General features: G+C 70.0%; 33 protein-coding genes (1 of these 33 running past the window's edge). 17 read left to right on the forward strand and 16 right to left on the reverse strand.

Annotated features, from left to right (window positions below; all coding sequences use genetic code 11):
• On the forward strand, positions 1–194 hold a 194-nt coding region (locus tag HQ306_RS18125), incomplete at its 5' end, for an integrase core domain-containing protein (protein ID WP_222633006.1).
• Here HQ306_RS18125 and HQ306_RS18130 read toward each other — a convergent pair.
• Positions 191–16,402 (reverse strand): non-ribosomal peptide synthetase, encoded by a 16,212-nt coding sequence (locus tag HQ306_RS18130; RefSeq protein ID WP_222633007.1) that lies wholly within the window; start codon positions 16,400–16,402, stop codon positions 191–193. The genes HQ306_RS18125 and HQ306_RS18130 overlap by 4 nt on opposite strands.
• Positions 16,403–16,433: 31 nt before the next feature.
• Positions 16,434–17,246, reverse strand: coding sequence for an alpha/beta fold hydrolase (locus HQ306_RS18135; RefSeq protein ID WP_027506922.1), 813 nt, complete (start codon positions 17,244–17,246; stop codon positions 16,434–16,436).
• Between the two features lie 163 nt (positions 17,247–17,409).
• Here HQ306_RS18135 and HQ306_RS18140 point away from each other — a divergent pair, with 163 nt between their 5' ends.
• The 3 genes from HQ306_RS18140 to HQ306_RS18150 all read left to right on the forward strand — a co-directional run bounded on the left by HQ306_RS18140 (position 17,410) and on the right by HQ306_RS18150 (position 19,941).
• Entirely contained in the window at positions 17,410–17,577 is a 168-nt protein-coding gene (locus HQ306_RS18140; protein WP_200933864.1) for a hypothetical protein, read from the forward strand.
• Positions 17,578–17,696: 119 nt separating this feature from the next.
• A complete protein-coding gene (locus tag HQ306_RS18145) occupies positions 17,697–19,172 on the forward strand; it encodes a trehalose-6-phosphate synthase (protein WP_027506923.1) in 1,476 nt (491 codons plus the stop codon).
• 13 nt (positions 19,173–19,185) lie between these two features.
• Positions 19,186–19,941, forward strand: a complete 756-nt coding sequence (locus HQ306_RS18150) for an FAD-binding oxidoreductase (RefSeq protein ID WP_222633008.1) — start codon at positions 19,186–19,188, stop codon at positions 19,939–19,941.
• A 3-nt stretch (positions 19,942–19,944) separates the two neighbouring features.
• Here HQ306_RS18150 and HQ306_RS18155 read toward each other — a convergent pair whose 3' ends face one another.
• Genes HQ306_RS18155 through dnaK form a run of 4 tightly spaced genes read right to left on the reverse strand, consistent with a single transcriptional unit; the run spans position 19,945 to position 24,069 of the window.
• Positions 19,945–20,367 carry a heat shock protein transcriptional repressor HspR gene (locus HQ306_RS18155; protein WP_027506925.1) on the reverse strand — a complete coding sequence of 141 codons (423 nt, stop codon included), beginning with the start codon at positions 20,365–20,367 and terminating at the stop codon, positions 19,945–19,947.
• A gap of 27 nt (positions 20,368–20,394) precedes the next feature.
• Positions 20,395–21,576, reverse strand: coding sequence for a molecular chaperone DnaJ (dnaJ, locus tag HQ306_RS18160; RefSeq protein WP_027506926.1), 1,182 nt, complete (start codon positions 21,574–21,576; stop codon positions 20,395–20,397).
• Between the two features lie 43 nt (positions 21,577–21,619).
• Complete coding sequence (gene grpE, locus HQ306_RS18165) at positions 21,620–22,228, reverse strand: nucleotide exchange factor GrpE (RefSeq protein ID WP_222633009.1); 609 nt, start codon at positions 22,226–22,228, stop codon at positions 21,620–21,622.
• On the reverse strand, positions 22,225–24,069 hold the full coding sequence (gene dnaK, locus HQ306_RS18170) for a molecular chaperone DnaK (protein WP_222633010.1): 1,845 nt from the start codon (positions 24,067–24,069) through the stop codon (positions 22,225–22,227). The genes grpE and dnaK overlap by 4 nt, the downstream gene beginning before the upstream one ends.
• A 468-nt stretch (positions 24,070–24,537) precedes the next feature.
• Between dnaK and HQ306_RS18175 the strand changes: the two genes are divergently transcribed.
• Together HQ306_RS18175 and HQ306_RS18180 are read left to right on the forward strand one after the other, a co-directional pair.
• Positions 24,538–25,377, forward strand: a complete 840-nt coding sequence (locus HQ306_RS18175; RefSeq protein WP_222633011.1) for an ABC transporter ATP-binding protein — start codon at positions 24,538–24,540, stop codon at positions 25,375–25,377.
• Position 25,378: 1 nt separating this feature from the next.
• Positions 25,379–26,506 (forward strand): ABC transporter permease, encoded by a 1,128-nt coding sequence (locus tag HQ306_RS18180; protein WP_261770062.1) that lies wholly within the window; start codon positions 25,379–25,381, stop codon positions 26,504–26,506.
• Between the two features lie 5 nt (positions 26,507–26,511).
• Here the strand turns inward: HQ306_RS18180 and HQ306_RS18185 are convergent, their stop codons facing one another.
• Positions 26,512–27,228, reverse strand: coding sequence for an SDR family oxidoreductase (locus HQ306_RS18185; protein ID WP_222633012.1), 717 nt, complete (start codon positions 27,226–27,228; stop codon positions 26,512–26,514).
• Between the two features lie 150 nt (positions 27,229–27,378).
• Here HQ306_RS18185 and HQ306_RS18190 point away from each other — a divergent pair, with 150 nt between their 5' ends.
• On the forward strand, positions 27,379–28,212 hold the full coding sequence (locus tag HQ306_RS18190; RefSeq protein ID WP_222633013.1) for a hypothetical protein: 834 nt from the start codon (positions 27,379–27,381) through the stop codon (positions 28,210–28,212).
• Positions 28,213–28,236: 24 nt separating this feature from the next.
• Here HQ306_RS18190 and HQ306_RS18195 read toward each other — a convergent pair whose 3' ends face one another.
• Complete coding sequence (locus HQ306_RS18195; protein WP_261770063.1) at positions 28,237–29,532, reverse strand: lipase family protein; 1,296 nt, start codon at positions 29,530–29,532, stop codon at positions 28,237–28,239.
• A gap of 181 nt (positions 29,533–29,713) precedes the next feature.
• Between HQ306_RS18195 and HQ306_RS18200 the strand changes: the two genes are divergently transcribed.
• A complete protein-coding gene (locus tag HQ306_RS18200) occupies positions 29,714–30,271 on the forward strand; it encodes a hypothetical protein (RefSeq protein ID WP_222633014.1) in 558 nt (185 codons plus the stop codon).
• A gap of 2 nt (positions 30,272–30,273) precedes the next feature.
• Here HQ306_RS18200 and HQ306_RS18205 read toward each other — a convergent pair whose 3' ends face one another.
• The 3 genes from HQ306_RS18205 to HQ306_RS18215 all read right to left on the reverse strand — a co-directional run bounded on the left by HQ306_RS18205 (position 30,274) and on the right by HQ306_RS18215 (position 39,454).
• Positions 30,274–31,743 (reverse strand): dynamin family protein, encoded by a 1,470-nt coding sequence (locus tag HQ306_RS18205; RefSeq protein ID WP_027506933.1) that lies wholly within the window; start codon positions 31,741–31,743, stop codon positions 30,274–30,276.
• A complete protein-coding gene (locus tag HQ306_RS18210; RefSeq protein ID WP_261770091.1) occupies positions 31,740–33,569 on the reverse strand; it encodes a dynamin family protein in 1,830 nt (609 codons plus the stop codon). The genes HQ306_RS18205 and HQ306_RS18210 overlap by 4 nt, the downstream gene beginning before the upstream one ends.
• A 239-nt stretch (positions 33,570–33,808) precedes the next feature.
• Positions 33,809–39,454, reverse strand: coding sequence for an IniB N-terminal domain-containing protein (locus tag HQ306_RS18215; protein ID WP_222633015.1), 5,646 nt, complete (start codon positions 39,452–39,454; stop codon positions 33,809–33,811).
• Positions 39,455–39,807: 353 nt separating this feature from the next.
• Between HQ306_RS18215 and HQ306_RS18220 the strand changes: the two genes are divergently transcribed.
• The 6 genes from HQ306_RS18220 (at position 39,808) to HQ306_RS18245 (ending at position 48,182) form a co-directional block, all read left to right on the forward strand.
• The gene (locus HQ306_RS18220) at positions 39,808–41,628 is read left to right on the forward strand and encodes an Hsp70 family protein (RefSeq protein ID WP_222633016.1); all 1,821 of its coding nucleotides are present in this window, start codon (positions 39,808–39,810) and stop codon (positions 41,626–41,628) included.
• Positions 41,625–43,568, forward strand: coding sequence for a LuxR C-terminal-related transcriptional regulator (locus HQ306_RS22670; protein ID WP_222633017.1), 1,944 nt, complete (start codon positions 41,625–41,627; stop codon positions 43,566–43,568). The genes HQ306_RS18220 and HQ306_RS22670 overlap by 4 nt, the downstream gene beginning before the upstream one ends.
• A complete protein-coding gene (locus tag HQ306_RS18230; RefSeq protein ID WP_222633018.1) occupies positions 43,565–44,689 on the forward strand; it encodes a hypothetical protein in 1,125 nt (374 codons plus the stop codon). The genes HQ306_RS22670 and HQ306_RS18230 overlap by 4 nt, the downstream gene beginning before the upstream one ends.
• Positions 44,690–44,802: 113 nt before the next feature.
• Positions 44,803–45,912, forward strand: coding sequence for a hypothetical protein (locus HQ306_RS18235; protein WP_222633019.1), 1,110 nt, complete (start codon positions 44,803–44,805; stop codon positions 45,910–45,912).
• A gap of 228 nt (positions 45,913–46,140) precedes the next feature.
• Positions 46,141–47,385, forward strand: a complete 1,245-nt coding sequence (locus HQ306_RS18240) for a S1 family peptidase (protein ID WP_222633226.1) — start codon at positions 46,141–46,143, stop codon at positions 47,383–47,385.
• A 458-nt stretch (positions 47,386–47,843) separates the two neighbouring features.
• A complete protein-coding gene (locus tag HQ306_RS18245; protein WP_308115504.1) occupies positions 47,844–48,182 on the forward strand; it encodes a hypothetical protein in 339 nt (112 codons plus the stop codon).
• 70 nt (positions 48,183–48,252) lie between these two features.
• Here HQ306_RS18245 and HQ306_RS18250 read toward each other — a convergent pair whose 3' ends face one another.
• Complete coding sequence (locus HQ306_RS18250; RefSeq protein WP_222633020.1) at positions 48,253–48,936, reverse strand: ammonium transporter; 684 nt, start codon at positions 48,934–48,936, stop codon at positions 48,253–48,255.
• A 493-nt stretch (positions 48,937–49,429) separates the two neighbouring features.
• Between HQ306_RS18250 and HQ306_RS18255 the strand changes: the two genes are divergently transcribed.
• Both HQ306_RS18255 and HQ306_RS18260 read left to right on the forward strand, forming a co-directional pair.
• Entirely contained in the window at positions 49,430–52,828 is a 3,399-nt protein-coding gene (locus tag HQ306_RS18255; protein WP_222633021.1) for a (Fe-S)-binding protein, read from the forward strand.
• A gap of 289 nt (positions 52,829–53,117) precedes the next feature.
• Positions 53,118–54,038 carry a type IV toxin-antitoxin system AbiEi family antitoxin domain-containing protein gene (locus HQ306_RS18260; protein ID WP_222633022.1) on the forward strand — a complete coding sequence of 307 codons (921 nt, stop codon included), beginning with the start codon at positions 53,118–53,120 and terminating at the stop codon, positions 54,036–54,038.
• Between the two features lie 283 nt (positions 54,039–54,321).
• On the opposite strand, the gene HQ306_RS18265 is transcribed toward HQ306_RS18260, so the two are convergent.
• The 4 genes from HQ306_RS18265 to HQ306_RS18280 all read right to left on the reverse strand — a co-directional run bounded on the left by HQ306_RS18265 (position 54,322) and on the right by HQ306_RS18280 (position 57,220).
• On the reverse strand, positions 54,322–54,789 hold the full coding sequence (locus HQ306_RS18265) for an SRPBCC family protein (protein WP_222633023.1): 468 nt from the start codon (positions 54,787–54,789) through the stop codon (positions 54,322–54,324).
• Positions 54,786–55,838, reverse strand: a complete 1,053-nt coding sequence (locus tag HQ306_RS18270; protein ID WP_222633024.1) for an AAA family ATPase — start codon at positions 55,836–55,838, stop codon at positions 54,786–54,788. The genes HQ306_RS18265 and HQ306_RS18270 overlap by 4 nt, the downstream gene beginning before the upstream one ends.
• Complete coding sequence (pnuC, locus tag HQ306_RS18275; RefSeq protein ID WP_222633025.1) at positions 55,835–56,464, reverse strand: nicotinamide riboside transporter PnuC; 630 nt, start codon at positions 56,462–56,464, stop codon at positions 55,835–55,837. The genes HQ306_RS18270 and pnuC overlap by 4 nt, the downstream gene beginning before the upstream one ends.
• 69 nt (positions 56,465–56,533) lie before the next feature.
• Positions 56,534–57,220, reverse strand: a complete 687-nt coding sequence (locus HQ306_RS18280) for an SOS response-associated peptidase (RefSeq protein ID WP_222633026.1) — start codon at positions 57,218–57,220, stop codon at positions 56,534–56,536.
• Between the two features lie 85 nt (positions 57,221–57,305).
• On the opposite strand from HQ306_RS18280, the gene HQ306_RS18285 reads away from it, so the two are divergent.
• On the forward strand, positions 57,306–57,671 hold the beginning of the coding sequence (locus tag HQ306_RS18285) for an ABC transporter ATP-binding protein (RefSeq protein ID WP_222633027.1). 408 nt of this gene lie beyond the right edge of the window; the window shows 366 of its 774 coding nt (coding positions 1–366); its start codon is at positions 57,306–57,308; the stop codon falls past the right edge of the window.

Raw genomic sequence — 57,671 nt, forward strand, 5'->3', positions numbered from 1 at the left:
AAGTCGAACGGTTCAACCGCACCCTGAACCAGGAATGGGCCTACGCCCACACCTACCTCTCCGACGAAGCCCGCGCAGCGACCTACCAGGACTGGGTCCATCACTACAATCACCACCGACCCCACACCGGCATCGACGGCAAGTCACCCATCGAGCGACTCACCGTCCACAACCTCCCCGCGAAGAACAACTAGCCCTCGACGACCGATCGCAGGTGCAGAGTGAGCCGTTCCACGAACCGACCGATCGCCCCGCGATCGGCACCCGCAGCGAACTGCAGCTGCGCGAAAAGTGCAGCGTCGTGGTCCGATTCGCTCTCGTGAACACTCAGCGTCAGGTCGGCCCACGGTCGACCGACGGGTACCGGCAGGAGTGCCGCGCCGACGTCGCCGAGATCTGCGACGTGGTGGTGCACGACCAGGAACTGCGGACGATGCATCTCGGGCACGCCGGCGCCCTCGACGACGTCGACATAGGAAGGACCGGAACGGCTCAGCGCCGCGACGGTCTCCGCCTGCACCCGACGAGCCACCGTCGCCAGATCGGATCCTGTTCGCGTGCGGATCGGCACGACGTCGGCGAACGCACCCACCATGGCGTGCGTGCTCTCGTCGTCGCGGCCGGCGACCATCGCGGCGATCGCCAGGTCCTCACCCGCACCGAGGTCGGTGAGAGCGAGCGCGAAGGCAGCGTGCAGAACCGACACGAGACCCGCACCCTCGATGCTGCGCAGTGCTCGCACCACGTCGACATCGATGTCGATCGCGACGGCGTCGGACCCCGACTCCCCCAGCGCGATCGGAAGACTCACCCGACTCGGCACACCGTCCAGGGTCTCGCGCCATGACGCGATCGCCGAGTCGTCGGCGTCCCGTCGGGCGACGGCCCAGCGCGCGACGTCGCCGTACCGCAGCGGTAGCGGCGTGAACTCCGGCGCCTCGGCACCGGAGCGCGCCTGCGCAGCGTGCATCAGATCGGTGAGCAACGGGACGACCGACCACTCGTCGACGGCCCAGTAGTGCATGACCAGGAGAACTATTCTTTCCCTGGAATCGTTCTGTAAGAGCATGATTCGCAGACCCGGTCGCTGCGTGAGATCCAGGGGTTCCTGTGCGATCTCGTAGGCGCGGCGGCGAATGTCGTCTGCCCCGACGTCGACGGTCTCGAGCGCCACCGGGTCGCCGAGGGCGGACCCCTCGCCCGGCACCAGAACCGAGTGCAGCGGTTCGTGCCGCTCTGCGACATCGCGGACCGCGGCGGCGAGCACCGCCGCGTCCACGTCGGGCAGCTCGAGAACCAGTGCGTGGTCGGCCTGCACCACGTGCCCGTTCTGCAGCCTGGTCTCCTGCATCGGACTCAGCGGCACGACATCCGGCCTGTCCGCGTGCGCGGTCAGGTGCGGTCCCTCGTGTCCACCGCGATCGGCGAGTCGCTCCGCCAAGGCGCGGACGGTCGACGCCTCGAACACGTCGCGCACCGAGATGTCGACGTCGAGTTCGGCGCGGACGGCCGACACCCACTGCATCGCGGCCATCGAATGACCGCCGAGAGCGAAGAAGTCGTCGTCCGTCCCCAGCTCGTCCAGGCCCAGAACTGCTGCGGCACTACGCACCAGCGCACGCTCGACGTCCGTGGTGGGAGCACGACCGCCGACCACCGACGACCACTCCGGCTGCGGCAACGCCGCTCGGTCCAACTTGCCGTTGGGTGTCAACGGCAACGTCCCGTCGACCACCACGACGAGAGTGGGCACCATGTAGTCCGGCAGCACCGTCGCCGCGTGCGTCCGCACCGCGTCGCCCATGAGATCGTCACGCCCGGTGACGTATCCGACGAGGCGACTCACCCCGGACGACTCGTGCACGACGACGGCGGTCTGATCGACACCGTCGAACGACGCCATCGCGGCCATGATCTCGCCCGGCTCGATCCGGAACCCCCGCACCTTGATCTGATCGTCGACGCGGCCGAGAAAGTCGAGATTGCCGTCGGCACGCCAGCGTGCCCGGTCGCCGGTGCGGTACATCCTGCCGCCGGGAGCGGCGACATCGGGCACGAAGCGGTGGGCACTGAGCCCAGGCTGCCCGAGGTACCCGCGCGCCAGCCCGCGGCCGGCGATGTACAGCTCCCCCGACACCCCGACCGGGACGGGCCGCAGCCGATCGTCGAGCACGTACGCGCGCTCGTTGGGATCGGGTACGCCGATGGGCACGGAGGACGTCCAGCCCGGACGGGCCTGCCACAGAGTGTTGTTGACCGTCGCCTCGGTCAGTCCGTACGCCGCGAGCAAGTTCAGATGCTCGGACCAGGCGGAGATCACCGCGGGCGGCACCGTCTCGGTACCGACGAGCACGGTGCACCCCTCGGGCAGTGCGCATCCCGGCGGGAGCGCCGCCATGAGCGACGGCGGGATGATCGCGTGGGTCACCCCGTGCTCGGCGCAGAAGTCGGTGAGCTCGGGACCCGCCACACGCGCATCGTCGGGCACGATCACCAGTCGCGATCCCGTGCACAGGGCCATGGCGAGTTCGAAGACCGCGACGTCGAAGCCGACCGACGCGAACTGCAGGACCACCGATCCGGTGGTGAGTCGCATGCGGTCCTCCGCCGTGGCCACGAGTGACGAGATGCCCTCGTGCGGCACCACGACACCCTTGGGGCGGCCGGTCGAACCGGACGTGTAGATGACGTACGCCGCGAGTTCGAGCGAAGCCGGTCGCGCGAGCTCGGCACCGGTCGACGGCGGGATGTCCTCCACGAGGACGTGTTCGGCCGCGGACGGCACCTGCGCGGTGGCCGCGGCCGACGTCAGGGCGAGGGTCGCACCCGCATCGGTGACCATGTACTCGAGCCGGTCCGCAGGATGCTTCAGGTCGAGCGGGAGATACGCCGCGCCCACCGCGAGGACCCCCATGGTCGCCGCGATGGTCCACACCGACCGCGGCACCGCGACCGCGACCACGGCCTCGGGGCCGACACCGCGCCGCTGCAACTCCGCGGCGATGTCGAGGACGTGCTCGTGCAGATCCGCGTACGTCCACGTCGTGGTCTCGTCGACCACAGCGATCGCGTCCGGAGTGGTCTCGACCCACCGCAGGTACGACTCGAACAGCGACTCGTCGGGCACCGCACGGGCGGTGTCGTTGAAGCGCCGGAGGACGTCGTCGCGCTCGTAGGGCAGGAAGATGTCGACGTCGTCGACCACCGCCGTGGCGTCGGTCGCCAGTGCGTCGAGCACCGCGAGCTGACGTGCTGTGACGGCCTCGGCGGTCGACGCGTCGAACAGATCCTCGGCGTACTCGAGCTCGAGCACCAGGCGGTCGGAGGTGAGATCCTCGGTGTAGTTGAACACCAGGTCGAACTTCGCCGGCGTCATCAGCGCCGCGTCACCGTCGCCGAGCGGACCGGTGTGATGGCTGATCATGACCTGGAACAGCGGGTTCCGCGACATGCTGCGCTCGGGAGCGACCCGCGCCACCACTGCGTCGAACGGCACATCCGCGTGCGCGAAGGCCTCGAGGTCGACGCTGCGCGCCTCCTCCACCGCCCGCTGCAGCGTGGAGCGGCCGTCGACCGCGGTGCGCAGAACCAGCGTGTTGACGAAGAACCCGACGAGCTGGTCGAGCCCCTCCTCACCGCGCCCGGCCACCGGGGCGCCGAGCACGATGTCGTCGGACCCGGTGATCCGGTGCAGCAGCACCGCAGACGCCGCGTGCAGGGTCATGAAGACACTCGCGTCGAGACTCCGCGCGAGTGTCCGCAGGGCGCGCACGGTCTCGGGATCGACGGTGCGACGCACCACCGATCCGCGATGACTCGGCCGCGGCGGACGCGGTCGGTCGGTCGCGAGTTCGATCTCGTCGGGAGCGCCGGCCAGGGCGGACTGCCAGTAGGCGAGCTGACGCCCCGCGAGCGACTCCGGATCTGCGGCGTCGCCGAGCAGGTCGGCCTGCCACAGCGTGTAGTCCGCGTACTGCACGGGCAGCGGAGGACGGGCATCCGTGTCACCGGACAGTCGCGCGGCGTAGGCCGCCATCAGGTCGGCCAGCAGTGGCCGGTCCGACCACTCGTCGGTCGTGATGTGGTGCAGGACGAGCACGACGACGCACGAGGTGTCCTCGTTCCGGATCAGCGCCGCACGGATCGGGATCCCCCGGCGCAGATCGAACGGCCGCGCCGTCATCTCGGCGACCACGGCGGCGGCATCGCCTTCGTGAACCGAGTACTCCGGTGACGCGTCCGTCAGAACGTGCTGCGCCAGAACGCCGTCCGCATCGCCGAAGACGGTGCGGAGCGACTCGTGCCGTTCGACGACGTCGGCGAGGGCGAGCCGGAACGCATCCTCGTCCAGCTGCTCGGGGAGCGGCAGCACGATCGGGAAGTTGTAGGCGGCCGAGTCCGGATCCAGCTGATGCAGAAGCCAGAGCCGTTGCTGCGCAGCCGACATGGGCACGACATCCGGCCGGTCGTACCGACGCAGAGCCGGCCGAGCGTCGTCGCCTCGCGATCCGACGAGTGCGGCGAGACCCGCCACGGTCGGCGCGGCGAACAGATCGCGCACACTCAGCTCGGTGCCGAGCGCGGTCCGTGCACGGCCGATGACGCGAGTGGCCAGCAGTGAATGCCCACCGAGATCGAAGAAGTCGTCGTGAATCCCGGTGCCGCGGCGGTCGAGCACGTCGTCGAACACGCTGCACAGCAGCCGTTCGACCTCGGTGCGCGGCGGCACCGCGTCGACGGCGCTCTCGTCCGGCGCCGGCAGTGCGGCGACGTCGAGCTTGCCGTTGACGGTCATCGGGAAGGACGAGACGAGCACGACGGTGGGCACCATGTAGTCCGGCAGGACCACGGCGCAGGCCGCCCGCACCGATTCGGCATCCGCGTCGGTGTCGACGTAGGCGATCAACCGAGCCAGCCCGCCCGGCCCCGTCGAGGTGACGACCGCGGCGCGGCGGACGCCGGCCACCGACGACACGACCGAGGCGACCTCACCGAGTTCCACCCGGTGACCGCGGATCTTGACCTGATCGTCGGTGCGGCCGAGGTAGTCGATCAGTCCCGTTCCGACGCGGCGACGCACGAGGTCACCCGTGCGGTACATGCGCTCCCCCGTCCCGAAGGGGTCGGCGACGAAGCGGTCCGCCGTGAGGCCGAACCGTCCCGCGTAGCCACGGGCGAGTCCGGCTCCGGCGATGTACAACTCGCCGGCCACGCCGTCCGGTACGGGCCGCAGCCAGCCGTCCAGCACGTGCGCCTCGGTGGCGCGGATCGGCAACCCGACCGTCGGCGTCTCGCTCTCGTCGGTACCCGCGCCGAGGGTGTTGATCGTGTACTCGGTGGGGCCGTACAGGTTGTAGCCGAGCACGCCGTCGGTGGATCGCAGCGCGGACCACACGTCGTCGCCGACGGCTTCACCGCCCAGCAGGACGAGCGCCGGCCGATGCCCGTCGAGCAGACCTGTCTCGAGGAGGAGAGATGCGTACGTGGGGGTCACATTGATGACGTCGATGCGCTCCTCGCCGATGTAGCGGACCAGGGCATCGGCGTCACGGCGCAGCACCTCGTCGGCGACGTGCACCTCGTGACCCTCGACGAGCCACAGGAGTTCTTCCCACGACATGTCGAACGCGAACGACACCGTGTGCGCGATCCGCAGTGCCCGACCGTGTGCCGCATCCACCACAGGGTCGAAGATGGCGGACCGGTGGTTCAGCTGCATGTTGGTCAGTCCGCGGTACGGCGTGACGACGCCCTTGGGCGTCCCGGTCGACCCGGACGTGTAGATGACGTAGGCCGGGTGATCGAGCCGGTGCGGCGTTCCGGGCGCGAACGCCCCCAGTTCGGCTGCGGTGACCGGTGACTCGTCGTCGAGCGGCTCGAGCACGACGATGCCGTCGCGTCCGCTCAGTCGGCGACCGACCGCCTCAGTGGTCACGGTGCACAGCGGACGAGCGTCGTCGAGCAGAGCACGGATGCGGGCATCGGGGTGATCGAGTTCGAGGGGCAGATAGGCCGCGCCGGTGCGCAACACGGCGAACAGCGCGACCACCATGTCGAGACCGCGAGGCAACGCGAGAGCCACCACGGTCTCCGGTCCCGCACCGCGGCCCAGCAGGACGCGCGCCAGACCTTCCACCCGGCCGGCCAACCCGGCGTAGGTGAGGTGCTCGGACCCGGCGACGAGTGCGATCGCGTCGGGATCCTTCTGCGCTGTGCGGAGCAGCATCTCGGTCACGGTGAGATCGGGAACCTCGTCGACCTGTCGGTCGAGGCGTGGCAGCGCCGGCAGAACCGAACGCGACCCCTCGGTCGCGAATCCGGCCACCAGGCGGGTGAACTCGTCCGCGATCAGGTCGACGCGCTCGACGTCGATCGCCTCCGGCCGGTACTCGACCGTCACGGCGATCCGAGCGCCCGGCGTGACGACGACGGTGAGCGGATAGTTCGTGTGGTCGATGCTGTCGGTGCCCGCGACACCGTGCGCCGAGTTCAGGGACGCCGCCGAGTCCTCGGAGACGAAGTTCTGCACCACGCAGAGCGTGTCGAACAGAGTGCGGTGCGGCGACACCTCGATGATCTCGGCGAGACCGAGGTGATCGAACTCCATCGCCTCCACGCGGTCGCCCTGGACACGGCGGACCAGGGCGTCGACGTTCTCGCGGGGATCGAGCACGGTACGGACGGGCACCGTCGACAGGAACATCCCTGGTGCGGTGTCGAGTCCCTCGACCTCGGGCGGTCGGCCCGCGACCGTGATGCCGAAGACCACGTCGGTGCGGCCGGTGGCCGACGAGATCGCCAGTGCCAGAGCGGCGGTGACCACGGCGTTGAGCGTGACACCGCGCTGACGGGTGGCGGCGACGAGCGCGGCCGTCGTCGACGCATCGAGCTCGTCGCGTCGGCGCAACGGGATACCGACCGGCGGCGCGGCGCGGTGCGCCACCAGCGTCGGCTCGTCGAGACCGGCCATCGCCGTCGCCCACGCGGTGCGGGCCGCGACGCGGTCGCGTTCCGCGAGCCACGTCAGGTACCGCTCGAACGCGGTGTCCGCCGGCGCGGGCAGCCCCGGATTCTCGTAGCGGGCGAGCAACTCTCCCACCACCACACCGTTGGACCAGCCGTCCCAGACGAGGAACTGCCGGTTGATCACCAGGCGATCGCGCCCACCGTCGAGATGCAGCACGAGCACCCGCCACAGCGGTGGTGTCGACAGGTCGAACGGGGTGTCGCGGTCCTCCTGCATCCACCGCTCGGCCTCGTCGTCGTCTCCGGCGTGTGCCTCGCGGACGGGCACCTCGCACGACGACGACACGACCTGCACCGGCACACCGGCGGCCGTCTGCGTGAACCCTGCGCGCAGCTGTGGGTGGCGGCGCTGCAGCCCGGCGAGGGCACTACGCAGCCGATCGAGATCGAGGCGGTGATCGAAGTTCAGCGCGAACTGCGCCGTGTAGATGTCGCGCTCGCCCGCGGACAGGCTCTCGAATACCAGTCCCTCCTGCAGAGGAGTCAACGGCCACACGGTCTCGACGGATCCCTGTGCGGTCAGCGCCGTCAGCTCGTCGGGAGTGAGGTCGACGAGAGGGACGTCCGACGGCGTGAGGATCGGCGGCCCGTCGTGTGTGCGGGCGGCCTCCGCGAGATCTCCGAGCGCCGTGCGGAACTCGTCGGTGAGCGAGGTGACCGCCTCGGACGACAGGTGCGCGGACGACCAGGCGAACTGGGCCGAGAGAGTCGGCTGTGCACCGTCCGTCACGTGCGCGTTGATCACCAGACGGTAGGGACCGCCCATGTCGGCATCGGGATCGGTACGCACGGTCTCCGGAGCCCTGTCGAACGGGGCCGACCCGGCGGCCGGCACCCGGCCCAGGTAGTTCAGCAGGATCTGCGACTGCTCACCGCGCGCGAGAAGGGCTGCGGTGCGGGCATTCCCGTAGCGCAGGAGCCCGTATCCGAGGCCACCGTCGGGCGCCGCACGCAGGGCCTCCTTCGTCTCCGCGAGCACCGTGACGGGATCGGTTCCCGGCCGCAGCCGGACCGGAGCGATGGACGTGAACCACCCCGTGGTGCGCGAGAGATCCGCCGCGTCCGACCGACCGTGGCGCTCGAGGTCGACCAGTACGTCGCGGTCGACAGACCACCGGGTGAGGGCGAGCCGGAGCGCTGCGGCGACGACGTCGGTCACGTCGCCGCGCACGAGAGAGGGCACACTGCCGAGCACCTCGGCGGTGACCTCGGACGACACGTCGACGGTGCGGACGTCGCCCTGACCGACCACGGCGTGGTCGGTGTCTCTCGGTGTGAGCGGGAAGACCGAAGGTCGGCCGGTGACAAGCGGGGAGACCGGAGGTCGGCCGGTGACAAGCGGGGAGACCGGAGGTCGGCCGGTGATGAGCGCGCCGCCCGGCGCGGTGACGGCGATCCAGTGGTCCAGTTCCGCGAGACGAGCGGGGCTGTGGGCACTCTCGTCGAGCAGGCGCCCGTACTCCCGCAGTGAGGTCCGCACGCGGTCCAACGTCGGGGTCTGGCCGCTGTCGTGCGCGATCCACGCCAGTGCGAGGTCCTCGACGAGGATGCCCCACGAGACCCCGTCGACGACGAGGTGATGCGCGACGAGCAGCAGCCGGCCGGGCTCGGAGCCACGGTCGAACCACACGACCTCGAGCACGGCGCCGGCCTCGGGAGCCAGACGGTCGGTGGCGGCATCGGATTCGCGCGCGACGAGGTCGGCGAACGCAGACTCGTCGAGATCGACCGCGTGGACGCGGTGCACGGTGACCGAGGCGTCGGGGCGCACCGCGGTGCTCCAGACACCGCGGAGGTGACGGGTCAGGACGAGGCGCAGGCTGTCGTGATGCTGCACCAGCGCATCGACGGTGCGCTGCGGCGTGGTCTCCTCGACCGGAGCCGGAACCACCAGCAGCAGTGACTGGTTGAACCGATCGGTGCTACCGGACCACTCGGACAGCCGGTGCACCACGGGGAGCGGGCGCACCTCCCCGACACCGGACTCCGCAACCGTGGCGGCCTGCGGAGACTCGACCCGTGCGACCTCCGCGAGCGCACGCGGAGTGCGCTTCTCGAAGACGTCGCGGGCGCTGATCTCGAGACCGCTGCCCCGCGCCAGGTTCACGAGCCGGATTGCCAGGATGCTGTCGCCGCCGCGGGCGAAGAAGTCGTCGTCCTCACCGACCGCCGCTCCACCGAGAACGGTGTGGAAGTGGGTGCACAGCAGCGCGACCGGACCCGACCCCGTCTCCGTGGTGGTGGGAGTGTCCGCGCGAACGGCGGCCAGCAGCGCTGCCCGGTCGAGCTTGCCGCTGGGGCCGGTCGGCAGATCAGCCACCACAGACAGCGTCGTCGGCACCATGTGCTCGGGCAGACGGTCGGCCAGGTACGACCGCAGTGCGGCCTCGTCCACCGACCCCACCGCGAAGGCGGCGATCTGCGCGGTCCCGCGGTCGGTGCGCACCACCGTGGCGGCCCGGTCGACGGACGGATGCGAGCGCAGCGCCGCGTCGATCTCACCGAGCTCGATACGGAAGCCCCGCACTTTGACCTGGGTGTCGGCGCGACCGAGGTAGTCCAGCGCCCCGTCGCGCCACCGCACGATGTCGCCGGTGCGGTAGAGCCTCTCCCCGTCCGGCCCGGCGACGAACCTGGTGGAGGTGAGACCGGGGCGGCGAAGATACCCGCGCGCCAGCTGCGGACCCGCCAGGTACAGCTCGCCCGGCACGTCCGGTCCCACCGGCGACAGCCACCCGTCGAGTACGCGGAACCCGACGGCGGGCAGCGCAGATCCGATGGGCACCGCGTCGCCGGGGTGGTTCTGCACGCCCTGCGCGGCGGTGACGTCGACGGCCGCCTCGGTCGGGCCGTAGAGGTTGTCCAGGCGCACGTGTGGAAGCAGCTCGCCGACGCGGCGCGCGGACTCTGCGGACAGTGCCTCACCGCTGCAGACGATCACGCGCAGCGACGTGCACGTCGCGACGTCCGGATCGGTGAGGAACGCGTCGAGCATCGAGGGGACGAAGTGCACCCAGGTGATCTGCTGCGCGCGGATCACCTCGACGAGACGGGCGGTGTCGCGGTGCGCATCCGGGTCCGCGAGCACGAGCGTCGCTCCGGACACCAGCGGTCCGAAGAACTCGCTGACCGAGACGTCGAAACTGGAGGGCGTCTTCTGCAGCAGTCGGGTGCCCACGGCGAGCGGAGTGTGATCGCGCATCCACTCGAGGCGGGGCACGATGGCGCTGTGCGGCACCACCACTCCCTTGGGACGGCCGGTCGATCCCGAGGTGTAGATGACGTACGCGGCGTCGGCTGGGGCGGGCCCGGGTGCTGCCGTCGGCTCGGCCTCGAACGGTGCGAGATCGCCGTCGATCACCGCGGCGGGATGCGCGTCCTCGATCATGAAGGCCAGACGCTCGGCCGGGTACCCCGGATCGAGCGGCAGGTACGCCGCGCCCGACCGGACGACCGCGAGCAGTGCGACCACCAGATCGATCGAGCGCGGAAGTGCCACCGCCACCACCGATCCCGGACCGGCGCCACGCTCGCGAAGACCGGCGGCGACCCGCTCGGCGCGCAAGTGCAGCTCGGCGTAGGTGAGGGACTCCTCGCCGTGGACGAGGGCGACGCCGTTCGGGGTGGTCCGGCGCTGCACCTCGAGAAGATCCACCAGGGTGGTCGAACTGTCGGACGAGGGCGCGTCGACGACCGCCGGACGGTCCGTCGGCATCACGGCGGACACCAGGGTGTCGGCCGGTGCGGTCGCAACGGCGACGACGGTGTCCAGCATCGACTGCGCCGTCGCTGCCGAGACCAGCGCCGCGTCGTACTTCAGCTCCAGCGTCAACCGATCACCCGGAATCACCATGAGCGTCAACGGGTACGGCGAGTTCTCCTCGACCCGAATATCCTTCAACGCGATGGTGCCGGACGGATCGGCGATGGCGGTGTCGCCCAACGGGTAGTTCTCCACCACGACCAGCGAGTCGAACAACGAGTCCACGCCCGCGACACGACGCAGCGTCGGCACGCCGACATGGTGGTGATCGAGCAGATCGGCCTGCTCCTGCTGCCAGCGCTGTACCGCGGAGGCGACGGTGTCGTCCGCTCGCAGTCTCCATCGTGCCGGGATGGTGTCGATGAAGAGCCCCACCATGGACTCGATACCGGCGACCGGTGCCGACCGTCCGGACACCGTCGACCCGAACACGACGTCGCGTCGACCGGTGGCGCGTGCGAGCGCGAGACCCCAGGCTCCGTGCAGCAGGGAACCCTGCGTCACCGCGGCATCGCGCGCACGTCCCGACACCACGGCGGTGACGTCGGAGGAGAGGTCGACCCGCACGGATGCGGTACCGCTGCCGGCGGCGCCGAACGCCGGGACGGGTACCGACTCGCGGACACCCTCGAGTGCGGCGCGCCAGACCCGCGCCGACGCGTCGATGTCGCGCTCGGCGAGGTGGCGGACCCACGCCGCGGGTGCCGTGACCGCCGGAAGAACCGGAGTGTCCCCGTAGTGAGCGAGCATCTCGCGCAGCATGATCGGGATCGACCACCCGTCCGCGACGATGTGGTGGATCGACTGCACGAGAGACGAGCGGGTCTCGTCGTGGCGGACGAGGGTGTAGCGCACCAGCGGCGCGGAGCCCAGATCCATGCCGGCGCCGGCGTGATCGGCCAGCACCACGTCGACGATGCCGTCGGACACGGTGAACGGGACATCGACGGTGCGGTGCACCACCTGGACCACGCGCCCGTCGGCGAGGGGCCGGAAACTGGTGCGCAGCGATGCGTGTCGAGCCACCACGTGCTCGAGCGCGGTGCGGAGCACGGCACTGTCGACCGGGCCACTGATCTCGACCACCTGCCCCACGACGTACGGGTCCACACGACGACCGGCCTCCGGCCTACCCGCGTCCCCGAAGGTGCTGTGGAAGTAGATGCCGTCCTGCACCGCGGTGAGGGGCAGGACGTCCTCGACGTCGTCCGGGAGCGCCGCGACGTCGTCCGCGCCGAGAGCGGCGAGCGGGAAGTCGGCGGGGGTTCGGCGAGCGCTCGACGCAGATCCGGCGACGCGGTCGAGTGCGGCGGTCCACGCATCCACGATGCTGTCGTCCACCACACCGGGCACCCAGCGCAGGGTCGAGACGAGCTGTCCCCCGGTCTCGATCACGTCGATCGTCAGCGCGTGCGCCGCAGGCTGATCGGGGTCGGAGCCGCCGGTGACGGACACCCCCACGTCGGTACTGCGGCCGAGGTAGTTGAACAGGACGCTCGGCGCCGCGGCCTCCGCCAGGGCGGGCTCGCGGCGCAGGTACCGCAACGCGCCGTACCCGACGCCCGACGCGGGTGCCGAGCGCAGCGAGTCCCGGATCTCCAGCTGGACATCGGCATCCGGGTCCGGACCGGTCGGCAGTGCAACGGGACGGACGGTCGTGAACCACCCGACGGTGCGCGTCAGATCGACCCCAGCAGCCTCGACCCCCGCGGCCTCGACGACCTCGACGTCCCGGCCGTGTCCCTCCACGTCCACGACGACCGACGGCGCCGAGTACCCGTCCCACGACGCGAGGGTGCGGGCGAGCGCCGCGAGGAGCACCTCGGTGGGCCCGGTGCGGTAGGCGGTGGCGACGTCGATCAGCAGAGCCGCCGTGACGTCGGCGGGGGTGGTGACCGTGTGCGTCGCCGACAGTCGATCGGCCGCGGTGAGTGTGCGAGCACCGACGGAGTCGCTCGAGGTCGTCAGAACCTCACGCCACCAGGGTAGTTCGTGATCGAAGTGGCCGGCGTCCGCAGCATCGGCGACCAGGCTCGCCCAGCGGCGGATCGACGTGGTGACCGGTGGCAGCGTGGGCGTGCGGCCCTCGCTCAGTGCGCCCAGTGCCGTCAGTAGATCCCCGAGCAGGATGCGCCACGACACCCCGTCGACGACGAGATGGTGCACCGACAGAATCAGCGTGTCGGCCTCGAGAGACACGGCCACCATGCCGCCCGGCCGCGTCGGATCGAGGCGGGCCACGGTGTCCGCGACGGAGCCCGTGCCGAACTCGGGGGACACGGTGTCGACCGGCACGGTCAGACCCTCGCTCCACACAGCACGCAGCGCCGGGTGATGGGCGACGACGAGCTCGACGGCCGCACGCACGAGTACAGGGTCGATGCCCGGAGGCAGTTCCACGGAGGCGGTCTGGTGGAACGCGGTGCCGACGCCGCCGTGCTCGAGTGTCCGCGCGACGATGGGCGTGGCCACCACCTCGCCGACGGGATCGTCGTCGACGGTCACCAGCTCCGCCGGAGCCGCGCCGGCGATCGCCTCGGCGGTACGCAGGGTGAAGACGTCGCGCGGGCCGATCGCCAGGCCTCGTTCGCGGGCCTGCGCGACCACCGTGATCGCCACGATGCTGTCGCCGCCCAGGGCGAAGAAGTCGTCCGTGACGCCCACACTCTCCACACCGAGCGCCGACGCCATCACCTCGCACAGCACGCGCTCCCGCTCGGTCCGCGGGGCCACGGCGTCGCCGCGCACCTGCTCCGGATCGGGCAGAGCCCGCCGATCGACCTTGCCGTTCGCGGTGGTGGGGAAGGCATCGAGCACCACGTAGGTGGACGGCACCATGTACTCGGGGAGGACGCGTGCACAGTGCGAGCGCAGCACCTCGGGTGTCAGCGCGGCGCCGTCCGGCACGACCCAGGCGGCGAGAAACGCCGCGCCCGCACCGGTTCGGCGCACGTCGACGGCGGCGCGTCGCACACCGGGGCACGAGCCGAGCGCAGCCTCCACCTCCTCGAGCTCGAGGCGCATGCCGCGGATCTTGACCTGGTTGTCCACCCGGCCGAGGAAGTCGAGGGTGCCGTCCTCCGCCCAGCGGGCGCGGTCGCCGGTGCGGTACAGCCGGGCGCCGGCGGGGCCGAACGGATCGGCCACGAAACGCGACGCGGTCATGTCCGGTGCGCCCACGTAGCCACGACCGAGGAGGAACCCGCCCGCGTAGAGCTCTCCCCCGACGCCGACCGGCACCGGGCGCAGCAACGAATCGAGCACGTAGAGGCGCGTGTTCGGGTTGGGGCGGCCGATCGACGTGGCGATGCGAGGAGCGTCGCCCGTGTAGATCACATGGGACACACCGATGGTGGCCTCCGCGGGCCCGTACCCGTGATACAGCGTGGTGCCGAGTCGAGAGCGGAAGCGCGCGAACAGCTCCGGAGTGAGCACCTCACCGCCGCACCACACGTGCCGCAGGCCGGACAACGATCCGTCCGTGTCGAGGGCCAGCAGCGCGTCGAGCATGGAGGACACCAGGTAGACGAAGGTGACGTGGCGACGCGAGATGACATCCAGGAGGTACAGACCGTCCCGCTCGCCCCCCGGTTCGGCGATCACGAGGGTGCCACCCGACAGCAACGGGAGCAGAATCTCGTTCACCGAGATGTCGAAGGACAACGGCGCCTTGAACAACGACGCGTCGCCCGGTCCGAAACCGAGCACCCGATCGCGTTGCCACACCATGCGGGCACAGATGGCCTCGTGGCGGATCATGGCGCCCTTGGGCGTCCCGGTACTGCCGGAGGTGAAGATGACGTAGGCGAGCTGCGAGCCGTGCACCACGACGTCCGGTGCGGACGCCGGCCCGTCGCCGAACTGCCAGTCGTCGAGATCGACCGTCCACCGGCCCTTCTCGTGGCCCGCACCCGTGAGAACGACGCGGGTGTCCGCATCCTGCTGCACCCGCTCGCGGCGATCCGCCGGCCAGTCCGGATCGAGCGGGACGAACGCGCCGCCCGCCACCATCGCGGCCAGCACTCCCACGACCATCTCGATCGAGCGCGGCATCGACACGGCCACGACACCCTCGCGGGGCAGGCCCGCGTCGAGAAGTGCATGAGCGAGCTGGTGCACCCGCTGCGAGAGCTCGGTGAACGTGAGCGTCCGCTCGCCCAGTACCACGGCCACCGCATCGGGGGTGGCGGCGACCTGCGCCGCGAACAGAGCGGGCACCGACGTCGACACGGACGGTTCCGCGGTGTCGTTGAAGGTGTGCAGTAGGCGATCGAGATCGGGCTCCGACATCGTCGACAGGGAGGACAACGTCCGATCCGGCTGCGCGAGAACCTGATCGAGCACCCACTCGAAGCGGTCCCGGTGGCCGATCAGCGCGTCGTGCGCACCGGGGCGCGAGCGCAGGTCGAAGACCAGCGGCTCGTCGTCCCGGCCGCCGGTGACGGTGACGTCGAGATCGCGCACCGGTCCGGTCTCGAGGCTGTGCATGTGCGCCGGCGAACCGCCGATGTCGATGCCGTGCTCCACCATGAGGACGTTGATGCCCGGCCCGTGCACCATGCGGTCGCCGGAGTCCCGCAGCTCCCGAGCGATGTCCTCCCCGCGGAAGCGCCCGTGCCGGACCGCACCGATCGATGCCCGCTGCAGTTCCCGCGCGACGTCGGCCACCGTCATCGACGGCGAGAGTCGCAGTCGCACGGGAAGGATGGTCGACGCCATGAACGGTGTCGTCCGCGCACGACGGCCCACGCGGGCGGTCGACGGTAAAGAGACGACGAGATCGTGACGGCCGGTGACCGCGGACAGGTACGCGATCCACACCGCCGGCGCGAGGCGGGTGCGTCGGACGTCCTCCGTCTCGGCGACGTCGTACAGCGAGGCGAGGCGGTCGATCGGCACCGAGACCCGCTCGGTGACCGCAGCCCCCGTGTCGGGCACGTCGGGCAGCAGCACCGGCGGCTCGGGGGCGTCGGCCATCTGGTCGAGCCAGTAGTCGCGGTCGCGACGGAAACCCTCGGACGCGCGGTACTCCGCATCGGCCACCACCAGCGGCTCGAGAGCCCACGCACCTCCGTTCGAACGACCGGCCTCCGGCCCTCCCGCGGGTGCGATTCCCCGCTCGGGATCCGCATAGCGCGCGCGGACCTCGTTGAAGATGATCGACATGCCGAAGCCGTCGACGATGCCGTGGTGATAGCGCTGGTGCCAGAGCACGTGCTCGTCCCCCAGGCGGAGGAGCGCCGTCGCGAACAGATCGCGAGCGCCGCTGGTGTCCGCCGACGCGATGTCGGCCGCGATCCAGGCCTTCGCCTCCGCCATCGGGTCGGCAGCCGTGCGTAGGTCGACGACCCCGACCGACCACTCGTCGTCACTGCGGTACTGCACGGGCTCGGGACCGGAGAAGTCGAATCGCACGTGCAGCGCGTCCGCGTCGGCGATGACCGACCGGATGACGTCACACGCGCGGTCGAGGTCGAGCGGGCCGGTGATCTCGACGAGCAGCGAGATGACGAAGTCGGTGCGGTCACCCAGCAGGTGCTGCGCGGTCCAGACCTCTGTCTGGGCAGCGGTCAACGGCAGCACAGCGGTGGTGACGACAGATCCCCGAGACATGAACGTAGGCTAACCTAACGCTCGACCGGCGTTACTCGCGGAGGAACGTGAGAATCGCCTGATTGACCTCGTCGGGCTTCTCCAGGTATCCGTAGTGCCCCGCGTCGGCGATCTCGACGTAGCGGCCGCCCGGAACCAGGTCGGCCACCTCGCGCGAGAGGTAGGCGGGAATCATCCGGTCGTCGGCGAAGCCCATCGCCAGGCACGGCACCGTGATGTCGCGGTAGGCGGACCGGCGGTCGAACGACTCGTCCAGAGAGAGCTGGGCACGCTGGCCCGGGGTCAGCGGCTGCACGGAGAACTCGAACAGGTCGAGCCAGTCCCGTGCCTTCGCGGGGTCGGCGAGCGACGCGGGAGAGAGGTTCAGGGCCGCCGTCACTGCGGCCGCGTACTTCGGCGGCAGCGTCGCCGAGCTGTCAGCCAGCTCGCGCTCGCCGGCGCCGAGCACCTTCTGGAACTCGTCGAGCCGGGCGTGACCGGCCGCGAAGATCGCTCGCGACACCAGGTCGGGCCTGGTCAAGGCCAGTTCCTGCGCCACGCGCGCACCCATCGACGTGCCCACGACGGCTGCCTTCTCGTCGGGGCCGGACCGCAGGTACTCGATGAGCGCCGCGGTGTCCGCGACCAGATCGTCCATCGTCATGCCGCCCGCGCACTCGTCGGTCGGGGCGATGCCGCGGTTGTCGAAGGTGCACACCCGGAATCCCGCGGCCGTGAGCGCCGGCACCTGATGCAGCTGCCACACCCGGCCGGGGCTGCCCGTCCCCATGACCATCACGACGAGCGGACCCTTGCCCGTCACGGTGTAGTTGAGGCGGATGCCGTTGATGGTGCCGATGGGCATGGCGGATGTCCTTCTTCCGATACGACAGCTGTTCGGGGCAGACGCTACCGGTCACGGTGCGCGTCCGGTTTTGCCGGGAACGAGCGCGAACTCGTAGAGTTCAGGTACGCGAGTGCGCCCCACCGGGCTGCACCACCACATCGTTCGACCCCAGGAGACCCGCATGGCCACCGAGCCCGCCGAGACCGACATCGCCGACGAAGAGATCGAGACCCTGTCCGACGAGACCGCCCGCATGGCACGTCGCGTCGTCGCCGCCTACGCAACAGACGCCGACGAGTGCCGCATGCTGCTGTCCATGCTGGGGATCAACCCGCCCGTCCGCGCCTGAGCGCCGCTCGCTCCCGCACTCCGATTGGCGTTCGGCGAGTGGGGTAAGCACGTGCTGACACCGTCGCGGCAGGCTGCCGGCCTCACCGCGCGCCCCGACGTCGAGACAGAGGATCAGCAGTGACCGCATCAGGTTCGGACTTCGTCGTCGTCGCCAACAGGTTGCCGGTCGACCTCGACACGGCGCCCGACGGTTCCCGAGTCTGGAAGCGCAGCCCCGGTGGTCTCGTCACCGCGCTCGAGCCGATCCTGCGGAGCAACAACGGCGCCTGGGTCGGATGGGCCGGTGTCCCCGACGTCGACGTCGACCCGTTCGAGGACGACGGCCTCGAGCTGGTCCCGGTCCCGCTCTCGCAGCAGGAGGTAGCCGACTACTACGAGGGCTTCTCCAATGCCACCCTGTGGCCGCTCTACCACGACGTCATCGTCCGGCCCGTCTACGACCGGAGCTGGTGGGACGCCTACGTCGAGGTGAACCGACGCTTCGCCGAGGCCACGTCCAAGGCGGCCGCCGAGAACGCCACCGTGTGGATCCAGGACTACCAACTCCAGCTGGTTCCGAAGATGCTGCGCATGCTGCGCCCCGATCTGACGATCGGCTTCTTCCTGCACATCCCGTTCCCGCCCGTCGAGCTGTTCATGCAGATGCCGTGGCGCACCGAGATCGTCGAGGGCCTGCTGGGCGCCGATCTCATCGGCTTCCATCTGCCCGGTGGCGCGCAGAACTTCCTCTACCTCGCACGGCGTCTCGCCGGCCAGCCGACCTCGCGCGGCAACATCGGAGTCCGCTCCAAACTCGGTGTGGTGCAGGTGGGTTTCCGGTCCGTGCGCGTGGGCGCCTTCCCCATCTCCATCGACTCGGGCGATCTCGACGAGAAGTCGCGGCGCAAGCCGGTGCGCGATCGTGCACGAGAGATGCGCGAAGAGCTGGGCAATCCGAAGACGATCATGCTGGGCGTCGACCGCCTCGACTACACCAAGGGCATCGACGTCCGTCTCGAGGCGTTCCTGGAACTGCTGACCGAGGGCCGGGTGGATCCCGAGGACGTCGTGATGATCCAGCTGGCCACACCGAGCCGCGAACGCGTCGAGAGCTACAAGCAGATGCGCGGCGAGATCGAGGGCATGGTCGGGCGCATCAACGGCGAGTTCAGCCGCGTCGGGCATCCGGTGGTGCACTACCTGCACCGCCCCATTCCGCGCGAGGAGCTCATCGCCTACTACGTGGCCGCCGACGTCATGCTGGTGACGCCCATTCGCGACGGCATGAACCTCGTCGCCAAGGAGTACGTGGCGTGCCGCAGCGACCTGGGTGGTTCCCTCGTGCTCAGCGAGTTCACCGGCGCCGCAGCCGAACTACGCCAGGCGTACCAGTGCAACCCACACGACCTGAACAGCGTCAAGGACGCGATGATGGCCGCGATAGAGCAGACGCCGGAATCGGGCCGACGCCACATCCGGGCGATGCGGCGGCAGGTGCTCGCGCACGACGTCGATCGCTGGGCGCGGTCGTTCCTCGCCGCGCTGGGACGCACCGGCGACGAAGAGCCCAACCAGATGATCTCCAACCGGGACATCGGTCAGGCGACGATGTGATGCGCGAAGACCGGTGACCGTGGTCGAAGCGCAAGTGGTGCAGTGCCATCGGCTGCGCCGTGATCTCCTGATCGTCCGCCTCGTCGGCGAGCTGGTTCCGTTCGCCGCGGGGCAGTCCGTCGCCGTGACGGTGCCCACCTCGCCGCACCTGCCTCGTCGGTACTCCCCCGCCCTACCCCCGTCGCGAGACGGCAAGTACGAGTTCCACATTCGCGAGGTACCGGCAGGCTGGGTCAGTCGCAGCATCGTCCGCGAGACCCGGGAGGGCGACGTCTGGACTCTCGACGACCCGGCGGGCGACCTGCGTGTCGACGACACCGACGACGACGTCGTGATGGTCGCGGGCGGAACAGGTCTCGCACCGATGCGCGCACTGCTGCTGGGCCTGGCACGTCGGCCACGACCTCCGCGGGTGCGGCTCTACGTGGGAGGCAGGCACCCCCGCGATCTCTATGCCGCCGACATGCTGTCCCTGATGGCGCGATCAGCGCCATGGCTCACGGTGATCCCGGTGGTGGACGAGCCCGTGGACCCGCCGTACCGCGACGAGTTCTTCGATGCCGCCGAGGCCGTGCGGCTGCAGACGGCACCCGACTCCGGCTTCGCACCTCACGAGTACCTCGTCGGCCGCGTCGGCGAGGTGGTGGCGCGGCGCGGGCCGTACCTGTCGCAGCGCGTGCTGGTGTGCGGATCACCGGCGATGTCGAGCTTCACGACGCGTGCCCTGGTGACGACGGGAACCCCGGCGGAGAACATCCGCACGGGGTGAGGGTCAGGTCTGCTTCGGGTTGCGCGGCGTCCACACGACGAGCGCGTTACTGCGTTGCACCGGAACGAGATCGCGTCGGTACCCGGCGTGAACCTTGGCCAGCTCGGTCGCCATCTCGGTGACGCGGGCCTGCAGCGCCTCCACCTGATTGGTGAGTTCGATGATGCGCTTGATACCCGCCAGATTGACGCCCTCGTCCTGCGAGAGACGCTGCACCTCGCGGAGCAGCGCGACGTCGCGCGGAGAGTACCGTCGCCCACCGCCGGTGGTGCGGAACGGTGTCACCAGTCCGAGACGGTCGTAGGTGCGCAGTGTCTGGGCGTGCATGCCGGCGAGCTCGGCGGCGACGGAGATGACGAAGATCCGGGCATCCGGGTCCGCGCCTGCGTCGCGCGCATCCTGCGGATCGCTGGGCGTCCGAGTCATCTCATCTCTCCTCTCGCATCAGAACCGTCAGGCTCCGGGCCACCCGGAGCGGGGATCGAAACCACTCGCCTTCTCCGCCGCAGCGTAGGCCTCGAGGGCATCGCGTGCCGCGTCGTCCAATTCGGACGGCACGGCCACCTTCACCGTGACCAACAGGTCACCGATCTTCGACTTCTTGGGAATGCCGCGACCCTTCACCCGGAAGGTGCGGCCGTCGACCGTTCCCGCCGGAACCTTCAGACCGACTCGGCCGTCGAGCGTCGGCACCGACAGCGTCGTGCCGAGCACCAGTTCGCTGTACGCGACGGGAACCGTGAGGGTGAGATCGTCACCCGTGCGGCCGAACACGGCGTCGCTCTTCACGTGCACCGTCACCAGCAGATCGCCGGCGGCAGCGCCGCGCAGACCGGCCTCGCCTCGGCCGGCCACTCGGACACGTTGCCCGTCACTGACACCGGCCGGAACCCGCACCGTCACCGACCGGGTGCGGTTCTGCACGCCGGTGCCGCGGCAGTCGGTGCACGGATCGTCGATGATCGACCCGGTGCCCCGGCAGTCGTCGCACGGCTCGCTGAAACCGAACGCGCCCTGGTTGCGGCTGACCACACCGGCACCGTTGCACCGCGGGCAGACCCGCGGGCTCGTGCCGGGCTTCGCGCCGCTCCCGTGGCAGGTGGTGCAGGACGACGGGCTCGTGATGGACAGCGGGACAGACGTTCCCACCGCCGCGTCACGGAAGTCGAGTGTCACCTCGGCAGCGAGATCACTCCCACGCCGGGGACGTGACGACGCGGCCTGGGTACGACCACCGGCCGCGCCACGGTTGAACAACCCGCCGAACAGATCACCGAGATCGGCTCCGCCACCGGCACCTCCGAAGAGGTCACCGACGTCGAACCCGCCGGCCGTACCCCCGCCGCCGAAGTTGGTTCCGCCGCCCGGCGAGAATCCGCCACGTCCGAAACCACCACTGGCGAAGAGTGATCGGGCCTCGTCGTACTCCTTGCGCTTCGCGGGGTCGGAGAGCACCGCATTGGCCTCGCTGACCGCCTTGAAGCGCTCCTCCGCCTTCGCGTCCCCCGGATTGGAGTCCGGATGGTTGTCGCGCGCGAGCTTGCGGTACGCCTTCTTGATCTCGTCCTGCGACGCGGAGGAGGAGACGCCCAGCTCCTTGTAGAAGTCCTTCTCTATCCACTCCCGTTGGCTCACCGGTCGCCTCCTCCTCTCACATCACATCTTCGTTGTGGTCGAACTATGCCTGGTCGGATGCCGCGTCGGCGCCCGAACCGTCGACGACGGCGACCATGGCGGTGCGCAGAACTCGATCACGCACCTTGTACCCCTTGCGGAACACGCTGCCGACGACAGGATCGTTGCCGTCGCCCTCGTGCTGCACGGCCTCGTGCAGCGCAGGGTCGAACGCGTCGCCCTCGTCACCGAAGGCGACGAGACCCTGTGCGGTGATGACGGATTCGAGCTTGTCCGCCACCGACTTCAGCGGCCCCGTCTCGAGGTCACCGTGCTTGCGCGCCCGATCGAGATCGTCGAGCACACCCAGCAACTCGGCCAACACCGACGCCTTGGCGTTGTCGATGTCCACCTGCTTGTCCCGAGCGACGCGTCGCCGGTAGTTGGCGAACTCGGCGCTGAGGCGCTGCAGGTCGGCCGTCCGCTCGGACAGCTCGTCCCTCTCGGGTGCAGTCTCGGAATCCACGGAACCCTCGGACATCTCTGCCTCGAGAACCTCTGCTTCGTCCTCCACGTCACCGGGCTGGGGCGCCGTGGCGGAGCCCGCGAGGGACTCCTCCACGGCGGGGTCGACGTCGGGTGCGTCTACCTTCCCGGTGTCCTCAGCACTCACTTCTTGTCCGTGTCGACCGGCTCGTCCACGACCTCGGCGTCGACGACATCGTCGCTACCGTCGGTCGGGGCTGCGCCGTCGGCACCTGCTCCGTCGGCTGCTGCCGACTCGTACAGTGCCTGACCCAGAGCCTGCGACTCCGTGCTCAGCTTCTCCACCGCTGCCTTGATGGCGGCGATGTCGGTGCCGTTCAAGGCAGTGCGAGCCTCCGCGATGGCCGACTCGACCTTTTCCTTGGTCTCCGCAGGAACCTTGTCCTCGTTGTCCTTGACGAACTTCTCCGTCTGGTAGACGAGCGACTCGGCCTGGTTGCGGGTCTCGGCCTCCTCGCGACGGGTCTTGTCCTCCTCGGCGTGAGCCTCGGCGTCCTTGACCATGCGCTCGATCTCCTCCTTGGAGAGGCCGGAGCCCTCCTGGATCTTGATCGTGTTCTCCTTGCCTGTGCCTTTGTCCTTCGCCGTCACGTGCACGATGCCGTTGGCGTCGATGTCGAACGTGACCTCGATCTGGGGCACACCGCGCGGTGCGGGCGGCAGCTCCGTCAGCTCGAACGAGCCGAGAAGCTTGTTGTGCGATGCGATCTCGCGCTCACCCTGGAAGACCTGGATCTGCACCGACGGCTGATTGTCGTCCGCCGTGGTGAAGGTCTCGGACCGCTTGGTGGGGATGGTGGTGTTGCGCTCGATGAGCTTGGTCATCACGCCACCCTTGGTCTCGATGCCGAGGGACAGCGGCGTGACGTCGAGGAGCAGAACGTCCTTGACCTCACCCTTGAGCACACCGGCCTGCAGTGCGGCGCCGACGGCCACGACCTCGTCCGGGTTGACGCCCTTGTTGGGCTCGCGTCCACCGGAGAGCTCCTTGACCAGCTCGGACACGGCCGGCATACGGGTGGAGCCACCGACGAGCACGACGTGGTCGATGTCCTTGACCGCGATGCCCGAGTCCTTGACCACGGCCTGGAACGGCGCGCGGGTGCGGTCGAGCAGGTCGGCGGTGATCTTCTGGAACTCGGAGCGGCTGAGCTGCTCGTCGAGGAAGAGCGGGTTCTTGTCCGAGTCCACCGTGATGTACGGCAGGTTGATGGACGTGCTCTGGCTCGAGGACAGCTCGATCTTCGCCTTCTCCGCAGCCTCACGCAGGCGCTGGAGAGCCATCTTGTCCTTGGTCAGATCGATGCCGTTCTGAGCCTTGAACTTGTCGACGAGCCAGGTGACGATGCGCTCGTCCCAGTCGTCGCCACCGAGGTGGTTGTCGCCGGACGTGGCGCGGACCTCGACGACACCGTCGCCGATCTCGAGCAGGGACACGTCGAACGTGCCGCCACCGAGGTCGAACACGAGAATGGTCTGTTCCTTCTCGCCCTTGTCCAGGCCGTACGCCAGAGCGGCGGCGGTGGGCTCGTTGACGATGCGCAGGACGTTGAGGCCGGCGATCTGGCCGGCTTCCTTCGTGGCCTGACGCTGTGCGTCCTCGAAGTACGCGGGCACCGTGATGACCGCGTCGGTGATCTCTTCGCCCAGGTACGCCTCGGCGTCACGCTTGAGCTTCATGAGCGTGCGCGCGCTGATCTCCTGCGACGTGTAATTCTTGTCGTCGATGCCGACGGTCCAGTCAGTGCCGATGTGGCGCTTGACGGAGCGAATGGTCCGGTCGACGTTCGTGACGGCCTGGTTCTTCGCGGACTGGCCGACGAGAACCTCTCCGTTCTTGGCGAACGCGACGATGGACGGGGTGGTGCGTGCACCCTCGGAGTTGGCCACCACGACCGGTTCGCCGCCCTCCAGGACGGACACGACCGAGTTGGTGGTCCCGAGGTCGATTCCGACCGCACGAGCCATGTGAAGACCTCCTGATAGATGCTGCTGTGATCGTTTGAGCGTCTGTCTGAGCGAACTGCGCTCAAGTCTGCCTGTCGGATTCTAGCTCCGTCAAGTCGTACTTGAGTGACCCACGCTCAATGGCAGTCGTACGGCTCAACGGAGGGGTGTGCGAGTTTGTTCCCGAGGCGCTCGCATGTGCTCCAGCGTCCACAAGTCGACCGGATCGACGGGATCCCGTCGATGACAGCGAGTTGTGGACACTCAGGCACGGCCGGCGCACGTGGGTGCACCCGATCGTGCGCTTTTCTACCGATCGGCAGATTCCGGCGCGATTGTGTGGCGAAACGTGCACCCGAGCGTGCACGAGCGTCCAGAAGTCGACCGGATCGACGGGATCCCGTCGATGACAGCGAGTTGTGGATACTAAGGCACGGCCGGCACGTGCATCCAGGCGTACGTGGGCGCCCGGCGGTTAGGGTCCACGGCATGTCCCTGACGGCCCGAGGTCTCACCCGCACGTTCGGACGCCACACAGCGGTCGCCCACGCCGACGTCACTCTGACCCCTGGCAGGGTGACCGGGCTGGTCGGACCCAACGGCGCCGGCAAGACGACGCTGCTGCTCATGCTCGCCGGCCTCTTGGCTCCCGACTCCGGGACCATCGAGCTGGACGGGTCGCCGGTCGAGTCGGTCGCACTTCGGCGGGCCGTGGGGTGGATGCCGGATGTGTTCGGCACCTGGGACAGCCTGACCGCGTCGGAGATCCTGTCGACGTTCGGGCGACTGCACGGACTGTCGTCGCAGGACGCCCGGGCCCGCGCCGCGGAACTGCTGCAGCAGGTCCATCTCGACGACCGCGCCGACCGACCTGCCCACGAGTTGTCCCGCGGTCAGAAGCAGAGGCTCGGCTTCGCACGCGCACTGGTGCACAGACCCCGACTACTTCTGCTCGACGAGCCGGCGTCCGGCATGGATCCGCGCTCGCGGGTCGAACTGCGTGACGAGATCCGACGCCTCGCCGACAACGGATGCGCCGTGCTGGTGTCGAGCCACATCCTCACCGAGTTGGCGGAGATGGTCGACGACGTGATCGTCATGACCGACGGCCGCACGCGGGACTCCGCGCCGTCGGTCGAGCGTTCGTGGCGTGTGCGGGAAGCCGGTCGTCCCGCGTCGTCGGCGACGATCCTGCACTTCCCCGACGAACAGGCTGCCGCGCAACACCTCCGCGGCCTGGTGGAGTCCGGCGCGCAGATCGTCGAGTTCGCTCGGGTGGACTCGCAGCTCGAGGACACCTACCTCGCACTCGACGCGGACAGGACCTGACATGGCGGCACGGATGAGCAGCTGGTGGTCGGTGGTCGGCGTACTGATCGGCCTCGAACTCCGGCAGCGACTGCGCACCACGCGGTGGCGCGTCACCCTGGCGGTGACCTTCACGGTGATCTCGCTGGCCGTGTTCGGATCGATGTATCTGGCACTGTCCGTCGACGAAGCCGATGCGAACTACGACGGCTGGGCGCGCAACCTGTACGCGGTCGTGCTGGGAGTCGAGCTGTTCCTCGGCGTGATCCTCGCCCCCACCCTCACGGCGACCTCGATCAACGGTGACCGCAAGGACGCGACGCTCGCCGTGGTGCAGGCGACGCCGATCAGCCACTGGCAGTTGGCCGTCGGCAAACTTCTCGGGTCGTGGGTGTCCTGCCTCGCACTCGTCGCCGTGGCGTCGCCGTACCTGGTGTGGGGCATCGTCGCCGCGCCCTACGGCATCGGCACCTCGGTGCTGGGCGTGATCGTTCTCTGCGTGATTTTTCTGTGCTACTGCGGGATCGGGCTGGGGTACTCGGCCCTGACCGCTCGGCCGGCAGGTTCGGCCGTCCTGACGCAGGCCACCGTGTTCTTCCTCGTGCTGGGCCTCCCGGCGCTGTTCGGCCTGCTCTACTCGACCACGGCGGAGGACCACGAGGTGGTGGGCGCCGAGTACACGTACGTGGACGATTCGTTCGACACCGTTCCGGACTGTCGCGACGTGGCCACGGTGCGCTCCTACGAGCACACCGAGCGTATCTGGTGGCTGTTGGCGCCCAACCCGTTTCTCATTCTCCCGGATGTGGTGGCCGCACATGACAATCCGAGCGTACGTGTCTGGACGTCGGACGAGCGGCCACCCGATCCCAGCGTGGCGCGCCCGATAGCCGAGACGCTCTCGACGGCGCGCACGGGCCCGTACCTGACGGAGCCGACCTGCGCGGACACCGTGTCGACCTACCGCGTGAGCGCCTCGAACCGCAGCTTCTACGACGAGCAGGTCGCGTTCGAATCCGGAAAGGTCGGCGACAGTTGGTACCTCGGGCTGGCCGTCAATGTCATCCTGGGAGCTCTCGGACTCACGGTCGCCGCGCGCCGACTCCGCGTTCCGGCCCGCACCTTGCCGAGGGGCGTGCGGATCGCCTGAGGCGCTCAGCTCAGCCGTCCACCCCCGTCGACGTGGAGGGTGGTTCCGGTGACGAAGGTGTTGGTCAGGGCGAGCAGCACCGCTGCCGACACGTCCTCCGGGCGGCCCACGCGCCGTGCGGGATTGGAGGCAGCCGTCGCGTCGAACATCTTCTGCTTCCCGTCTCCCATGCCGTCCCACGCACCCGAGTCGACGATGCCGGGCGACACGGCGTTGACCCGCAACGGTGCCAGTTCGACGGCCAACGCTTCCGCGAGGAATGCGACAGCACCGTTGGTCGTGGCCATGACGGCGAGGCCCGGCGCCGGCTTCCATGCGGCGACACCGGAGAAGAAGACAAACGAGCCGCCCTCACGCAGCACCGGCGCGAAGTGTTTGGCCAGCAGGATCGGGCCGATCACCTTGGCGGCGAAGGCGCCCTCGACGTCGGCGCGATCGAGACCCGTGATCGGGCCGTTGGCGTGGTTCGCCGCGAGCGACACGACGTGATCGAGAGGTCCGAGTGTCGTGACGGCGGCGGCGATGGAGGACTCGTCGTCGAGGTCGAGGTGCACTGCCGAGGCGCCCGAGCCGAGTTCGGCGACCGTGTCGGCGAGCGTTTCGGGTCGCCGTCCCCCGAGCACGACCTCGGCGCCGGCCGCGAGGGCGTCCTCGGCGATGCGACGCGCGATGCCCGACGAGCCGCCGACGAGCAGGATCCGGGTGTTCTGCAAGGTGCTCATGTCGTGTGTCCTTTCCGCAGCCCCGTCTCTCGCGGCCACGGAAGGTTCAGCGCACCGGGCCCGCAGCATCATCCCGTCGCGCCATCGATTGTCACGCGCCTTGCCATAAACAAAATCTATGACAGGAGGGAGGCGGCATAATCGACCAGCATGACGTTCGACGAGGTGGCCGACGAGTTGTACGGGCTGGACCCGTCCGATTTCGTCGCCGCGCGCACCGACCGGCAGAAGCAGGCGCGTTCCGACGGCGACAAGGACCTGGCCAAGCAGATCGGTGCGCTGCGCAAACCGACGATCGTCGGGTGGGTGCTGAACGTGACGGTGCGCGACGCGGAGGACGACGTCACAGACCTGCTCGACCTCGGCGAAGCACTTCGTGAGGCGCAGCAACATCTGCGGGAAGGCCGGAGGCCGGCCGGTCGACCGTCGGGTGCCACCCTCCGCACGTTGACGAAGCAGCGGCAACGCGCGGTGCGCGCGCTGGCGAGCCGGGCTGCGGAGATCGCGGAGGATCGCGGTCACCCGATCGGCGAGGACGTCGGGCGCGAGGTGACGCAGAGCCTGAATGCGGCGCTGTCCGATGCGGACATCGCCGACGAGGTGCGGCGCGGCCGGATGTTGGGGGCCGCCGAGTACAGCGGGTTCGGCCCGATGGGGCTGGTGTCCGTCGATCCCGAACCCGCGAAAGAACCGGAACCCGCACCCGACGACACGGCCGAACGGGAGATGGAAGAGCAGCGAGCCCGCGCACAGGCCGAACTCGACGACGCCGAGGCTGCGCTGCAGGGTGCGACCGAGGCGCTGGAGAAGGCCGACCATCGCATCGACGAGCTGCAGGAGTCGGTCGACGCCCTCACCGAGCAACTCGAAAAGGCACGCGAGGACCTGGAGGCGGCGCAGGACGCGCGTTCCGAGGCGGCGTCGGAGAAGGACGCGTCGACCTCGAGGGTCCGGAACGCGACGAAGCGCCTCGATCGACTGTGATCGAGGCGCTTCGGCGGTGACGGGTCAGGCGCAGTTGCCCGCTGTGGGGACGTCGCGGAACCGGGCGTCGAGCCAGTTGGTGCCGGCGCCGAGTCCGATGAAGTCGGGCAGGACGTGGCCGAGCGCGAGCCCCGGGAGGAAGAACGGCAACTGCTGCGTGTTCAGCTGGACGTTCGAGCCCTTCCCGCACCAGGTTGCGGCGAGATCGACGGCCTGGCCGTGCGGCACGATGTCGTCGCCCGTGCCGGTGTCGATGTAGACCGGCGTGGTGGGTGTGCGGTTACCGATCTTGTTCTCGGCGAGAACCGTCTGCGCCTCGGGAATCCGCTTCAGGTAGTTCGACAGCGACTCGCCGGTGGTGATCCACTCGTTGGTGCGGTGGAAGCCCACGGTGAGTGCACTTTCCACGACGCACTGATTCTCGAGTGCCGCCAGCGCAGCCTTGCCGGCCGGGTTGGTCGACGCGTCGATGATCGGGCCCAACTCGGGGTTGGACCGGCGCAGACCGTTCAGCGTGTAGCCGATGACACCGGTGAGGATGGTGCCGTCGACCTGGGCCAGCGTCGCGGCGAGATCGGCGACGGGTGCGCCGGCGTAGGTGCCCTTGATGTCGAGCTCCGGTGCGTACTCGGGAGCGAGTTCCACGGCTGCCGCGACGGCGCCGCCGCCCTGCGAGTAACCCCAGAGGCCGACCGGCGAATCGGAACCGACCTTGGTGTTGCCGAGCTGCTGCGCGGCGCGGGCCGCGTCGAGCACCGCGTGCGCTTCCGCGGCGCGGTTGACGTAGGTGTGCGCCCCCGGCGTGCCCAGACCGTCGTAGTCGGTGATGACGACGCCGTAGCCGCGGGCCAGCAACGCGTAGGTGGAGAGGAGCTCGTACTCGACCATGAGTCCGAGAACGGGTGTGTAGGTGAGGACGTTGTTGAGCTGGTGCGACGGCGCGCACTGATCACCCTGGCCGTGGGTGCCGGGGGCGATCACCACGAGCGGGCGCGGACCGGGGCCGGTCCACTCGGCCGACGGGTCGATGTACGTCCCGGTGACGGCCACCGGCGCGTCGTTGGCGTCCTGCGACCGGTACATCAGGCGCGTCGCGGTGCCGGGGATCGGTCCCTGCGGCAAGGGAAGCGACAGTGCGAGATTCGACGGCCCGGTACGGATGAGGTCACCGTCGTTCCCGGCGGGAAGCGGTGAGGGGGGCGTGTAGAAGCTCGACGCCGGGCCGGGGGGTTCGGCGGTCGCCGTGGGCACCACCGCGCCGAACAGACCGAGACACATCACCAGACCGACGCCGGCAGACCGCAGTTTCCGCACATTCATCCCATCGACAACGGGGCCCAGGCGGGCCCACTACCGCCCTGACCGTAAGTGATGGGGCCCACTTCCGAGAAGCCCGTGTGACCCCGACCGCGGACTTCGTGCTCGATCACTTTGCGAGCCCGAACGGACGGGGCCGGACCACAACAGGGTCGGGCGGAAACAGACCCTCTAGCCTGAAGCCATGAACGCGTCGGACAGTGTCGAAGGCTCGCAACCCCCGAAGCCGCCCCGCCCGTCGGTGCACGTGACGCCCATGCGGGAGCCGGTTCCCGACGAGCGCCCACGCGCCGTCGATGCCGCCGTGATCCTGTGGAGTCTGTGCCTCGTCGTCCTGGCGGCCACCGGCGCGCTGCTGGGACTCGACCACCAGGGACTACGGTCGCGCCTCGCCGACGTCCTCTCGGCCGACGCCCCCGGCACCTCGGCGGAGGACATCGACTCGACGGTCCTCATCACGCTCGTCGCCGGTGCTGCCGTCGGCGCCGTCGTTCTCCTGGTGGGACTGGCCGGCATCCTGCAGATCCGCGGCCGACGCCCCACCGGACGATCCACGCTGACCGTGGTCGGCATCGTCGCGGCCGCGGGATCGATCGCGTTCTGGATCGCGACCTCCGATGCGCTGGAGCAGCCCACGACGTATGCGCCGTTCGTCGTCGCGGCCCTCGCTCTGCTGGGCACCGCTCCGCTGTTCGTCCCCGCCGTCGGGCGATGGCTCGCAGCCGCTCCCGTCCGGCGCTGATCTCAGCGGCGGTCGAGCTCCGCGAGGATGCCCTCGGCGCTGCGCGCGGCGATGTCGCACGCCCGCGCCGTGAACCGGTCGAGCAGCGGATGGGACGCGCGGGAGCGCCAACTGCGGACCGCGTCGAAGGCCGTCTTGCGCTGCAGTTCCACCGAGTCGTCCGGATCGAGCCCCAACCGCGTCGTCGTCTCGGTGCCCTGCGCACCCACCAGTCGAGCGAGCTCCGCCTTCTCCGGCTCGGGCAGCCGCACCTCGCGTGCCCGTAGCTGACCGAGCAGACGCAGTTCCTTGAACCCGTGGACGTCGGCGAGGGTGGATCCCACCTCGTCGATGATGGCGCGCGATCCCGCGGCCGGTGAGGCGCGCAGCACGCGATCGAGAGCGACGAGGGCCGAGTGCGCCTTGAGCTGGTCGGCTCGCTCGCCGAACTGAACGTCGATGATGTGCCGTAGCTCCTCGAGTCCACTGCGCTCGACGAGTTCCCGTGCGAGCGAGGGCGAATCGCGCGTGCCCATGCGGATGAGCGTGACGGCCATCCGGATGCCGAAGAGCCCGAAACGGTCGACGAGTCCGGCGCGCGTCTCCGCATCGACGGGGAGTGGCATGTCCGGGCGGGAGAAGCGGTCGGCCGACAGCATCGCCAGTTGGAGGTCGTCGGGCGGAGCGTCGGCCAACGCGACGAGCGCGCCGAACTCGCTCTGCCGCAACGTCCGTGCCCCGAGGGCGAGCAGGCCGGCGACGGGCACGACGGCCTGGCACAGACCGGTCTTCTCGAGCTCCACCGCGAAGCGGGACGCCACTTCCTTGGCCGACATCATCGCGTCCATGCGACCGGCGCCCACCTCGTCGGCACGCGAGACGACGCCGACCACGCCGAGGGGGCCGGAGTCGCCACCGACCGCGTCGTTGATGCGGGTGAGGAACGACGTGTCGGACGCGCTCAGGGTGCGCAGGAGATAGACCACGGCGTCGGCGCCGGACGCGGAGTCCTCGGGCGTCAACATCGACAGTGTCCGCTCGGACACGTCCAGGGACAGCGACGACGTGCCGGGGGTGTCGATGATGGTGTTGCGGGCCAGGGTTCGCGCCGGCCACTCGACGTCGAGGCGGTCCACGCGGTCCGCGGTGAGATCGCCGAAGTCGAACGACAGTCGACCACCCCGACGCAGCACCGGGATGCTCATCGAGCGGTCCCCGTCGTACCGGGCCGTCACAGAGGGAGACGTCCCGCGGCGGTACCACGTGACCACGCGGGTGCACTCGGTCGCGTCGGTGGGGGCGATGTCCTGTCCGACGAGCGCGTTGAGGAGCGTCGACTTGCCGGCCTTGAGTGATCCGGCGAGCGCGACGCGCAGCGGCTCGTCGAGCCGGTCCGCGCAGACGCGCAACGCATCCCGGACGTCCGGCTCCCGCACGTACTCCGCCTGCGCCGCCGCGACGAGTTCCCGCGCACGGTCGAGCGTGACACTCACGAGCCGGTACCGATCTCCGTGCGGTCCGCACGAGCCGCCTCGACGGCCTTGTCGGCCTCGGCGGCCTCGACGGCCTCGGGGTCGAGCTTCTGCGCGATGCTGCGCAGTGCAGAGATCTTCTTCAGTGACTGCTCCAGTTCGGCTGTGCGCGCGGCACGCTCGGACGAGGCGCCGGTCGCCGCCTCCTGCGCGGCCCGCAGCGAGTCGCTCACCGAGCGCACCGTCTGATCGGCCATATCGGTGAAGTGGTCACGGAGCTGGCGCTGGACGAGCCGCAGGCGGTCCTTGGACTCCTTGCCCACCTGGAAGCTGACGTCGTCGGTGAACTTGCGGATGGCGACCTTCGCGTCGGCCCGCCGCTTGAGCACCCGCGCCTCCTTGTCGTCCTTGTAGGCCTTGCTGCCCAACAGGACTCCGGCGCCGAGCGAGATCGGATTGAGCAGGGCCAGTCCCATCATCGTCGTGATGAGTCCGAACATGAGCACGCCACCGTAGGAGCCGCGCATGCCCACGAGCACCTTCGAGGTGATGCCCATCCGGCCGGACTCGAGGTCCCCCAGTGAGGTCACCGGGTCCATGACGCCGTCGACGTTCGCGATGTTCATCGCCGGGATGTGCGCATCGGCCGTCTCGGCGAAGTGCCGAGCGACCGTCTCGGCGAGCCACAGGGACCGCTCGTGCGCCCAGACGAAGTTGTCCCCCACGGCGGAGGCGATCTGGTCCTCGAGCCACTCACCGATGCGCGGCCAGTCCTTGCCCGGGTCTCCCCCGTCGACCGCCTCCTCCGCCTCACGGGTGATGACGCGCAGCCGGTCTCGCAGGTCGTGGTCGATGTCGGCGGCCAGATCGGTGATGCCGTCGTTGAGTGTCTGCTGCCACCGACTGCTGCGCTTCTGCATGTCCTCGGCGTTGGCCCGCGCCTGTTGCAGACCGGCCACCGCCGCGGCGGCGGTCTCCGGATCGCGAAGCGCCGCGAGTTCACTGCCCAGGGCGAGGGCGAGATGCTCGGACACCGAGCGGACGTCGAGAGCGACGGCCTTGCGAGTGGTGGCGTCGGCACGCTGCACCACACCGCGGAGGAAGTCGTAGAGAGCCGGGAAGCCGGCCTCCTTGTCGAGCGAATCGTCCTTCAGCCGGAGCGCGTGCGAGCGGAGCATCGACGAGATCGGCATCAGCGGGACGTCGATGCCCTGCCGCGCGAGGTGCCCGCGATCGGCCTCGACGATGCGCCGCCAGTGCGGGTACAGGTCGGTCTTGGTCACCAGGCACGCGACCGCCGGGCACAGAGTCACCACCTGGCGCAGGAAGGCCACCTCGGGCTCGGTGAACTCCTGGCTCGAATCAGACAGCACCAGAACGGCATCCGCCGACGTGACCAGACCCAGGGTGCTGTTGGCGTGCGGGTTGCCGTGGCCGCCGACGCCGGGGGTGTCGATGACGACGAGCCCGTCCTTCAGCAGCGGGCTGGGCACGGAGATCTCGAGGCGCAGGATCTCGCGACCCTCCGCGCGCGGGTCGGTCGGTGTGACGGCATGGATGTCCGCCATGGGGATGTCGATGCGCACCGGGTCGGCGCCGATCTCGCCGACCACCAGCTCCGCCCGCTCGGTCTCCGCGTACGCGACCATCGTGGGCACCGCGGTGGTCTCGTCGTCGCCCACCGAACACACGTCGAGGCCCAGCAGCGAGTTCACGAACTGGCTCTTGCCCTGCTTGAGCGGTCCGACCACGACGATGCGCAGGCGCGGATCGAGCACCCGCTCACGCGCCGCCGTCAACCGGTCGAGAAGGTCGCGGCGACCGGCACCGGACGCCACCTCGCCCATCCGGGACAGGAGCTCGGCCAGTTGCGTCGCCTGCGTCGGCGCGGGGGTCTTCCCGGCGCCGGTCTGCACGGCGGGTGGTGCGTCGTTCTGCATGTGGTCCCGATCTGTCTGCGGTGGCAACGGGTCGAGCGCGTCTGTGAGCATTCACCATCTGCGGCGGTGTGACCCTCACGGTAAGCGCCGACGACCCCGTACGCATAAGCGCGTACGGGGTCGTCGGTGTTACAGAGCGCGGGTGATCAGTTGGCGTCTCCCGCGTCGGCCGCGTTGTCATCGGCCACAGCGCCGGTGTCGAGGCCGTCGTCCGCGGAGCTCAGTCCACCGCCGAGGGTGTTCGACAGGCCGTCGGTCAGGCCACCGGTGAGTCCGCCGCCGAGCCCGGAGACGGTGTCGGTGAGGCCGTCGCCGACTCCGTCGACCGCCGCCGCGGGGCCGTCGAAGGCACCCTCGGCGTCAACGTCCTGCCAGGAGGTGGCCTCGCCGGCGATGTCGCCGCCGAGTCCGCCGTCCGTGGTCACGGCGCCGAGCGCGTCGCCGGTGACGTCGGTGACCGCGCTCAGGCCCAGTCCGTCGGTCGCTCCGGTGACGCCGCCGAGCACGGCGTCGGTGGAGTTCTGGAACTGGCCCACCGCGTCGGCGGTGGCGTCGATGCCGCCGTCGAGTGCGCCGGTGAACTCGGACGTGTTGTCCAGTCCGCCGGTGACCTCGCCGTCGGGCGAGATCTCGAAGCCGCCGAAGACGCCGCCCGCGCCGGTCGCAGCGCCGGTCAGGCCGCCCTGAAGCTCCGAGCCGAGCTCGAGCCCGCCCTGCGTGACGCTGTTCAGGCCCAGCCTGAGGCCGCTGGCGAGGCCGCCGCCCAGGCTCGCCACCGCACCGGTGACCGCGTCGGGATCGGTGACCGCGCCGCCGACACCGGTGAGGGTGCCGTCCAGTCCGCCGGCGACCGCACCCACGGCGCCGAGGCCACCGGTCAGGGTGGTCAGTGCGCTGAGGCTGCCGTCGAGGCCGGTGTTCGCGTCGAGCAGTCCGCTGATCGGCAGACCCTCGGCGTCGAGCGCGCCGCCGGCGGAGACCGCCGTGTCGAGTGCGGCGTCGAGCATCGTGGTGAGGTCACCCGTGGCTCCGAGTGCCGTTCCCAGGGACGCCACCGGATCGCCGCCGCCGGCGATGTCGAGCAGAGCGCCGAAGGCTCCGCCGAGCTCCGCACCCGCCGTGCCGCCGACGCCGAATGCTGCGGTCAGCGTCGCGGGCAGGTCGTCCAGGGCGCCGGTGTCCACGCCGCCGACGAGGCCGAGCGCCCCGTTGAGCGCCGCGCCGAACTGGCCGACCGGGTCGGTCTCCAGGTCGAGGACACCGCCGACGTTCAGTGCGTCGCCGAGTGCGGCGGAGACGATGCCGCCGAGGTCACCCTCGAGCAGTCCGTTCGCATCCAGATCGGCGAGCACCGTGCCGCCGAGCACCGTGCCCAGTGCGGTTCCCAGTCCTGCTGCGGCTGCGCCGCCCAGTCCCAGTGCCGCGGCCAGGCTGCCCGTGAGGTCCGGCAGCTCCGTGTCGGGCAGGCCGACTCCCGCGACCAGGCCGAGGCCGGTCGAGACAGCGCCGCCGAGCAGGCCGGCGAGGTCTGCGTCCAGATCGAGATCCGGAGCCGCACCGAGCACCGTGCCGAGCGCGGCGTCGAGGTCCAGCCCACCGGCCAGCAGTGCACCGAGCTGGGCCTGCAGATCGGCGGTCAGGGAGCCCCCGAGAGCGGCACCGAGAGTGGCGCCGACCGTGGCGGCGACGTCGCCGCCGGCGGCCAGAGCACCGCCGAGTGCAGCGCCGACCGTGGCGGCGAGATCTCCGCCGACCAGGCCGTCGAGATCGAGCGCCCCGCCGAGTCCGAGCGCCGTGTTCAGGGCGCCGGCCAGGGTGGCCGCACCCTCACCGGTGATGCCGAGAGCGGCGGTGACGGCGGCACCCAGATCGGCACCCGCGGTCAGGTCGGTGACGCCGGCGAGGACGCCGCCGAGGGCGAGTCCGAGGTCGCCGCCCAGGTCGCCGCCGAGGCCGAGAGCCACGCCGAGGGCGGTGGACAGCTGCGCCGCCACATCGCCGCCGAGCAGTGCCTGCAGGTCACCGGTGAGCAGCCCGCCGGCGCCGAGGGCAGCGCCGAGCGAGCCGGCGAGCGCACCGACGATGTCGGTGTCCAGTGCGCCGGTCAGGCCGCCCAGCAGGTCGGCGTCGAGCAGACCGCCGACGGCTCCGAGCCCGTCCAGATTCGCGAGCCCGTCGAGATCGACCAGCCCGCCGAGTCCGAGTGCGCCGCCGAGGACCGTGCCGAGTGCGGCGTCCAGATCGACGCCGCCGCCCAGCAGACCCGCGAGCTGTGCGCCGAGGTCGCCCGACAGGGCGGTCCCGAGCACGCCGCCGAGGGCGGCGCCCACGTTCGCGGCCAGCGGGCCACCGGCCGACAGTGCTGCGCTGAGCGCGGCTCCGACGGTGGCGGCGACGTCCGCGTCGGCACCGAGGATCGCGGTGAGGTCGAGACCGCCCGCAGCTCCCAGCATCGCGTCGAGTGCGCCCGAGAGCGTGGCGGCGGCATCGCCGGTGACACCGAGTGCACCGGCGAGGACCAGTCCGAGATCGGCGCCGGCCGTGAGGTCGGTGGCCGCTCCGACGAGCCCGCCCAGTGCCAGGCCGAGGTCGCCACCCAGTGCGCCGCCGGCGCCCAGGGCGCCGGAGAGTGCGGCGCCCAGGACGGCGGTGAGGTCGCCGCCGAGCAGTGCGGTGAGGTCGACGTCGGTCAGGCCGCCGACGTTCAGTGCGGCGGCGAGCGTGGTGCCGAGCGTGCCGACCAGGCCGGCGGCCGCGTCGGCACCGATGCCGAAGACCCCGTCGAGGTCGAGAGCGCCGCCCAGGACGGCGGTCAGTGCGGTACCGAGATCGGCGCCGCCTGCCAGCAGTCCGGTGAGCTGGGCGCCGAGGTCGGCGCCGAGCACGGCAGCGAGGGTGGTGCCGAGTGTCGCGCCCAGTCCTGCGGCGACGTCGCCACCGGCGGCGAGTGCGCCCGTGAGCGCAGCCGTGATGTCGGCGCCTCCGACCACACCGAGTGCGGCGTCGAGCGCGCCGGCGAGCTGCGCGGTGAGTCCACCGGTCAGGTCGCCGTCGAGGCCGAGGGCCGCGGTGAGCGCCGCTGCGAGGTCGGCGCCGAGGACGCCGTCCAGGTCCAGACCCGCGGTGACCGTGCCGAGCACGTCGCCCAGGGCCAGGCCCACGTTCGCCGCCACGTCGCCGCCGGCCGCGAGAGCCGTCGCGAGTGCGGCGGAGAGCTGCGCGGCGAGGCCGCCGGTCAGCAGGCCCGCGAGATCGGCGTCGAGCAGACCGCCCGCACCGAGCACGGCTGCGAGCGAGGTGCCGAGCGTGGCGACGAGGTCGCCGCCGAGGCCGAGGGCACCGGACGGATCGAGGACACCGCCCAGCAGGGTGGTGAGGCCGGCACCGAGGTCCAGACCACCGGCGAGCAGGCCGACGAGCTCGGCGCCGAGGTCGCCGGACAGGACACCGCCGAGGGCCGCGCCGAGCGTGGCACCGAGGTTGGCTGCCACCGCGCCGCCGGCGGCGAGAGCGCCGGAGAGTGCGGTACCGAGGGTGGCCGCGAGGTCCAGGTCGCCGAGGACGCTGAGGTCGTTCAGCACGTTCAGGTCGCCCAGCACGCCGAGTCCGCCGAGCAGGTCGAGATCGCCGGCCAGGCCGAGGACACCGTCGAGAGCGGCACCGAGCTGAGCGGTGAGGCCCGCTGCGAGTCCACCGGTGAGTCCTGCGCCGACACCGAGTGCGCCGGTGAGGGCTGCGGCGAGGGTGGCACCGAGTCCGGCCACCGCGTCGACGTCGAGACCGCCCGCCACGTCCACGAGTCCGGCGAGCACGCCGCCGAGGGCGAGTCCGAGGTCGCCGCCCAGGTCGCCGCCGACCGCGAGAGCGCCGGCCAGCGCGGCAGCGAGCTGAGCACCGAGATCGGCACCGAGCAGTGCGGTCAGATCGCCACCGAGCAGGCCGCCCGCACCGAGGAGAGCCTCGAGGGAACCGCCGAGCGTGGCCAGGACACCGGCACCGAGGCCGAGTGCGCCGTCGACGTCGAGCAGGGCACCGAGATCGGCGAGAGCGCCGATGTCCAGGAGGCCGCCGAGGCCGAGAGCACCGTCGAGGATGGTGGCCAGTGCCGCACCGAGGTCCAGCTCACCGGCCAGCAGTCCGACCAGCTGAGCACCGAGGTCGGCCCCCAGGACGCCGCCGAGGGCGGCACCGAAGGCCGCGCCGAGCGTGCCGGCGACGGTACCGCCGGCGACCAGCACGCCGCTGAGGGCAGTGGAGAGAGTGGCGCCGAGCGTGGCCGCGATGTCGGCTCCGCCGGCCAGGGCGGCCGCGAGGTCCAGGCCACCGGCCAACTCCAGGACACCGTCGAGCGCGGCTCCGAGCTGCGCACCGATACCGCCGCCGAGGCCGAGCACACCGGCGAGGGTCGCGCCGAGGGTGCCGCCGACGCCGAGAAGAGCGTCGAGGTCGAGTGCGCCGGACAGGCCGGTGACGGCTCCGAGGAGCGCGCCGAGGGAGGCGCCGAACTCACCGGCGACGTCTCCGCCGGCAGCGAGGGCTGCGCCGAGAGCCGCGGAGAGCTCGGTGGTCAGCGTGCCTGCGAGCGCGGCGACGACGTTCGCGTCGAGGATGGTGGTCAGCGTCGCGCCGAGATCGCCGGCGACGTCGACGGCAGCGGCGAGTGCACCCGAGAGAGCAGCGGTGATGTCGGTGGTCACACCGAGCGCGCCACCGACGACGACACCGAGCGATCCGGCGACATCGAGTCCGGCGGTGAGGGCGGCGGCTAGATCGGCGCCGAGCGAGCCACCGGCGGTGACCGCTGCGCCGAGTACGCCACCGAGTGCGGCGCCGACATTCGCGCCGAGCACACCGCCCACCGAGAGTGCGTTGGAGAGAACGCCGGACAGACCGACTACGGCGTCGAGGTCGAGACCGGCGACGGTGCCGAGCACGGCGTCGAGGGCGGCCGTGAGCTGGGCTCCGGCACCCACGCCGAGGCCGAGCGCTGCGGTGAGCGCACCGGCCAGGGTGGCGCTGAGGTCGACCAGCGTGTCGAGGTCGAGGACGCCGCCGAGGGCGAGGAAGGCGTCGAACGCCGCGCCCAGTGCGGCACCGAACTCGGCGGCGAGGTCGCCACCGAGGGAGAGTCCGTTGGCCAGGACGAGGGCGAGGACCGTGGTGAACTGGCCCGCGATGTCGAGGTCGCCCAGGTCGATGAGGCTGAGGTCGAGTCCGCCGAGCAGGTCGATGTCGCCGATCCCGCCGAGGTCCAGCGAGGCCAGGTTCAGACCGCTGAGGTCGAGCGAGGCCAGGTTCAGGCCGCTCAGATCCAGGTCACCGAGGTTCAGGTTGCCGATGTTGCCGATGCTGCCGATCGCCAGGCCGCCACCGATGAGGGTCGGGCTGAAGGTGAAGCCACCCAGGTCGAAGCCCCCGAAGTTGTTGTTGCTGAAATTTCCGTTGTTGTTGTTGTTTCCGAAGTTCACCGCGTTGCTTCCGAACGTGGGGCCGCCGACGGCGACGTTGTTGCCGCCGAAGACGGTGCTGTTGTTCACGCTGCCCGCGTTCACGACGGTCGAGTTCACGACGGTGGAGGAGCTGCCCGCGTTCACGATCGAGGCGAGACGCGATCCGCCGGCGAACAGTCCGGACTCGGCGACCATGGGCGCCACGGCCACGATGTCGGCGTGGCACACGTCGGGCAGGCCGGCAGCGTCCAGCGAGGCCTGGGGGTTCGCGCAGTAGGCGGCGGCGGCCTTGTCGTCGCGAAGAAGGCTGAGGATGAAGTCGAGTACGGCGTTCGTGGCCATCGGGATCTCCTGGGTGTGTGTGAACCGGTGTCGGCAGACGGTGTGTGTGCAGGCGTCGAGGTGGTCGGGCCGACTGTCTCGGCACGTTGAGATCAAAACTAGGTCGACTAGTGAGGTGTCCCAACGGGGCGCAGCCCCCTTCCTGCACCCCGGGGGTCGCCCCGGGGCAGATCGGGGTGACTAGGGGGCATAGGGGATAGGACCGCTCTACTCTTGTGACCTGTAACGAAACGGACCATCGGGACGACAGTGCCGGTGGACAGCTACGGCGTCACGGCGACGTGCCCGACAGCAGGTCCGACACAGCCTTGACGAGCACGAATATCGACGAGCACGGAAACGGAGTCGGCGCCATGGCAACGGATCAGGGACGGTCATCAGGTCTGGGACTGGACGTCGGCTCGAGCACCTCGACGGCGGTCGCCGTGGACGGTCCGGGACACCTCGGTGACGCCGTCACCGTCGTTCGATCCACCGCACTGTCGGTCACGCCCGACCGTGAACCCGCCCTGGCCGCGCCGGGCACCGTCGACACCACGGCCCTGACCGGCTTCGCCGGCCGCGTCGGCGATCCGGTCGCGCTGGTCACCGAGGACGGACGCAGCTACACCGGCGACGAGCTCTACGCGACGACGCTGGACTGCCTCGTCCGCGAGGCACGCACGGCCGGCGCCGACGACGATGCCGCAATCGTGGTGACCTACCCGACGTCGTGGCCCGAGTACACGGTGGACCGGCTCCGCAACGCGGCTGCCCGCCACGGCCTCACCGACGTCACCTTCGTTCCCGACGCTCTCGCCGCGACGGCATGGATGCAGCAGTCGCCGGACGCGGTGGCGGACGGCGTCGTGCTGGTCGCGGACCTGGGTGCGAGCGCCCTGACCGTGTCGGTCGTGCGCACAGGTGCCGATTCGGCGATCCTCGGACGCGGTGCGCGCAGCGAGGACGTCAGCGGCGCTCACATCGACCAGGTCGTGTTGGCGCACGTGCTCGACAACGTCGACTCCTCGTCGCTCGATCCCTTCGATCCCGCGACGGTCGAAGCCCTCACGACCCTGCGCACGCACTGCGCGACGGCCAAGGAAGCACTGTCCTCCGACACCGAGACGGTCGTGCCGGTGCACCTGCCCGGCATCGACACCGACGTGCGACTGGTGCGGTCGGAGATCGAGGAACTACTGCGCGAGACGTTCGACGACGTCACCCGGGTACTCGGCGAGGCGCTGCGCACCGCGGGTGTCGACGGCGACGCGGTGGACCGTGTGCTGCTGGTCGGCGGCGGCGCGTCGATCCCCATGCTCACCGAGACCGTGTCCTCCGCGTTGCGCAAGCCGGTGACCGTGGGCGAACAGCCCGCGGCCACCGCCGCGACCGGAGCCGCACTGCTCGCCGCCGACATCGCTTCTGCCGGGGCAGAACTGAACCGCCCGGGCGCAGCGGCACTCGCTGCCGTCGCCGCCGGTTCCACCGTCGACGACGACGAGACCGACCTGCTCCCTCCGGTCACCGAGCGCCCCGCCTCGGCCCGAACCTCCACGCCCGCACCGGTGTCGCGCTCGGCACACGCCAAGGACGCCCCGTCGCGCGGTAAGCGCACCGCCGTCATCGGTGGCGTCGCCGCTGCCGTGATCCTGCTGGCCGCGGGTGGCCTCTCCGTCGGCACCGGCCTCGTCGGCGGATCGTCGGAGAACACCGGCCCCTCCACCAGCAGCGCGGTGGCCCCGGCCGCCGCGGACGGTTCCGTGAGCGCGACCCCGACCACCGCCGCCGCCGGCGTCGACCCCGTGACGGGACAGCCGCGCACCACCGGAGCCGCCGGAGCGCCGACCAGCGGCGCCGCAGCAGCACCGGGGGCTGCGGCGCCCGGCGCGACCGCGCCCGGCTCGACCGGATCGGCCGCGGTACCGGGCGCCACCGCGCCGAACGCTGCTGTGCCGAACGCACCGGCGCCGCAGTTCACCGCACCCAACCTCCCCACTGCGCAGGTACCTCAGGCTCCGGCCCTCCCGGCTCCGTCGTTCCCTTCCAACCCACTTCCGGGGTCCGGAGTCGTCGGAGGCCTGACCGACGGTGTCGGAACCGTACTCGGGGGTGTAGGCGAGGTTGCGGGAGGTGCTGCCAGCGGCCTGGGAAACACCGTAGGCAGCCTCACGAATCCAATTCTCGGGCGGTGACTTCGCCCGACGAGCGATCGGCTCTCGACGCTCTGCTGTCCGCGCACGATCACACCGCCCTCGTGGTGGTGACGCTCGCGTCGGTCGGTGTCGCCCCGGATCCGTACCTCGTCGCCGATGTCGCCGACGTCCCGATGCCCGACGCCGCCGCCGCCGTGGAGCGCGCCCGGGGCTGCGGGGTCCTGTCCGACGAAGGCCTGCTGTCGGACTCCGCGCGCGGTGCCCTGCGCGTGGTGATGGGCGAGCACGGAATGCTCGGCGTGCTGCGTCGCCTGGCACGGGTGCACCTCGACAGTGGCGGTCTCGGTGGTGATCTCGCGGTCTCGCTCGCGGATGCGGGTCTGCGCGATCCGGATCTCGCACAGCACCTGGTCGAATTGGCCTCCGCCGCAGACCGTCTCGCCGCACGACGACTGTGGGACGCGGCCGCCGCGGCGGGCGCACAGGGCACCGACATCTCCGTGCCCTACGCCGACGCCCTGCTCGCGAGCGGCGATCTCGACACCGCGGCGCTCACAGTGGACGCGGTGCTGTCCGCTGAGGCGCCGTCACCCGACGGAGTACGCGGAGCCGTTCGCGTCGCGTCCACGGTCGCACTGATGCGCGGCACCGCGTCGCACGCCGCCGACCTCTACCGGTGGCTCGGGCCGGACCGCATCGGACCGGATGCGGCGTACGCGGTGACGACGCTTCTCGCCGTGGGGGACGCCGACTGCGCCGCGACGTTCGTCCGCGCGCACGGCGGCCTCCGCCCCGTCCCGCCCACGTCGGCGAACGCCCGCTCGACGCTGGTGGCCCGCGGGCTCCTCGACTCGCTGACCGAACCCGCCACTGTGGCAACGGGTTCGCTGCTGCGCGCCGCCTCGATGGCCGACACCGCGGTGGGCGCCCGGGCCGAGCCGGAACATCCCGCGGTGATCGCGGCACTGATCGCTCTGCACACCGGCGACCCCGCCACCGCCCGAGCGGTGCTGACCGAGACCATTGCCGCGGATCCGGGATGCGCGGTGTCCACGCGGTGCCGTCTGCTGCTCGCCTGGTCGGCACTCGTGGCCGGCGACACGGGTGTCGATCCCACCTCGGGCGTCGACCCGGCCACGCTCCCCCAACGGGACGCCCTGTCCTACTTCGCACTTCGCGTCGCCACCGCCCGCCGACGCGGAGATACCGGCGCCCTCATGTCCGCGTGGCAGGAGGCCCGGCGCACCGTCGCGGAGGCCGAACCCGATCTCTTCTCCCTCATCCCGCTCGGTGAACTGTGGCTCGCCGCAGTGCGCCTCGGGGACACGGCACGCATCGCGCACTCCGTCTCCGCGGCCACCGCACTGGTCGCCTCGCTCGGCGAACCACCGACCTGGGCGGCCACGTGGCACTGGTACGGCGTGCAGGCCGCCATCCTCGGCGGCGCCCCGGCCGACCTGCTCCCCCACGCTCGTGCGCTCGGCTCGTTCGCCGACCGCAGTCCCCACGCCGCAGCACTCGCCTCCGCCGGCAAAGCATGGCTCCGCGTCCTGCAGGGCGAGCCCGACGTCGCCGAGGTCGAGACGTCCGCTCGCACCCTGGAGAAGTTCGGGCACGCCTGGGACGCGGCGCGGCTCGCCAGTGACGCCGCCCTGCGTGTCGCCGACACCCGCGACGCCACCGCCCTGCTGCAGATCGCCCGCGACATCGGTGCCGTCGCGGCGACGGCCGAGCCCACCGAGCCCGGTTCCGCGTCGCTGGGGGCGCTGACCGAGCGCGAGGCGGAGGTGGCGCATCATCTCGTACTGGGCCTGACGTACCGCGAGATCGGCGCCCAGATGTACATCTCGGCCAAGACGGTCGAGCACCACGTCGCGCGGATCCGTCGACGTCTGGGAGCGCAGTCGCGCTCGCAGATGCTGTCGATGCTCCGCGCGGCCGGCTACGCACAGGACAAGGAACGACGGGTACACGCATGAACACCGGGCACGACGCCGCACCGATCACCCGAGCCACCGGGATCCACATCACCGATCTGACGTCGACGGCCGTCGTGGTGTCGACGACCTCGGGTGAACTGGTCCGCGTGCCGGTGACGGCCGAGACGGTCCTCTACCTCCTGCCCGACGGCACGACGACCCTGCACCGGCCCGACGCGCTGACTGCGGACATCGACGTCGTCGATCGCTTCATGGCCCGCGTCGGTGACCCGTCCGGCGTGGTCTCGTCCCGCGGCGTACCCATGCGCGCCGAGGACCTCGTCGCGACCATGATGTTCCTGCTGCTCAGTGAGACCGTCGACGCCGGCGAGGACGTCCGCGCCCTCACGGCCGGAGCTGCCCATCCCGCCGACTGGTCACCCGAGCGCATCGCCGCGCTGCGGGAGGCGCTCGACTTCGTCGGACTCACCGCGCTGACGCTGCATCCCGAGTCGGCCGATCCCCACGCCACCCTCGGCGCGTCGGAGGAACGGCTGGCCGCCGCCGCGGCCGCCGCACGTGCCGCCGCCGGGCTCGCGCCGACGACGGGGGCACCGCTGCTCGCGACCGCTGCCGCCTCGACAGCCATCGACAGCGGTGCATCGAGGTCGACACCGCGCGGCCCCCTCGCCCTCCTCGTGGCGGCCGCAGTCGCGACCCTGCTGATCGTGGGCGGCGGTATCGCCTACCTCGCGTCCGATCGGACGGTCAGCACCACGGTTCCGGCCGTCGAGGACGCCGCCGGTGTCACCGCGCGGCCGACGACGACTCGTCCCGCCCCGTCCACCAGCATCGGCTTCCCGACCGTCGTCCCCGGCGCACCTGCGCCCGTCGAGGCCACACGTGCACCTGCTCGCATCACCACGACGGTGCCCCCGCGCGCACCGGCCCCCGAGCCGGCACCCGCGCCCGCTCCCGCCCCGGCCCCGGCACCTGCTCCGGCCCCGGAACCGTCTCCGGAACCGGTGCCCGAGCCCGTCCCCAGCGACCCGCCCGTCGAGGAGGAACCGACCGACCCCGTGGAGGGCACGGACCCGGATCCCGACGTTCCGGCTGGTCCGAACACTCCTGACGAGCAGGGGGCGGCGGCGCCGTCACCCGGTACCGCGCCGCCCACCTAGGTCTCCCCGTGCCCATCGGGTCACCCCGGACCGTGACGACCGGTACGGTGATCGGACGGGTGCTCGGTCGACGTGGCACCGTGTCCGCAACTCGCCAAGGGGGTCGAGTCCGAATGAGCGCGCGCAGCCAGGGGTCCGACAGCCCGCAGGTCGACAGGACGATCCACCTCGTCATGGCGGTGACCGACGCCGAGACGGCCGTGTCGGTCGACATCGACGGCGGTACCGAGCTGTTCGAGTGCCCGACGGCGGTGGGCCTGGATCCCGATGGACGCGTCCGCCTCGATGACTCCGACCAGGGTGTTCGCGGATTTCTGTACGCGGTGGGAGACCCCCGCGGACTCGGTCTGGCCGACGGCCGCGTGGTGCGCGCCGAGGACCTCGTCGCCGGATTCGTCCACGCACTGACGGGCATGCTGTCGGAGCTCTACTCTTTGCCCGCCGACGCGCGATGCATGCTGCTCCACCCTGCAGGACTGTCCGCCGACTCGATCGCCGCACTGCGGGACGCCCTCGACTACGTCGGTCTGCAGGACTGCTCGCTGGCTCCCGCGACGTCGGAGAACCCGGCGGTGGCCGTGCGCGCCGCACCCTCGCATCGGTCGTCGCCGGCCACCACGGCGGCCTCGGACAAGGCTTTCGCGGCGATGGTGTCGGACTCGGCCACCGGCAGGACGCACCGCAGTCGGACTCACAGGAGAACACCCACGCGCGCGGCTGTCTCGGTCGCCGCGGTGGCGCTCGCGTTCCTCGCCGTCGGCGGCGCCGTGGGCACCCACGACCTCGACTCCAGCTCGGTCGCGCCTCTGAACTCGCAGCAGGCCATCACGCCCGCCGCTCCCGTCGTGACGTCGTCGTTGGACAGCACCACGACGTCCGCCGCGCCGCTGCCCGTCCAGGAGCAGGCACCGGCTCCGGTGCAGGAGGCCCCGGCTCCGGAGATCGACACGCCCGACCCCGTCGTGCCGCCCGCACCGCCTGCCGCCGCGGTGGAACCGAGCACCGGTCTCGGGCTCCCGACGGACCGGTTCCCGTTCGCGCCACCGGACATCGACTTTCCCGACTTCCCGTCGTTCCCCGAGGTGACCGTGCCGACGCCGCCGACCGTGGCGAGCAGTACACCCGCACCCACGACCACGTCGACTGTTCCCACGACGACCTCCACGGCGCCGTCCGTCGCGATTCCACGGCTCGGCCCGATGCTGTCTGTGAACCGTCCCTGACGCTCGTCGGGCGCCGGAAACGCTCAGGATGATGCCCTATGCTCGTGCGCTGGCATCGGTACCTCTGCGAACCATCTGCGGACCCGACGGGCCACGGACTGTCACCACTGCGAAGGGAACTTCTTGCGTAACTCGGCGGCCACAGCGGCCACGGGCCAGAGTCACTCCGAGTCGAGCGGCGCATCTCGCAGCGCACGGGTGATGGGGGTGGTGGGCGCGTCGCTGCTGATGCTGAGCCTCGGCACCGCCACTGCCGGCGCAGCACCCGCGTCGGCGGCTCCCGAGCAGCTGTCCGCGGATCGCCTCCCGTCCGAGTTGGTCGACGCCGTGCAGCGCGATCTGCACATGTCGCCGCAGGAGTACCTCGACCGCGCTGCCGAGGCGCAGAAGCTTCGTACCTACGCCGACGACTTCCGTCAGCAGCGCCCGGCGGACTTCGCGGGTGCCTGGATCGGCGACGACGGCGTTCCCGTCGTCGCGGTCACCACCTCGGAGGCCGCGAGCCAGGTGGCGCAGGACGGCTACCGCAGCCGCCAGTCGCCCGTGTCGGCGGACACGCTCGAGCAGTCCCTCGACGACTTCGGTCGCTGGGTGTCGGGTCTGCCCCGCGAGGTCTCGTCACAGATCAATTCGGCGGCTGTCGACGTGCTCGGCGGACGGGTGATCGTCGACATCGCCAACAGTCCGATCGGGCGCGCACTGAATCTGCCGACCGCCATCGCCAACCTCCAGGTGCAGCTGTCCCCACCCGCTCCCGGTCCGACGCCTCCGCCTGCCGTGATGGGCGGCGACGACTACGTGACGTCCGCCGGCGACATCACCACCGCGCCGCTCGAGGACATCGAGATCTGCTCGTTCGGGTTCAGCGCCACCGACGGGGCCGGCACGCCGGTCAGTCTGTCTGCGGGACACTGTGATCCGGGCAACTCCGCCTCGGTCTACCTGCCCAATCGTGACGACATCCGCGCCAGTACTCCCGTCGGCGACTTCACCACGTCGAGTGTCGGCGGCGGCGACGGACTCGACTACTCCGTCATCGCGCTGAACGACGCCGGCGTGGCCGCGGGGCTCGACCAGCCCACCGTGCGGGGAGCCAACGGCACCGCCCTCACGATCACCGGAACGGCCTCGCCCGTCATCGGTGCCCCGGTGTGCAAGTCCGGTCAGGCGTCGTCCTTCACGTGTGGTCTCGTCGCTGCGGACCGCGTCGAGACGCAGCTCTTCCTGGGTGACGGCGACAGCCGCACGGTGCGTGGATTCGCCAGTACCGCCTGCACTCTCGCGGGTGACAGCGGCGGCGCCATCGTCACAGGGACACTCGCACTGGGCATCACCAGCGGATCCAACAGCGGCGCTGCTCCGAGCTGCGGCGAGGCGAACCTGGCCTTGGCTCAGTACGGCGGAACCGCCAGCCTGGGCATCCCTGTCGACGCCGTCACCGCGGCCACCGGAACGACCGTCCGCACATCGTGAGATAGCACAACGTTCGGTCTCCTTGGTGCGGTAATGTCACGTGTCGAGGCGAGGCGCCTCCGCGCCTCGAGTGGGTGCGTTTCATTCATGAAAGGCCCGACATGGATTTCTTCGAACTTGCTTTCACGGTGATCGGTTACATCGTGCAGATCGTCTCGAATGCCGGCGTTCTGAGCTGACCGACTGCGCAGTGATCGCAGCCCGTCGTCTTCGGACGGCGGGCTGTCGCCATTTCTGGCGGGAACCAATATGACACGGGCGCATCACTTTTCGGATTCCGTCGCGTAACGCACTCTGGTCACAGTGATATCGTGGGACACGCGCAGTCCACTCCGTCACCAGCGTCGGTGACGTCCGAGTGTCGACCGTTCCGTTCATCCCACGAGGAGGTGTACCGCTGTGCTGCGCTGCGTTCGATACCCGATGACCTTCGGCCGTTCCCCGAAGGAGGTATCGCTGTGACCGACATCGCCGATTCGTCACTCCCCCGCGAGACTCAATCCCCCGCCGCGATCTACACGGCGGCAAAGATGTCGTCTGCTCGGGCGGCCCTGAGTTCCGTTGCCCGCGATCCCCGACTCGCCGACGCTTCCGTGCTGTTGGGCGCGCTGTCGGTGGTGGCGTTCTGGAGCTTCGGCTTCGGCGTTCTGCTGGGCATCGCCGCGCTCGTCGCCGGCGTCCTGGCGACACGCGTTCCCGATGCCGATCGCGCAGACACCGTCATCGGACTGCTCACCGGAGCCGTCGGTGTGATCGCGGGTGGCATCTTCCTCGCCGCCGCCGTTCCCTGGCTCTGATCCACTCCGCCTGAAACGAGAGAAGGCCGCCACCCGATGGGTGGCGGCCTTCATCGTGTTCAGCCGTAGATCAGTTGGCCCACTGCGTGGTGCCGGGAGGAGCCAGAAGGGTGTTCACGAAGTCGACGCCGGCAATTGCCAGAGTCGGTCCGCCGACGACGATCGTGCCGATGATGCCGCCGAGCGTCGCGCCACTGGGAATTGTGAGCACGCCGAGCGGGCCGGCGACGAAGCCGATAGCGCCGAGACCCGCACCGATGATCGTGCCCGTGAGGCCGCCGACAGCTGAGGCGAGCCCGAGCTGAGACGCGAAGTTGTCCTGCGCCTTGAGGTTCTCAGCAGGCGATGCAGCATTCTGCTCGAGCGAAACGGGCGTGAGGCCCATCGGTGCTGCGAGGTTCGGAATGAGCTTCACGGTGCGGCCCTCGTCGGTGTACTCGACACCGTAGGGGAACTCGATGCCGTTGAGGTTGAACGACAGCGGGAGGCTCAGGACGTCGTTGCCCTCTTCGTCCTCGAGGACGACGGCCTTGCCGTCGTCGGACGCACGGAACATACCGGCGTCGACGGTGGTGACGACGCCACCGGCCTCGACGCGCGACGCCCAGTTCAGCTCGGAGTTCTCCGCGGGAGCACTCTCGGTGGTCGTCGCGGAGGGGGTGGTGGTGGCCGGCTGCGCGTACGCAGTACCAGTGGCCACGCCCAGGGAGGCGATCGCGATCGCAGAGGTTGCGACGAGTCGACGCAGTGTCATCTAGATGTTCCGTTCGTTCAGGTTCGTGGTGTCGGACCCCGACACGAGCACTGTAGCGGTTGACAGGGACACAACCGAATATCAGGTCCGTTTTCAGTGCTCGATCCGGGAATTGTCCGTGTGAACAGCCACGATGTGACCTCACCCACGGACGAGGTGGCTCGTGAAGGGTAACAAAATGGTCGCGATGAGGGGCGACTTCCTCGGCGGCCCCAAGTTACCCACGAGGCAAGTTAGGAATACCTGTGCGGGAGGCCTGTCGCTGTGCCGTAATACGGTAGGGCTCATCGCGTGTGCGGGACGGACCAGCCCTCCGTCCGACCTGCGGTGATGTCGACCGAAATGCTAAGTTACCGATCGGTAGAACCCTTGTGGTTACCGGCTGGTAACTTCTAGTGGGACAGATGCATCCGGGCTGACCGTCGGACCGCCCCCTGTGGCCGGCCGGAAGCGTAGGGCGACGGAATGGCCGTCGCCGAAGAAAGGCAGCGTCATGAATGCCCTGACGATCACCCTCGGCACCGTCGGTGCCCTGCTCAGCATCGTGTGTTGGGCCTACTTCTTCCGCGGTGCCGCGATGATGGTGCGATCCATCGCGCTGGGACAGCCGGACAGGACACGTCTGCGACCGTTCGTTCCGCGGTTCAAGCAGATGTGCATCGAGTTCGCTGCGCACACCCGGATGAACAAGTTCCGCTCCGTCGGCTGGGCGCACTGGTTGGTGATGGTCGGCTTCATGCTCGGCGCCATCCTGTGGTTCGAGGCCTACGGGCAGACGTTCAACCCCGAGTTCCACTGGCCTCTCATCGGTGACCTCGCGATCTACCATCTCATGGACGAGATCCTGGGCCTGGGCACCGTCATCGGCATCGTGACGCTGATGATCATCCGGCAGCGGAACCACCCTCGCTCTCCCGCGCGCCTCTCCCGCTTCTCCGGCTCCAACTTCCGTGCCGCCTACTTCGTCGAGTTCGTGGTGCTGCTCGAGGGCCTCGGAATGATCTTCGTGAAGGCCGGCAAGATCGCCACCTACGGACACGCCAACCCGTGGACCGACTTCTTCACCATGAACCTGGCCAAGCTGCTCCCCGCGAGCGCGGTCCTGGTCTCGATCTTCGCCTTCGTCAAGCTCATGTCCGGCATGGTCTGGCTGCTGATCGTCGGCCGCAACATCACGTGGGGTGTCGCATGGCACCGGTTCAGCGCGTTCTTCAACATCTACTTCAAGCGTGAGGACGACGGCGGAGTCGCGCTCGGCGCGGCCAAGCCGATGATGTCCGGCGGCAAGGTCCTCGAGATGGAGGAGGCCGACCCCGACGTCGACGCGTTCGGTGCCGGCAAGATCGAGGACTTCACCTGGAAGGGCTGGCTCGACTTCACCACGTGCACCGAGTGCGGCCGCTGCCAGTCGCAGTGCCCGGCGTGGAACACGGGAAAGCCGCTCTCACCCAAGCTGCTCATCACCTCGCTCCGCGACCACGGCAACGCCAAGGCGCCGTACCTGCTCGCCGGTGGCCGCAAGGACATGGCGGGCGACGAGATCGGCCTGGTCGACGCGGACGGCAAGCCGGACGAGGCCAAGCTCGCGAAGATCCCGCAGGCCGCCCGTGACGAGGCCGAGCGCCCGCTGGTCGGCGAGACCACCCTCGACGGCGGTCTCGGCGGAATCATCGATCCCGAGGTGCTGTGGAGCTGCACCAACTGCGGCGCCTGCGTCGAGCAGTGCCCCGTCGACATCGAGCACGTCGACCACATTCTCGACATGCGTCGCTACCAGGTGCTCATCGAGTCGGAGTTCCCCTCCGAACTGGCCGGCCTGTTCAAGAACCTGGAGAACAAGGGCAACCCCTGGGGCCAGAACGCCAAGGACCGCACCAACTGGATCTCGGAGCTCGACTTCGACGTGCCGGTCTTCGGCCAGGACGCCGACAGCTTCGAGGACTTCGAGTACCTCTTCTGGGTCGGCTGCGCCGGCGCCTACGAGGACCGCGCGAAGAAGACCACCAAGGCCGTCGCGGAACTGCTCGCCACCGCCGGCGTGAAGTTCATGGTGCTCGGCGCCGAGGAGACCTGCACCGGTGACTCCGCTCGCCGCGCGGGCAACGAGTTCCTGTTCCAGCAGCTCGCGATGCAGAACATCGAGACCCTGAACTCCGTGTTCGAGGGTGTCGACGAGAGCCGTCGCAAGATCGTCGTCACGTGCGCGCACTGCTTCAACGCACTCGGCAACGAGTACCCGCAGGTGGGCGGCAAGTACGAGGTCGTGCACCACACCCAGCTGCTCAACCGCCTCGTGCGGGCCAAGAAGCTGGTGCCGGTGGCGTCGGTGCAAGAGGACGTCACGTACCACGACCCGTGCTTCCTGGGACGCCACAACAAGGTGTACGACGCACCCCGCGAGCTGATGGCGGCGTCGGGCTCCACACTCAAGGAGATGCCGCGTCACGGCGAGCGCTCCATGTGCTGCGGCGCCGGTGGTGCTCGCATGTGGATGGAAGAGAAGATCGGCAAGCGGATCAACATCGACCGCGTCGACGAAGCGCTCGACACCCTGGGTGGCAGCACCACCGCGACGCAGAAGATCGCGACCGGCTGCCCCTTCTGCCGCGTCATGCTCAACGACGGTGTCACCGCACGCCAGGAGGCCGGCGGCAACGACAACGTCGAGGTCATCGACGTCTCGCAGATGCTGCTCAGCTCGATCACGCGCCTGGACTCCGCACAGCTCGGCGAGAACATCAAGGTGGTGCCGCGGGCCAAGCCCGTGGTCGTCCCTGCCGAGGAGCCCGTCGACACCCCCAGGGCCGAGTCCGTCGCCACCGAGGACGTCGCCGCCGCAGAGGAGAAGGGTCGCGTCGAAGAGATCGAGACGGCCGCAGCGGGTGGCGATCCCGCTGCCCCCGCGCCCGGCAAGGGTCTCAAGATGAAGGGCCTGGCCAAGGCTCCGGGCGCCAAGGCACCCGGTGCGAAGGCTCCGGCCAAGCCCGCCGAGTCGCCCAACGCCGACGGTGACGACGCAGCCGACGCGTCCAAGCCGAAGGGCCTGGGGATGGCCGGCAAGGCGAAGGCACCGGGCGGCAAGGGGCTGCAGCTCAAGGGTCGTCCTCCGGGCGCGAAGGCACCGGGATCTGCCTCAGCTGCTCCGGCCGAGAAGCCGGAACCGACCGACGCTCCCACCGAGACGGCCAGTGAGGCATCCGAGTCGTTGCCGACGGTCAAGCCCAAGGGTCTCGCCGTGAAGTCCGGGTTCAAGAAGCCCGGCGCCACGGCACCGGGGTCGGCGGCTCCCGCTTCTGCGGCTCCCGCTTCCGAGGCTCCCGCTCCCGAGGCTTCCGCCGAAGCACCGGCTGCCGAGGCACCGGCACAGGCGTCGGAGTCGATGCCGACCGTCAAGGCCAAGGGTCTCGCCGTGAAGTCCGGGTTCAAGAAGCCCGGCGTCAAGGCACCGGGTTCCGCAGCAGCACCGGCGGCTGAGGCACCGGCGGAGGCTTCTGCACCCGCCGAGGCTTCTGCTGAGGCTCCGTCCGAGGCTCCCGCCGAGGCACCGGCCCAGGCGTCGGAGTCCATGCCGACCGTCAAGGCCAAGGGTCTCGCCGTGAAGTCCGGGTTCAAGAAGCCGGGCGCCAAGGCACCGGGTTCCGCGGCACCCGCCGCAGCGCCCGAGCCGGCGGCACCTGCCGAGTCGGAGGCACCGGAGTCGGCGGCACCCGCAGAGCAGGCACCCGAGGAGACGGCCGCTCCTACGCCGGAGTCGAACGGTGCTGCCGAGTCGAACGGTGCCGCCGAGTCGAACGGCGCCGCGGAGCCCGCAGACACCCCGGCGCCACCGCAGCCGAAGGCCGGTGGGCTCGGGTTCAAGTCGGGAGCGAAGGCGCCGGGCAAGAGGTCCTGACCGAACACCCTCTGCACCAACCGAGCACCCCCTTCAGCACGCTGGAGGGGGTGCTCGCTTTATGACAGGGGTGTGTACACACCCTGGCGCTGGCCAACGCGTGCGGCGACCAGCAAACAAGCCTCCTTACCGAACACCTCCTGCACCAACCGAACACCGCCTCCAGCACTCCGCAGCAGGTGTTCGCCTGACGTAGGCCGTGTGCGCTCGCTCATCCACAGGGTGCGCGCTGTCCACAGCGAGCGCACGGGCACCGATCGGAGACGCCAACGTCGGCAACGATCGACCGATGGCGCGCATCACCTCCCGCTCGGAGGCATTGACTCAGGGTTACACGGACTCCGAATTGCGGCGCATGTGCAGAACCGGAGATCTCACACGTGTGCGCCGTGGTGCCTACGCCAACTCGGACGACATCGCGGACCTCTCCGGCCAGGAGCGCCACCTCCTCCTGGCGCGCGCGATGATGACGACCGGCAACACGGCCCCCGACGCAGTGCTGAGCCATGCGTCGGCAGCGATCGCTCACGGTATCGACTTGTGGAACGTGCCCCTCTCAGCAGTTCACATCACGCGCAACCGGCGTACAGGCGGCCGTACGGGCCCCGTGCGTCACGTTCATGCGTCGCCTTATGACGCCGACGAGGTCACCGATGTGGCGGGATTCCGCTCGACTACCGTCAGCCGCACCATTGCCGATCTGGCCTGTTGCCTGCCGTTCGAGGAAGCGGTCTGCGCGGCGGACGATGCAGCACGTCGATTCGGACTGGCAGGCGCGCAGGTCGAGGAAGTACTCTCTCGACGCCCCACCCGCAGTGGCCATGCGCGAGCCCACCGCGTAGCGCTGTTCATGGACGCCGGGTCCGAGAGTGTCGGTGAATCACGCAGTCGCGTGCTGCTACACGCTGCAGGCTTCGCGGTCTCCACTCAGCACACCATCACGTGCGGCAACACGTCCTACCGTGTCGACTTCTTGGTGGACGGCTCCAACGTGATCGGCGAGTTCGACGGTCGCGTGAAGTACGGACGGCTCGTACCGGCGGGCGAGACCCCGGCCGACGTGCTCTGGCGGGAGAAGCTCCGCGAGGATGCACTGCGCGACGCGGGCTACACGGTGGTGCGCTGGACGTGGCAGGACCTGGCCACGCCGAGCATCATCATCGAGCGCATCCGGCGAGCACTCGCCCGTAACCGCACACCCCCCGCATGAACCGCACATCCCCAGCAGCCTGCAGCGAAGGGTGTGCGCTCACTGCGCCAGGTGTGCACACCCCCTCCAGGCGCGGAGCGGACCCTGGCGCGCGCCCCTCCAGTCGCGGAGCGGACCCGGGACCCCTCAGCAACCGCGCAAAGCGCACACCCCCTACACGAACCGCACACCCCCAGCAGCCTGCAGCGAAGGGTGTGCGCTCACCGCACCAGGTGTGCACACCCCCTGCAGGCGCGGGCGGACCCGGCAACCCCCGAACACCACCACGTGCTCACCGTGCATGTCAGGACTCGACGATCGCCTTGATCGCGGCGAGCGTGCGGGGAATCCCGTCGAGTGCGGCGGTACGGCGGATCTCGATCTCCTCCTGCGCGCGATCGCCGAACTTTGTGTGGAAGTACTCGATCCCCTGCTCGGTGAACAGCCACGATTCGGTGAGCTGCGTCGAGTTCTCGTCGATTGCCTCGAGGGTGTATCCCCACCGCACGAACGAGTCGCCGACGAGCCAGGCGAACTCGGTGCCCGGGATGGCGACGGCGACGGTCGAGACCGTCTCCCAGGTGCGGTCGGCGGTGACGTTGCGCCCGGTGAAGGTGGACCCGACCACGTCGGCGCTGTCACCGTCGTTCCACCAGCACTCCTGGCAGATCGGGCTCCACTCCCCGGTCCGGGTGACGTCGGAGACGAGGGCGTACACGGCGTCGGGCGACGCGGCGATCACGATGGAGTCGGAATGCTCGAGTGCGGTCATGCCTCGAGTATGCCGCCGAGCGGCGCCGTGAAGGTGGTTCGTCGCCGAAGTTCTAGCTCCGCCACCCGGATCGCCAACTGCAGGCGCTCCTCACGGCTCCCCGTCAACAACACCCAGGACCGGCCGGTGCGCGTGAGCGCGTCGAGGAACCACCCGGTCATGTCCGCCCGCACTTGTTCACCGTCACGAATACCGTCCTGCACGAACGGAACTCCGTGATGATCCGTCACCAGATACACGGCGGGGCGATCGTCGGCGACGGCGTGGTGTGACTCGGGGCCGAGGTAACGCCGCTCCCACACCGTCGTCGCGAACGCGTCGGTGTCGCAGATCAGCACAGGCGATCCGCGCCGCGCTGCCGCGTCCTCGTGGGCAGTCTGGGTGCGCGCGATGCGGGCGAAGTCGTCACCGGTCCACACGATGTCGTCGACCGATCCGACCTCCGCGACCTTGTCGAGGGTGTCCTGCCGGCCGAACTCGTGGACGCACTCGGTGTCCGGCCACCGTTGTCGAAGGTGTGCAGCCAGCGCACCCGCGACGGTGGTGGTGCCCGTCGACTCGGAACCCACCACGACGATGCGCGTCGCCAGACCGGCTCGGGCAGGCGCGTCGAGGCAGCGCCACGAGGCGGCGAGGTCGCGTCGACACGCGGTCCCGGACACCGGGAAGGTGCTGCGCGGCAGATCGAACGGCACGTGTCGAGCGTCGAACCACCGCGCCAGTTCCTCGCCGTACGGCTCGCTGGTGACCACCACGTCGACGGGCTCGTTCCCGACGGCCGCGCGCATGCACGCCACCTGGGCCGCCCACACGGCCCGTGAGGTGTGGTCGATCGGTGCGTCGCAGACGATGCCGGTGATCGTGACCGTCTTCTCGCCTGCGTGCGACTCGGTCATCCACGCCACACGGTCTCGCAGAGACACCGACTCCACGGTGGCTGCCATCACCACGACGGTCACCCGGTCGGCCACCGTGGCGGCGAACCGGACCATCGCGTGGTGACCGACGTGCGGCGGATAGAACTTGCCGATGATCAGCGCGTGCCTCATGCCGGCACCTCGACGGCGGCGGGGGTCATCGACCGTGTCCACGCTCGCAGCCCGGCAACGCACAGCGCGATGAATCCCAGATAGAGAACACCGGTCAGCACCAGGTCCTTGTAGAGGTAGAGCGGCACGTACACGACGTCCGCGGCGATCCACAGGAACCAGGACTCACGACGCTTCGTCACCTGGCCCCACGTCGCCAGCAGTGACAGCACGGTGGTCACCGCGTCCCAGAACGGCACGACCGACGTCGTCGCGGTGTCGAGGAACCACGTCATGGCCAGCGTGGCCGTCACGCCGACGGCGCCGAGCCACCACCATTCCCGACGGCTGGTGGACGTGACCACCAGCGGACCCTGCGTGCCGCCGCCGACCCAGAGAACCCATCCGGACACGGCGAGAGCGACGTAGACGAACTGCAGCGCCGCGTCGGCGAACAGCCCGGCGCCGAAGAACAGCAGGACGAACGCCAGATTGTTGGCGATACCGATGGGCCAGTTCCACACCGACTGCCGTACGACCAGGACGACGCAGGTGGCGCCCGTGACGAATCCGACGACCTCGACCCACGACGTGGGTGCCCCGAAGGACACGAACGCGGTGGATCCGAGCCACTCGATCAGGGTCATGACGCCTCCTTAGCGTGATTATGCGCTAAACATGGCGCAGAAATGCTCGAAGTGCAACTCGACCCCTGGTCAGGCCACCGGCTCGAGCAACTGCGGCCCGTTGTTGCGCACGCTGTTGACGGCCGTGCTCACCTCGTACGGAGACAGGTGCGGCTCGGGCATCGACTGGACCAGGTCCGCCACCGCGCCGAGATCGGTCAGCGTCGGGTCCAACCAGGCATCGCGCATGTCCGCCGGCACCACGACGGGTGACCGGTCGTGGATGTGCCCCAGCGCGTCGGTGGCCGTCGTGGTGAGCACAGTCGTGGTCCACACCCACTTACCCGGATCATCCTCGGGCAGTGCGGGATCCGGCCACAGCTCGTACAGTCCCGCCATCGCGAGAACACCGTCCGTGTGCAGGAAGTGCGGGATCTTCTTCCCCTCTCGCTTCTCCCACTCGTAGTACCCGTCGGCGGGAACGAGGCAGCGCCGCTTCGCCGCGGCCTTGCGGAACGCCGGCTTCTCGGTGATGGTCTCGGACCGCGCGTTGATCAGCCTGCTCGCGATCTTCCGGTCCTTCGCCCACGACGGGATCAGACCCCATCGGACCGTCCGCAGCTGGCGCGCTTCCTCCCCACGCTCGAGCACGATGCGCACCGCATCCGTGGGCGCCACGTTGTAGGACGGTTCCGGCGCCTCCCCCAGCGCCACGGCGGCATCGAAGATGGACGACAGGTCGTCGTCGGACCGGGTACTGGCGTAGCGACCGCACATCCCTCGATTCTGCCCCGCACGGGTAGCGACATGCCAGGCGGTCTGGTCAGTGTCGGAAAGTACCGCAACCGACGAGGGGGATCGCATGTCGACCGTGGACGAGACACCCGGCGCGCTGCAGTCGTGGGGGCTGAGCAAGCAGTACGACGGGAGCGCACCGGCCGTGCGCGACCTGTCGTTGTTCGTACCGCCCGGCACGCTGTACGGGCTGGTCGGACCCAACGGAGCCGGCAAGACCACGTTCCTGTCGATGGCGACGGGCATCGTGCGCCCGTCCGCCGGGCAGGTGTGGATCGACGGTCACGACGTGTGGGCCGACCCGGTCGCCGCCCGCGGGCGCGTCGGACTGCTTCCCGACGGGCCGTCACTCCCCGAGGCCCTGCCCGGTCGGCGGGCTCTGCACTACGTCGGAGTGCTGCACGGTCTCGATCCCGCGGTGGCGCACGATCGC

This window comes from Rhodococcus sp. BP-160 (assembly GCF_019836205.1).
Lineage (GTDB): Bacteria > Actinomycetota > Actinomycetes > Mycobacteriales > Mycobacteriaceae > Rhodococcoides.

Coding starts and splice junctions, on each gene's coding strand:
- HQ306_RS18130 (WP_222633007.1), bottom strand. CDS start 16,402: ATGTCTCGGGGATCTGTCGTCACCACCGCTGTGCTGCCGTTGACCGCT.
- HQ306_RS18135 (WP_027506922.1), bottom strand. CDS start 17,246: ATGCCCATCGGCACCATCAACGGCATCCGCCTCAACTACACCGTGACG.
- HQ306_RS18140 (WP_200933864.1), top strand. CDS start 17,410: ATGGCCACCGAGCCCGCCGAGACCGACATCGCCGACGAAGAGATCGAG.
- HQ306_RS18155 (WP_027506925.1), bottom strand. CDS start 20,367: ATGACTCGGACGCCCAGCGATCCGCAGGATGCGCGCGACGCAGGCGCG.
- dnaK (WP_222633010.1), bottom strand. CDS start 24,069: ATGGCTCGTGCGGTCGGAATCGACCTCGGGACCACCAACTCGGTCGTG.
- HQ306_RS18175 (WP_222633011.1), top strand. CDS start 24,538: ATGTCCCTGACGGCCCGAGGTCTCACCCGCACGTTCGGACGCCACACA.
- HQ306_RS18180 (WP_261770062.1), top strand. CDS start 25,379: ATGGCGGCACGGATGAGCAGCTGGTGGTCGGTGGTCGGCGTACTGATC.
- HQ306_RS18185 (WP_222633012.1), bottom strand. CDS start 27,228: ATGAGCACCTTGCAGAACACCCGGATCCTGCTCGTCGGCGGCTCGTCG.
- HQ306_RS18190 (WP_222633013.1), top strand. CDS start 27,379: ATGACGTTCGACGAGGTGGCCGACGAGTTGTACGGGCTGGACCCGTCC.
- HQ306_RS18195 (WP_261770063.1), bottom strand. CDS start 29,532: ATGAATGTGCGGAAACTGCGGTCTGCCGGCGTCGGTCTGGTGATGTGT.
- HQ306_RS18200 (WP_222633014.1), top strand. CDS start 29,714: ATGAACGCGTCGGACAGTGTCGAAGGCTCGCAACCCCCGAAGCCGCCC.
- HQ306_RS18210 (WP_261770091.1), bottom strand. CDS start 33,569: ATGGGCGAGGTGGCGTCCGGTGCCGGTCGCCGCGACCTTCTCGACCGG.
- HQ306_RS18215 (WP_222633015.1), bottom strand. CDS start 39,454: ATGGCCACGAACGCCGTACTCGACTTCATCCTCAGCCTTCTTCGCGAC.
- HQ306_RS18220 (WP_222633016.1), top strand. CDS start 39,808: ATGGCAACGGATCAGGGACGGTCATCAGGTCTGGGACTGGACGTCGGC.
- HQ306_RS18230 (WP_222633018.1), top strand. CDS start 43,565: ATGAACACCGGGCACGACGCCGCACCGATCACCCGAGCCACCGGGATC.
- HQ306_RS18235 (WP_222633019.1), top strand. CDS start 44,803: ATGAGCGCGCGCAGCCAGGGGTCCGACAGCCCGCAGGTCGACAGGACG.
- HQ306_RS18240 (WP_222633226.1), top strand. CDS start 46,141: ATGCTGAGCCTCGGCACCGCCACTGCCGGCGCAGCACCCGCGTCGGCG.
- HQ306_RS18250 (WP_222633020.1), bottom strand. CDS start 48,936: ATGACACTGCGTCGACTCGTCGCAACCTCTGCGATCGCGATCGCCTCC.
- HQ306_RS18255 (WP_222633021.1), top strand. CDS start 49,430: ATGAATGCCCTGACGATCACCCTCGGCACCGTCGGTGCCCTGCTCAGC.
- HQ306_RS18260 (WP_222633022.1), top strand. CDS start 53,118: ATGGCGCGCATCACCTCCCGCTCGGAGGCATTGACTCAGGGTTACACG.
- HQ306_RS18265 (WP_222633023.1), bottom strand. CDS start 54,789: ATGACCGCACTCGAGCATTCCGACTCCATCGTGATCGCCGCGTCGCCC.
- HQ306_RS18270 (WP_222633024.1), bottom strand. CDS start 55,838: ATGAGGCACGCGCTGATCATCGGCAAGTTCTATCCGCCGCACGTCGGT.
- pnuC (WP_222633025.1), bottom strand. CDS start 56,464: ATGACCCTGATCGAGTGGCTCGGATCCACCGCGTTCGTGTCCTTCGGG.
- HQ306_RS18280 (WP_222633026.1), bottom strand. CDS start 57,220: ATGTGCGGTCGCTACGCCAGTACCCGGTCCGACGACGACCTGTCGTCC.